Origin of the sequence: Acinetobacter sp. WCHA39 (assembly GCF_002165385.1) — a bacterium.
GTDB lineage: Bacteria > Pseudomonadota > Gammaproteobacteria > Pseudomonadales > Moraxellaceae > Acinetobacter.
In genome coordinates, this window is record NZ_NHRP01000002.1 from 57,672 (window position 1) to 113,822 (window position 56,151).

A 56,151-nucleotide genomic window follows, 5' to 3' on the forward strand; every position below is an offset into this window, starting at 1 on the left:
ACATTTGCATGCAAATCACGTTAAATTATTGCCTTGTCTAAGTGACATGCTTTACTACAATGGCAAATCAAAGAAATAAACTAGCGTGAGTTGACTGGAAGTTTTTATGTATAAATCGAACACATTGGTGCTGCAAACATCTGCAACATCATTATTCAAAATCACTGTACTCACTTCTGCTCTAACTGCGTTGGGAATCACGACAGGTTGTTCCTCAACACCACAATCAAACAAAGTATCATCATCTAAGCAAGTTGGTTCAGGTTATTTGGATGCAAGTAGTTTAGATTCTTTAGAAGATTTATTATCAGCTACCGATATGCGCGCTGTTGAAGGTGATCGTTTATTGGTACTGAAACACGGTGATGTGTGGAAGCGAATGACGGTTGGATTCAAAATGGATTTAAACCATTGGGATTCTCGTATTGAAGCACAACGTAGTTGGTTTATTTCTCGTCAACCATATTTAGATCGCTTAAGCGCGCGTGCCAGTCGTTATTTGTATCATACGGTTAAAGAAGCTGAACGCCGTGGTATGCCAACCGAATTGGCTTTACTTCCTGTTATTGAAAGTTCTTACGATCCAGCTGCAACCAGTAGTGCAGCAGCAGCGGGTTTATGGCAATTTATCCCAAGCACGGGGCGTATTTATGGTTTGCAGCAAACCAGTCTATATGATGGTCGCCGTGATGTGGTTGAGTCGACACGCGCTGCTTATGAGTTTTTAGGTAGTTTATATAATCAATTCGGTTCATGGGAATTGGCTTTGGCTGCTTATAACGCAGGACCGGGTCGTATTCAACAGGCGATTAACCGTAACCGTGCAGCAGGATTACCAACAGATTACTGGTCATTAAAACTTCCGCAAGAAACCATGAACTATGTTCCACGCTTCTTGGCGGTTGCTCAAATTATTAAAAATCCAAGTGCCTATGGCGTAAGTTTGCCGCCTATCGCAAACCGTCCACACTTCCGTGAAGTTGGTTTAGCTGCACCTTTGGATATGAATCAAATTGCTTCAATTACAGGCTTAAGCCGTGCGGAATTGTATGCTTTGAACCCTGCTCATCGCGGTGAAACCGTTGATCCAATGAGCCCAATGCGTATTTTAATTCCTGCAGATTTAAGTCCGTCAGTCGATGCGAAATTACGTTCTGGAAAAGTAAGTTCAGGTGGTTTCTGGGCAAGCAATAGCCAACCACCTGCAATGAATAACAATACATCTAATGTCGCTACTACCACAGTTCGAACCAATATCAACTCAGGTCAGACGATTACACCGTCAACTAAGACACCACCGCCTTTAACGGCAAGTAATACAGTAGTAACGCGCCCAACAACATCAACGCTGACTAAAACCAATACACCACGAGGTTCTGATGCATTAGCTTCATTTGCTGCTGCTGCCGATGTACCTAGTGCCCCGCGTATTCCCGTTGCGATTACACCAGCGGAAAATGTAAAGCCAGTTAAGATTGAGCCACCGATTTCGGTTAAAGAGCGTGAACAAATTATTGCCGCTGTAAAAGAAACCGGCGAGAAGAAAACAGTTACTCAAGTATTAGAACCACAAGCGACACAAGCAGAAAAAGACCAAGTCGTTGCTGAAATTAAAGCAATTGCACCTCAAGGTACAGAAATTGTCGATCCATTTGATGGCAAGATTAAATTAACAGCAATTCAAACTAGCCAATCTGTTGCTGATCAGAAAGGCGTTGAGGTCAGCAAGGGCTTTGCTTATCCAAAGAACTTAGTTGAAGATGCAGCGACAGCAAATAGTGAAGATGCCAAACGCAATCAAGGAAAGCCGTATATTAAAACGGATACAGATGTTGTTGTGGTTGCACCGAAAGGAAAACGTAGCACTTATGTCGTGTTACCAGGCGATACCTTGGCTTTGATTGCACAAAAAAATGGTGTCAATTGGCGTGATATCGCAACGTGGAACCAGATTGATCCGACTGGAACTTTATTTGTAGGTGCAAGCCTGTATTTATATGATGCAAAACCACAGGTTGTTGAGGCTGCAAAAGTCGTTGAGCGTAAACCTGAGAGTTATGTCGTACAATCAGGGGATAATCTTACCAATTTAGCAACCCGTTTTGATTTAACTTTAAAACAGTTAGCAGACTATAATAATTTATCAGTGACAGATAATTTATTTGTTGGCCAAAAACTAACGCTCAAAGAACCAAAAAACAATCCACGGAACACTCAATTAAACGCACCACAACAGTCAGCGCGCACTGTCGAAAATAAAGCAACGACGATGCAAAAGGTAGCCACGAAATCTTATACAGTGAAGCGTGGGGAATATTTAAAACTGATTGCTGATCGTTATGCTTTATCTAATCAAGAATTGGCTGATTTAACTTCTGGTTTGACTGCAAGTAGCAATTTATTTGTTGGGCAAAAAATTAACGTACCGCTGCATGAGGTTTCAAAAACAGAAGAAAATGTTGAACCTAAAAGTACGGTTAAATATGAAAATGTAACAGCATCAAGTAACTATAAGACTGAGTCTTATATCGTACAGCGTGGTGATACTTTATCGAGTATCGCAACAAAATCTAAAATTACATTGAGTGAATTGGCTGAACTGAATAACTTCAAAGCCAACAAAAGTGTTCGTTTAGGGCAAGTTTTAAAAGTGCCAGCAGGTTCAACGATTCCTGAGCAATATGTTGTGCAGTCTGGTGATAGCCTTAATGCGATCGCAAATAAATATGAACTGACAGTAAATTATATTGCTGATTTAAATGGTTTAGAACGTACCGCAGGTGTTCGTGTTGGTCAAAAGCTCAAGCTAACAGGTGATGTGCCGAGCAAAAATAATCTCAGTACAAGTAGCAAGTTAAAAGAGAAAGAGCGTGAAGAAACTGCACCAGATGTTTATACCGTAAAATCAGGTGATACTTTAAGCAACATCGCGAGTCGTTATTATTTACAACTAGATTATGTAACTGCTTTAAATGGTCTATCTCGTGGGAGTAGTGTTCGTGTTGGGCAAAAGCTAAAACTTACGGGTGATGTACCAAAAGCTGAATCAGCAAAATCTGAAAATAGTAAAAACACTACTAAGTCTACGCCAAGCAAGAATACTGAAAAATATACGGTGAAGGCGGGTGAGTCTCTAAATAGTATTGCGAACCGTTTTGGATTGTCTGGTCGTGAATTGGCTGAGTTAAATGATTTGAAAGCCAATGCAAGTTTGCAACGTGGTCAAAGTATTTTAGTCCCTAAAACAGTGACTGAATACAAAGTAAAACGTGGTGATACTTTGATTGGTCTAGCAAGTAAATATGGTATGGACACCAGTGCACTTGCTGAAATGAATGATTTCACTCCAAGTACACAACTACGTATTGGTGATGTGATTAAAGTTCCAAATCTGTAATTAGGAATGAATCAATTTGTTTTAGTTAAAAGGCTTAGTCTAATCTGTGGGCTAAGCCTTTTTGCTCAGTTCGTATGTGCCACCATGCAGACGACGCCTTATTTAGCCATGCATGTTCAACCCAAATATGCAAAGTTAAATGCGATGCCTTATGCCAATCCGAATGCACCTAAAGGGGGAATGCTCAGTCAATCTAGTTTAGGCACATTCGATAATTTAAATAGCATGAATGGCAAAGGGAGTTCTACGGAAGGTGTAAATTATCTTTTTGATAGTTTGATGGATCGCGCTTTAGATGAGCCTCGGGTCATGTACCCATTATTAGCTGAAAAAGTGAGTTACGATCCTGATCATCTTAAAGATGTGATCTTTCATTTAAACCCTCAAGCCCGTTTTAACAATGGTCAGCCCTTGACCGCAGAAGATGTTAAATTCACCTTTGACACTTACCAAACCAAAGCCAATTTAGGCTTTCAAATGTATTTGTCTGATTTAGCAAAAACAGAAGTGATTTCTAAGTATCAGGTCAAATTTATTTTTAAGTCTAAGAACAATGTGGAAATGCCACTGATTTTGGCGAGTCTACCGATCTACTCAAAATTGGATTGGAAAAATAAAGATTTTACGCGTGTGACATTGCAACCGATTGTAGGTTCAGGGCCTTATATTGTTGAGCGAATTGATGCAGGGCGGAGTATCACTTATAAACGCAGTCCAAACTATTGGGCCAAGGATTTGCCAGTCAATAAAGGGCGTTATAATTTTGATCGACTCAAATATGTGTATTATCGAAATTTAGATGTTAGTTTTGAGGGTTTTAAATCTCGCCAATTTAATTTATATGAAGAAAAAAATATTCGTAATTGGATGACAGCTTATCATTTTCCCGCCGTGCAAGCAGGTCAGATCAAAAAATACAAAGCACGTTTGGGGACACCGCTCGATATTCAAAGCTTGGTATTTAATATTCGTCGTGCTCCTCTAAATGATATTTATCTTCGTCAGGCACTCACATATGCTTATGATTTTGAATGGCAAAATAAAGCTTTATTCTTTAATCAAAATCAGCGTTTACAAAGCTATTTCGATAATACTGATCTGGCTGCAACAGGTCGACCCAGCGCCGCAGAATTAAAAGTCTTGAAACCTTTCTTCGCTCAACTAAATCCAGTCATACGACAAGGTGTGTTAGCAGATTGGCATTATCCTGTTTCTGATGGTAGTGGTTTCAATCGGCAGAATTTATTGGTTGCACAACAGATTTTAAAAGATGCTGGCTATTTGATTCGTCGTAATCAATTATATGATCGGCAGGGTAAAGCGGTTCGTATTGAATTATTAATGCAGCAAGAAAATCCACAACGTGAGTTGATGCCTTTTGTGCGTAATTTGAATCGTTTGGGAATCCAAGTTAACCTCAGACAGGTGGATGTTCCGCAATATGTGGAGCGAATCCGTCATCAGGATTTCGATATGATGATGTTGAAATTGCCACAGACCTTGACACCCGGTAAAGAGCAAGCCCAGTTTTGGGGGAGTGCTGCTGCGGATGAAGCAGGAAATTATAACTATTCAGGGATAAAGAACCCTGCAATTGATCAAATGATTAACAAAATTGTTGCCGCAAAAAACCGAGAAGAAGTCGTCTTGTATACTCATGTCCTCGATCGTTTATTGCGTGCAGGGTATTATCAAATTCTGACCTATGGTAAACCTGAGCGATGGTTTGCTTATTGGGATATGTATCAGCAACCGAAAATAAAACCGAAACTTTCTGTAGGATGGGAATATTGGTGGGTGGATGGTGCAAAGGCTAAGAAACTCGATCAACCAATACGAAAATCTGACTTAAAATAATGAAGGATCTTATGAGATGGTTCACTATATTCTGAAAAGAATGTTATTAATGATCCCGACATTATTTTTCATTGTGTTGATTAACTTTATTATTGTCCAAATTGCGCCAGGTGGACCTGTCGAACAAGCCATCCAACAGATACAAAATGCACAGGGTTTAGGTACAGGAGCAAGCGCTTCATCTAGCCTAAGTAACTTGGCGCAATATCAGGGCGCACGTGGGTTAAGTCCTGAAATGATTGATAAAATTAAAGCACAGTATGGTTTTGATCGTCCTGCACATGAGCGTTTCTGGTTGATGATCAAAGGCTATTTAACATTTGATTTTGGTACAAGCTTTTTTAAAGATAAACCTGTTACGCAATTGCTTTATGAAAAACTGCCTGTCACTTTGTCTCTAGGCTTGTGGAGTACCTTTCTGATTTACCTGATTGCGATTCCATTGGGCATCAAGAAAGCCAAAAATAATGGTTTGTTGTTTGATCAGTCGACTTCGTTGTTGCTGGCGGTGAGTTATGCCATTCCATCTTTTGTTTTTGCGATTTTGCTCATCGTTTTTTTTGCAGGTGGGAGTTATCTACAGTGGTTTCCATTACAAGGACTAGTTTCTGAAAACTTTAATCAGTTAAGTTTTTTCGCCAAAATAAAAGACTATCTATGGCATATGAGTTTGCCGATTCTGAGTATGGTATTGGGGAGTTTTGCTGCACGAACCTATCTGACCAAATATTCTTTTGTAGAAGAATTAAAGAAACCGTATGTTCTGACGGCACGATCAAAAGGTTTAAATGACAATCAGGTACTTTATGGGCATGTTTTTCGTAATGCCATTTTAGTGGTGGTTGCAGCTTTGCCCGAAGCATTGGTGGGTATTTTCTTCGTCGGTAACTTATTTATCGAGATCATTTTTAATCTCGATGGGATTGGCTTGTTGGGTTTTGAAGCAATCACCCAACGTGATTATCCTGTAATTTTTGGAACTTTGTTCTTATTTACCTTATTTGGAATGATTTTACGTTTAATTGGTGATTTGCTTTACCAAATGATTGATCCTCGGATTGATTTTGAAGCGAGGGGTGGAAAATGATGTCACCTCTTATGCGTGCACGATTTCACCGTTTTAGACAAAATAAATTGGGCGTTCGTTGTCTCATTCTATTTTTAATCATTTTTATTTTGTCATTATTTGCTGAGATTATTGCTAACGACAAACCTTTGTTGGTTCGTTATCAGCAGTCTTTTTATTTTCCTATTTTTAAAGACTATCCAGAAACCACGTTTGGTGGTGTCTTTGAAACGGCGACAGATTATCAAGACCCTGCGGTAAAACAACTAATTCAAAATCAAGGCTGGATGATTTCTCCACCCGTTGCATTTTCTTATCAGTCACCAAATCTTTCGCTTACTGTACCAGTTCCCTCCAAACCGAGTTCACAAAACTGGCTTGGAACGGATGATCAGGGACGAGATGTATTTGCTCGTATTCTCTACGGTTTGCGTGTTTCTCTCCTATTTGGCTTTGCTCTGACACTTTGTTCCGCCGTGATTGGTGTTATTGTCGGTGCCATTCAGGGCTATTACGGTGGTTGGATCGATTTAATTGGGCAACGTGTCTTAGAAGTATGGGGTGGTTTACCTATGCTTTTTATCGTCATGATTTTGGTCAGTATGTTTAGCCCTAGTGTCTATTGGTTGTTTTTGATCATGTTGTTGTTTGGTTGGACAGAATTAGTGGGTTTAGTCAGAGCAGAGTTTTTGCGTGCCCGAAATTTTGATTATGTTCGTGCGGCTCAAGCCTTGGGTGTTCGTGATCATCAAATTATTTTTAAGCATATTTTACCCAATGCCATGAGTTCTAGCTTGTCACAAATACCTTTTATGTTGACCGCCAATATTATCGCTTTAACTGCATTAGATTTTCTGGGTTATGGTTTACCACCAGATGCTGCTTCACTTGGGGAGCTATTATTACAGGGTAAAAATAACCTAGATTCACCTTGGTTGGTACTTTCAGGATTCTTTACTTTAGCAATTGTACTTTGTTTACTGATTTATATTGGGGAGGCGGCGCGTGATGCATTCGACCCAAGACGATAATACGCTTTCAAATCCAGCTTTATTAAGGGTTAAGCAACTCAGCATTCACAATGAAACAGGACATTGTCTTGTGAAAGATTTGAGTTTTGATGTTTACCCTGCACAGACTGTTGCGATTGTGGGAGAAAGTGGGTCTGGTAAATCAATCAGTGCTTTGGCTTTATTGGGGTTGTTACCTAATAATCTAACAGTACAAGGACAAGTTGAGTTTGCAGCTCAAGCGCTGTTGTCTTTAACTCCAATTCATTTACAGCAGATTCGAGGCAAGCGGATTGCCATTATTTTCCAAGAACCAATGACTGCATTAAATCCTTTGCATCGTGTAGAAAAAATGATGGCTGAAAGCTTGATTTTGCAAGGTGTTTCTACAGTGGATATTCGACAACAGACGCTTTCTTTATTGCAGGATGTTGGGATTGCTGAAGCAGCGCAAATTCTTAAATGCTATCCACATGAGTTGTCGGGTGGGCAACGACAGCGTGTGATGTTGGCGATGGCTTTGGCTTTAGAGCCAGAGGTTTTGATTGCGGATGAACCAACAACAGCATTGGATGTGGTTTTACAGACGCAAATTTTAGCTTTATTAAAAAAACTACAACAGCAACGAAACATGGCGATGATTTTGATTAGCCATGACTTAAATCTGGTTAAGCAATATACAGATCATGTGGTCGTGCTGAATCAAGGTCAGGTAGAAGAGCAGGGTAGTACGACTGAAATTTTCACACATCCCAAAACTGCATATATACGAAATTTACTCAATCACGACTTTGGACAAGCTCTATCGCTAACGCCGAGCGAGACATTACTTGAACTAAAAAATGTCACGGTCAAATATCCTATCAAACGTGGTTTATTGAACCAAATTAAAGCGTATAAGGTCGCAGCGGACTCAATACATTTCAATTTGTCCAAAGGTGAGGCTTTGGGTATTGTTGGTGAGAGTGGTTCGGGAAAATCATCATTGGCTTTAGCGATTGCACGTTTGATTTCAAGTGAAGGCGAAATTTGCTTGCAGTTTCAAAACTTAAATCAACTCAATCAAAAACAACTTCGCCCCCTACGCCGTGATTTTCAAATTGTATTTCAAGATCCATTTAGTAGCCTAAATCCTCGGATGTCTGTTGAACAAATTATTGCGGAAGGGCTTCACCTTCAAAATATTACTAAGCAACGATCTGATGAGGAAATTGATGACGTTTTAATGAAAGTTGAACTCTCTTTGGAGGATAAAAACAAATATCCGCATCAACTTTCAGGTGGTCAACGACAAAGGGTCGCACTGGCACGCGCTTTAGTTTTAAAACCGAAGCTGATTATTCTAGATGAACCAACTTCTGCCTTGGATCGAGTAACACAACGTTCAATCATTGCGTTGTTGCGTCGTTTACAGCAACAGGAGCAGATTAGTTATTTATTTATCAGTCATGACTTGCAAGTCATTAAAGCCTTGTGCCAAAAAGTCATGGTGATGCATCATGCGAAAGTATTGGAATATCAAGCAACAGCACTTTTATTTAGTCAGCCCCAAACAGCGTATACCCGTCAATTGATTGCCGCGAGCGAATATTAGCATTGAAATTAAATTGACATATGGTATTGTCAGTTTATCGGAAGAACGCTTGACAGTTACAATAATCAGATTAAATTAGAGTAAATACTCTAATTAAGACAGAGGATGACCATGAGTCAGATTGCAGACAGTATTCAAATTCGTAATACCACATTTAAAAACCGTATTATAAAAGGGGCAATGAGTGAAGCACTTGCTAATCACGAAGGGCAGCCAAATGAATTGCACATAGGCTTGTATGAGGCTTGGGCAAAAGGTGGTTTAGGTTGTGCGATTACAGGCAATGTGATGGTCAATATTGCTGCCAAAAATGAGCCTGGTGTGGTTGCGATTGAAACCGAACGTGACTTAGCAAAATTAAAGCAATGGGCTGATGTTGGTAAAAAATATGGCATGGTGCAATTGATTCAATTGTCTCACCCTGGTCGCCAATGTCCAAAAGGTTTGAATAAAGAAACTGTTGCGCCATCGGCAGTTCCTTTTAGTCCAATGCTTGCAGCAATGTTTGGAACTCCTCGAGAACTTAAACATGAAGAAATCTTAGATATTATTCAACGTTTTGCAACAGCCGCAGCAGTGTGTGAAAAAGCAGGATTTGAAGGTGTGCAGCTCCATGGGGCTCATGGTTATCTGATTAGCCAGTTCCTATCTCCATTAACCAATAAACGTACCGATCAATGGGGTGGTTCGATTGAGAATCGTATGCGTTTCTTGGTTGAAATTTATAAGGCTGTCCGTGCTGCAACATCAGAAAACTTTATTATTTCTGTGAAACTTAATTCAGCTGATTTCCAACGTGGTGGAATCACAGAAGAAGATGTCATTACTGTATTCAAAACCATTGATGAAGCTGGTATTGATATTATCGAAATCTCAGGTGGTACCTATGAAGCACCTGCAATGGCAGGTGCTAAAGCTGAATCACGTAAAGCCAGTACCATTGCACGAGAAGCGTATTTCTTAGAATTTGCTGAAAAAATTCGTCAGCATGTGGCGTGCAAATTGATGGTAACGGGTGGTTTCCGTACAGTAGCAGGAATGAATGCAGCACTTCAAAGTGGTGCATGTGATTTTATTGGTATTGCTCGACCACTTGCAGTTGAAACTGATCTTACTGATCGCTTAATTGCGGGCCATGATGTACGTTATGCCGTGAATCAAATTAAAACAGGGATTCCTTTTGTCGATAAAATGGCAATCATGGAAATTATTTGGTATGCGGCACAATTTAAAGCGATTGGGCAGGGTAAAAAACCAAATCCTAAATTGTCACCTTTAATTGTGTTTTTGAATTATGCAAAAGGCAATATCAAGGCTGTTGTTAAAGGTCGGGTGAATTCGCGTAAATCGGCATAACTGAATTACCACGCCATCGTCCAATAAGATTGAAACGTAGAAGCAGACCATTGTCCTTTGATTAAAGATTTTTTAAAGGCTGGTCTGTTTTCTATTTGAGCTAAATAACGCTGTATATGTTTACATTGATGGTTGTTTTGTGCGCAAGCCAATAATGGAAACCACATCAAAATATCTGCAACCGTAAATTGATCCCCAGCAAACCATAAATGATCTTTTAAATACTTATCAATTATGGTTATTTGTTGCTGTAACGATGGATTTAAATAGCCTTGATCAAATCCATATTTTAAAAATTTTGAAACGAAGCGAACAGGAAATGGTGTACGTTGTACAATTTGGTGAAAAATTTGTTTGAGCAATAGCTCTGGAATAAATGTGGCTTCACAATAATTTTTCCAATAATAAAAACTTTGAAGTTGTGATCCTAATAATTTAGTTTGCCCTAATTGGGGATATAGATAAGACAAGTAATCAATAATCGCTGAAGTTTCGGCTAAGATAAAAATTTGCTCTCGATTTATTATTTCAACAGCAGGAAATTTCGATAATTGATGCGGTGAATTTTTCTTTTGATCTGTGTTTGAATGGTGGTTGATGACTAACTCGTAGGGAAGTCCTAATTCTTCTAAAAACCAAACGATGCGCTGAGAACGTGAATTTTGTAAGTGGAATAAACGGATTTGCATATTAGGTTTAAATTTATGGTTTTGATCTATTTTTAGTATAGGGTAGAAAATATGCTAAGAATAATAAAATAGATTTTTCAAAATAATTATTTTGTAGCAGCTCTATTTATAAAGAACCAATAAAAAAAGCCACTGTCTTAAAAATGCAGTGGCTTTTTTGAATTTGGCGTCCCTACGGGGATTCGAACCCCGGTTACCGCCGTGAAAGGGCGATGTCCTAGGCCTCTAGACGATAGGGACTTCTTGAGGTGGGTGTATATTAGGGCTCTGTCACTAAACTGTCAAGAAGATGAGGAGACAGTTTGTTCAAAATATAGCAAAACAGTTCAGCCGTCTTTTGAGTATCGTACAATGCAGAATGAGCCTCTTTGCCATCAAACTCGATGCCAGCTTGAATACAAGCACGTGCTAGTACTGTTTGACCAAACATGACTGCACTGAGAGTGACTGTATCAAACACGGAGAAGCTATGAAAAGGATTCTGGTTCTTTGTGCCAGTACGGGCAATTGCTGCCTGCAAGAAACCTAAATCAAAGTGGGCATTATGTCCCACTAAAACCGCATGAGTACAGTGTTGTGCCTTGCGAACCTCGTTCAATGATTTGAAAATACGTTTTAATGCGCCACGTTCGTCTTCCGCCATTGCCACACGCATGGGGTTAAATGGATCAATTCCAATGAAGTCTAATGAGCGACGATCTAAGTTTGCACCTTCAAAAGGATTGATGTGTGCATGGAATGATGGGCCAGGTATGAACTGACCTTGCTCATCATAGATAATCGGGATACAAGCAATTTCAAGTAATGCGTCAGTCTGGGAATTAAAACCTGCTGTTTCAACATCAACAACAACAGGTAAGAATCCACGAAAACGCTGACCAATAACAGGAGCTTTGTTTTCTTCTTGTGTCACACTTTTCTCCATTGCAGTGTTTTACCTGCATGAAGTGGAATGATTTTTTGATCTTCTAGATAATCAAAAGATTCAGCAACCGTATTTTCTTCTTTCACTAAAGTGATAGTTGAAGTATTACGCGGTAAGCCATAGAAGTCAGCACCGAACATACTTGCGAAACCTTCTAAACGTTCTAACTTACCCACTTGATCAAAGGCTTGTGCATAAAGTTCAATTGCATTTGGTGCACTATAGCAACCCGCACATCCACATGCATTCTCTTTAGCATTCTGAGCATGTGGTGCACTGTCAGTACCTAAGAAGAATTTTGGATTACCACTAGTTGCAACTTCTAATAATGTGGTTTGGTGCGTTTGACGCTTTAAAATTGGCAAACAATAGAAGTGAGGTTTCACACCACCGACCAACATGTCATTACGGTTAAAGAGCAAGTGTTGCGGTGTAATCGTTGCGGCAACATTACGATCTTGTTCAAGTACAAAATTTGCAGCATCACTTGTCGTAATATGTTCTAACACAACTTTTAATTTTGGGAACTGCTTCAATAATGGCGATAAAATTTCGTCAAGGAAGCGTTTTTCACGATCAAAAATATCGACATGATTGTGAGTAACTTCGCCGTGTAACAACAACGGGACTTGGTGTTCTTCAAGTTGTTCAATCACGGCATAGACTTTACGAATATCGCTAACGCCATTATCCGAATTTGTCGTTGCGCCAGCGGGGTAGAGTTTGATCGCATTTACATATTCAGACTCTTTGATTTTAAGAACTTCTTGAGGTGAAGTGAAATCTGTAAAATAAAGAACCATACGCGGATCAAAATGTAGTCCTTCTGGAACATGAGCGAGAATACGATCTCGATATGCCAAAGCTTCTTCTACAGTTTTGACTGGTGGAACTAAGTTCGGCATACAGATCGCGCGTGCAAATTGTTTCGCAAGATCTGGAACAGTACGTTTTAAAGCTAATCCATCACGCAAGTGAGCGTGCCAATCATCTGGCTGTAAAAGTGTAATCGTATTCAAGGTGTACTTCAGGCTTAAAAAATAATATAAATAATAATGCATATAGTGTGAAAATGGTAACTACAATTATGGATAAGTGGTTACGCAAAGCGCATGAAAATATGAGAAATTGTGTTATTTTTATGCTGGACAAGAATACAGCATTATAAGAAGAGTGAGAGGGATGGAAAATCAATATGATATTAAGCAGTTATGTAAAGAAAAAGAAGATCTAGAACAGTTAGTCATTGCACATTCTAGAACCAAGAAAACAAAAAAAAATTTGCCTACCCAACTCGAAAATGAGTTTTGGCAATTTAATATTGATCGAACTAGAATCAATGCGATTCAGTTCTTTGGTCAAGGGGTAATTACATATGCGATTTTTGTACTTTTGATTTTACCGTCGAATTTGTTGGTCATTCGAACAAGCACCCATTTTATTTTAGATTTTGTATATAGCATTTTAAGCTTGGTTGTTGTCGCGGCAGCACTATTTTTATTTTGGGCATTTTCTCGTTTTAGACGGCTTAACCCATTATTTTATCCTGCAACCTGTGTGATTGTATTTTGTACAATTGTCATTCCCTCATTGTTAATGATGAGTATTTCTAATCTGGTGCTACAAAACCAGTCGATGGTGTTGATTGCATTCTTATATATGCTGGGTTTTATTTTGAGTGGGCTTAAACCCAAACATATGTTATGGATTGGTTCTTCAGCAGCAATTGTGATCTTATTGTCGTTATACTTTCTCAAAGTACCCTGTGATTTTTTAATGCTAGGGCGTACGTTTATAGGAAGTCTATTGTTGGGTTTTTCGATTAGTGTAATGCTCACTTCTAAGGACAGGAAATTATTTCTAAAAACTAAAATATCTGAAATTGATGAGAGAATTCTACGCTTACAAGCATCTGAACTTTTACATTTAAGCCAACATGACGAGTTAACAAAAGTTTCGAATAGACGTACATTTGAAGAAATGTTTAGTTATTACTATGAACTCGCATGTAAAGAAAGTAAGGCCATGTCCGTATTATTTATAGATATTGATTATTTTAAAAACTATAACGATTTTTATGGTCATCAGATGGGGGATCAAGTCATTTCCGCGATTGCGAAAATGATTAAAAGCTCAATTCGGCACATGGATTTCATTGCACGTTATGGGGGCGAGGAATTTGTGGTGCTTTTACCAGAAACATCTGCTCAAGGTGCATATGCTGTAGCAACCAATATTTATCGAGCGATTGATCGGCAGATGATTCAACATGAAAAATCACTAGTTTCTAATCATGTGACCATTAGTTTGGGTATTACGGTGTTTAATGGAAACCCTAAAATTAGTCAAGATTCGGTGATTCATACTGCGGATAAAGCGCTATATAGAGCGAAACAACTTGGACGTAATCAGATTTACTATCAACCACTTCCCAGTGTTGAGTAAAGAATAAAAAACCGAATACCACAAGTATCCGGTTTTTTTATTGAACAATCTAAATTATTCGAGGAATTTAACGGTAACGCCAGAGCGTACTTTTCCACCGAGGTCATTCGCATCCCAGTTGGTTAAGCGAATACAACCATGTGATGCAGTCTTAGAGATCAAAGATGGATTAGGCGTACCATGAATACCAAAGGATTTTTTACTTAAACCAATCCAGATATTACCGACTGGTGCATTTGGGCCTGGTGGTAAGGTCAGTGGTTTAAGGTTTTTTCCTTGAATAAAGTTTGATGGCGAATAGCTATAGTATGGATTTTTCGCAACACCGACTACTTTATAGGTACCTGTTGGAGAAGGTGTGTCAGAACTACCAATTGTCGCAGGAAATGACGCAATCATCTGGTTACGGCTATTAAACAGATAAAGCTGTTTTGCGCCTTTATGTGCCACGATTAAATGGATGTCTTCAGGCAAATTATTGCGAACATTCGCAACAATAATTTTTTCACCAGCTTTTTTGAAAGTTGCTGTTGGGTTGATCTTTTTTAAGAAGTTTTCATCCATATGAAACTTCTCGCCCAACATTTCTGTTACGCGTGTATAATACAAACCTTTCATTTTTGCTTGTAAAGCATAATCAGAAGGAATTGATTCGGCATATGGACCTTTCAAATCTGCTTCTGTGATTGTGTATTCTACATATGCTGGTTTAGTTTGTTTCGCAACTAATGCATCCCAAGTTTCTTTGGTAAGTTCACCTGTTGGTGTTAAACCATTCATCTGTTGGAAAGATGCGATTGCTTTTAAGGTATTTTTACCATTTGAGCCATCAATTGCACCAGGAGAAGCATGTGCATTGTTTAACATTACATGAGCACGCGCATATACTGGAAATTGACCTTTACCAATATTTTCATACCATTCTGAATTGTTCAGACTATCTAAAGTCCAAGTAACTTTTGGTGCTGGCGTTGTATTGGTTGTATCAGGAGTATTTTCTAGTTTTTGAGACACTGCTGAAGCAACACCTGTGTTTACTTGAGGATCAGAAACTGCATTATCAGCGACACTAGATGCTGGTTGAGCAACAACGCTTGAAGCAGCTGAACGTTCTACTGCTAAAGGATCAATCGGATCTTGAACAGGTGCCGAGATTTTTTTTGGATTTAAAGGTTGCTCAGTTGTTGGGGTAGCAAAAGCAACATTGGCAATAATACAACTTAAACTCATAGCGAGTAATGAGCGAACGAACATGTAATTCAACCTTAAGAATTATTCATATTGAGATATAAGATATTGCAAGTATTACAGAAAATAGAACAGCTTGCAGTAGCAGTTTTGTGTCCAAGTAAAAAAAATAGTTGAAGTCTGATTTGTTGTATGGGTTTTCACTTATAAATTCGAGGTTAACTTTGCTATGATGCACTCAATATGAAAAAATTTAGAGATTGGTCATGACAACGTTGAAAAATGATCGTTTTTTACGAGCTTTATTACGTGAACCTGTAGACACCACACCCGTTTGGATGATGCGTCAAGCAGGGCGTTATTTACCAGAATATCGTGAAACTCGTGCTCAGGCAGGCGATTTCTTATCTCTATGTAAAAATACTGAATTTGCCTGCGAGGTAACATTACAACCGTTACGCCGCTATGAGCTTGATGCTGCGATTTTATTTTCCGATATTTTGACCATACCTGATGCTTTAGGTTTAGGTTTGTATTTTGAAACAGGTGAAGGACCAAAGTTTCATAAGACAGTGCGCACTGAACAAGATGTGGCGAATTTACCTAAACTAAATTCTAAATCAGATCTCGCTTATGTCATGAATGCAGTTTCAACGATTCGATCTGCTTTAAATGGACAAGTGCCGCTGATTGGTTTTTCGGGTAGTCCTTGGACACTAGCGACTTATATGATTGAAGGTGGTTCAAGCAAAGAATTTCGTTTCACAAAAAATATGATGTACGCACAGCCAGAAGTATTGCATGCTTTACTTGATCATCTTGCTGATTCAGTGATTGATTATCTGAATGCTCAAATTGATGCAGGCGCTCAAGCGATTCAAATTTTTGATAGCTGGGGTGGTGCGCTAGCGCATAGAGAATATACTGAATTCTCACTGAACTATATGACCAAGATTATTGCAGGATTACAACGTGAAAAGGATGGTCAACGTATTCCGATTATTGTGTTCACCAAAGGTGGTGGACAATGGCTGGAAGCAATGCTGACAACAGGTGCAGATGCATTTGGCCTTGACTGGACAACACCACTTTATACAGCTAGGGATGTGGTTGCAGGACGAGCCGCCTTACAGGGAAATCTTGATCCAGCCACACTTTATGGTTCAACTGCATCCATTGAAAAAGCAGTGAAAGCCATGCTGGATGATGCTTATCGTAATGGTGAAAAAACAGGTTATGTGGCGAATTTGGGGCATGGGATTACCCAATGGGTCGATCCAGCACAGCCTAAGATTTTTGTAGATACTGTTCATGAATACAGTACTAAATATTTAGGCTGATATTTTTAATCATTTCAAAGTAAACGCGCTAGGATCAGTTTTGTGCAGTTGATTGTATTACCGCTCAACTTTATCTTTAAGGCAGCTTCGGCTGCCTTATTTGGGTTGTTGCTTTTGATTGCATTTGCAGTCACCTCACCGATGGGAAGTCATGAATATTGGGGATTTTTTCGTTACGATTATTTGTTGTTTTATGCACTGATTATTCAAGCCTGTCTGATTTATTTAAAGCTCGAATCGTGGGCAGAAGCGAAAGTGATTGCTTTATTCCATCTCATGGCGATGGGAATGGAAATATTTTTGACCCATCCAGCGATTGCCTCATGGCAATATCCTCAACCAGCTATATTTAAATTACTGACTGTGCCATTGTTTGCAGGGTTTATGTATTCAGCAGTGGGAAGTTTTTTTGCTCGGTCTTTGCGACTCTATAATGTTTCATTCGAGAATTTGCCGAATTTTGGCAATATGCTGTGTTTAGCAGTGTTGTCTTACCTTAATTTTATGACCAAGTTTTTTATTCCTGACTATCGAATGGTTTTATTTGTTTGGAGTATTATTATTTTTTGGAAGACCAAACTTTATTTTCAATTACAACAGCATCAGTTTAAAGTTCCGATGTTACCTGTACTATTGGTGCTTGCATTCTTGATCTGGATTGCAGAAAACATTAGTACATTTTATAAAATCTGGTTATATCCGAGTCAAGTTGATGCTTGGCATATGGTGGGTTGGGGCAAGTTAGGTTCGTGGTATTTATTATTACTTTTAAGTTTAGTTTTGGTTTTAAAAATATTAGGTGTGCGGGATAAAAATGGATCTTGGCGATTGCGTTAAAAGATTTTAGTCGTGCAAAAGGAGCTTTTATTGAGCTCCTTTTTGTTATGAATATTTCATATATATTTCAAAATTTATTTGCTAAAAAGTTTAACCTCGTTATGTTAATCCTTGTGTAAGAACAATTACACAGCACAATAGTGATAACAAATACTTAAAAATAATTGAGACTGGAGACATTTCTTATGTTAAAAAAATTGCATTAGCAGCTTTGCTGGCAGCTGGCTCAAGTGTTGCAATGGCTGATAATGATGTTGGTTGCGGTGCTGGTACACAAATTTGGGCAGGTCAAAAAGGTATTGCACCTAAAATCCTTGCAGCAACAACCAATGGAATTTTTACTAACCAATTATTAGGGATCACATTCGGTACTTTAGGATGCCGTCAAGGTGGTACAGTAACGGCTCAAGTTGTGACATTTACCAATGAAAATGCAGAGTCTTTAGCGCGTGATATGGCGGTTGGTCAAGGCGAAAGCTTAAATGTACTTGCTGAATTAATGCAAATCAAAGCCAACGACAAAGCACGCTTCTTTGCTGTGTCTAAAGCAAACTTTGCTGAAATTTATTCAAGCAAAAATACAAACTCACTTCAAGTTTTAGATGCTTTACAAAGCGTGATGGCAAAAGACGCTGTGCTTAAAGCATACGTTTAATACGTTTGAACATAAAACCCTGTCTTAATGGCAGGGTTTTCTTATACCTATTCTGATTATTTAAAAAATTGCGATTGAATGAAATTAGCTACTTTTGTATTTACGTCTTTGATATGTCATTTTACATATGCCTCGGTTGAATCTAATTTACAAAAGTATTTAGACCTTGCTCAACAAAAACAATTAGATCAGAAAACCACATGGCAACGCTTGATGTATGCCGATCAAAAACAAAACAGTGAAGTCACTTATGCTGGTTATTTTTATGCCACAGATGGAAAAACAAATTTAAATAGCGAATTACAAGCAGATATTGAAGCCTTGTTTCGTGAAGCCCCAGATAACCAATCCATCCGTTGTAAGTTTCCTGCACGTAGTCGTTGGTTGATGCAGCAACTCAATATTGATGTACAACAACTTCCAAAAGTAAATTGCGTTGAATTTAATGATTGGATCAATCAAATCAAGCCGCATAAAGCCACTTTGATTTATGCCACTGACTTTATGGGCAATCCGAGTTCGATGTTTGGGCATACTTTGCTACGTTTAGACCCTAAAGATCAGAAACAACTCAATTTGGTTTCCTATGCAGTAAATTATGCGGCCACAGTGAAAGGTGATGATAACTGGTCTTATGCATGGAAAGGTTTAACAGGACAGTATCCCGGTGAATATTCAATAATGCCGTATTATCGTAAAGTAAAAGAGTATGGCGATTTTGAAAGCCGTGATCTATGGGAATATGAGCTAAATTTAACACCTGAAGAAACTCGTTTTTTGGTTGAACATATTTGGGAAATGCAGCACGTGAGTTTTCCCTATTATTTCGTCAGTGATAATTGTGCTTATCGTTTATTAGGCCTAATTGATTTAGTACGTCCCGATTTAAACCTAAAACAGCAGTTTAGTTACGCTGCAATTCCAATCGAAACCTTAAAGGCTGTTGATCAGCAAGCTTTAGTTAAAGAAGTGGTCTATCGTCCTGCATTGGAAACTCAACTACTTTCGCAAGCCAAACAACATGGTACAGATTTGGCTAAAGTTGCCCATCAAATTGCTTTTATTGAAACTGATCAAGTTCAATCCACGCTAAAAACATATAGTCAGCAAGATCAGGCCAAGATTTTAGAAATGGCTTACGATGACTTATATCTACAATATATCAGCCATCAAGTTGATGCCAATATTGCTCAGCCAAAATTAAGGCAGCTTCTTGCTGAAAGAAGTCAAATTCAAGTTGAAAAGCAACGTCAACAACCAGAGCGTCCAAAAATGCAGCCTGTAGAAGGGCATCATGCACGTAATTTTTCAGTGAATGTGGGTGATGTGCAAGGACAAAAGTTTGTGGAGCTGGGTCATCGTCAGACCTATCACGATTTGATTGATCTACAAGGAGGTTATCGCACAGGCACACAATTACTGTTTTTAGATGGTAGTCTGCAATATCGTGATGACAAGCTCAAGCTCGAACATTTAGATCTATTATCGGTGAATTCTTATAATCCAGTTCAACCTTTTAAATCGCCGTTAACTTGGGGATTTAATCTCGGTTGGAAACAGGAAGCAATTGAAAATGGGAAGTTCAGTGAAGATGTGCAACATGGCGTGATGAATCTAAATATGCAAGTTGGTTATAGCGTGGCAGATTATGATCGTCGACATCTGTGTTATGCCCAACTACAAAGCCATATTCAAGGTGGAAAAAAATTAGATAAAGGTTGGCGCGTTGGAGCTGGGCCGACTGTAGGGTGTATGAACGTATGGTCTGATAATATTAATAGTGTGGTGCAAGTTGAACTGCCGTATTGGCAAGATCAGAACCAGTGGAATTTAAGAGTCGGTACACAGCTACAATATAGTCTGAATACAAATCATGCTCTGCGTCTGAATTGGGATTTTGAACAACAAGATCATAAAGACTGGAATAAAGTAGGTTTAGGCTATGTTCTGTTTTTTTAGATAAGATATCACTAGGAGCAGGTTAATTTCCAGTATCTAGACTTCAACGATGACGTAGTATTTTTTAACCGCTTCAATGACTTCAAATGTACCGACAAATGAGGGTGGGATAATCCCTGCATTTCCAGCATTCACTTCAATAAAAGAATTGGTTTTTTCATCGTGGATACGAACAATACCTTCAATGATTTGAAAAAACTCTTGTTTATTGTCAGCAAACTGAATATTCCATGCACCCACTTCACATTGCCAAATTCCACAGCTCATGTGTGGATGTTCATACAAGCTATAAGTCAGGCGTTCTGGGTTGCCTTTAACCAAGCGATCAGGACGAGGGTAGTCAATAGTCGCTTCGCCCTGAGAAAGTTGCCCCTGACCAGCAAGATAAATGGATGACATGGTAGATACTCAGATCAATAACTTTCAGGAACGGCACTTAAAAACTCACGACGTGCATCTTTGTCAGTTTTAAAGTCACCAACAAAAGAAACTGTACGTGTGGTTGATTCTTGCTTGCCAACACCACGCATCATCATACACATATGAGCAGAATCGATTACTACAGCCACACCACGTGCTTGAGTTACTTCCGCAACCGCTTCTGCAATTTGTTGAGTCAAGTTTTCTTGAATCTGCAAACGACGTGCAAACATTTCAGTAATACGCGCAAATTTAGAAAGACCTAAAACTTGACCTTCGGGTAAATAAGCAATATGGACACGACCATAAAAAGGGAGAAGGTGATGTTCACAAAGTGAATAAAACTCGATATTTTTGACCAATACCATTTCATGGTTATCGGATGGGAAAACCGCACTATTTGTAACTTCTTCAAGGGTTTTGCTATAACCAGAAGTTAAAAAAGAAAAAGCTTTAGCCGCACGCATAGGCGTATCTTTTAAGCCTGGGCGATTTAGATCTTCGCCAACGGCAGTTAAAATATTTGCGTACGATTGCTGCATAGACATAACAATGTTCACTTAGGTGGGTTGAACAAAACGGGAATTGTATCAGAAAACGACTCAAAAACTTAATTTTGAACCAAATGCCGATTATTGTTTGTGCTTTGGGTTCTTTTCTGCACGTTTTAAGAGCACTAAAACAGCACCCGTACCCCCTTGATTTTCAGGTGCGCTGACAAATGCAAGTACATCACGATGTTGTCTAAGCCAGCCATTGACATAGGTTTTTAAAATGCCCTCAGGTCCTTTACCGTGAACAATTTTGATGACATTTTGATTTTCATCTTTTGCCATTTGAATGATTTGTAGAACGGCTGCTCGGGCTTGTTCAACGGTACAACCATGTAAATCGACTGCTTCAAACCAACGAGTTTTACCTGCTTTTAAGTCTTCAAATACTTTGTGCTGCAAAGTTGCAATTCGATAGCTTAAAGTCGCTTGGCTTGCCACTGGATTTAAGATCGCTTGAGTATCCGAAATTTCTGTAAGCTCTTGCTCTGCACCACCTTCTGCCGCAGCACGTTTTGCCAAGGTTTGGGCATCAACTTTTTTGCGACGTGTGACTTTGGTGTCGGCAATATTTTGATTGTCTATTGGTTTTACCCCAAGCAGGGCTTTTTTAAAAAGCTCAGTATCTTCCAACTCTTCTACAATGGCTGGAGCTTTTTGTGACTCTGCTTGTTTTGCAATAGCACTTGCTTGAGGATTAGAGATTTGCTTTTTAAAGGCTTTCAGTAAGTTAAACTGATCTTTAGAAAGCGATGAATCATGTTTACTCATAAGTTTAGAAAAATAGGCAAGATACGAGAGATGTAAAATTATAGTCTGAAACCGTGATGATTTGAACTAAATTGCATTCATGGAGCGATATGAGCTTTAAAGTTACGATAAATGCTTCAAAGTATAGATGGGATAAATTGATTTAGTTTCTTTATCCATTATCTACGGAAGCTATGTTTGTAATTTTTCATTTATTAAGAGGGAGTTAGAATCCTTATAATTCGTGATTGGTTTAAGCCTTTATTTTTAAAACGGTCGTACAGTTCAAAGCAAATATGTTGGTTAGCTTGAACACGGGGTAAAGTTTCATCGAAGTCAAAATAACGAATATAACCAGATTGATCCATCACAATTGCAAGGCGCTCGAAGTGACCTTTCCGTTTCTGAAAAGTTTTATATTGTTCTACTACACCGCATTCTTCAGATTTAATAAATGTATCTACAGGGGAAAAGTACATTCCACTGCTAATAAAGATGACTCCAGGAATTAAACTAAAGAAATAAAAGACTCTTGGATCTTTGAGCTTCTGAATTTTTTGATAGCAATAGAGATGACTATAAATTGGAAAGCCAACTAAAAAGATCAGCCCTAGAATTAATAAAAAATTACTCATGTTTTTTCATCAGTCTTTAATCGTTGATTAATCTATTGGTATTGTCTAACTCTAATTTTTATTCTTTATTAAGAACTTATATTTAGTTCTAGCATCATTTAAAAGGTTCAAGGCAAAATTTTACCTTGAACCTCATAAATTTAAACCTGTTCAGGCTTTCCAAACAACTCAGTAAACGCTTGATCTGGGCGAGGCTGTTTCATAAAGCTTTCACCGACAAGGAAAGTATGAATATCATTGGCTTGCATCATTTCTACATCAGCAGGTGTGGCGATACCACTTTCAGTGACTAAAACACGAGAAGCAGGCAATAATTTCTTTAAACGCAATGAAGTATTTAAATCGACATCAAAGGTTTTAAGATTACGGTTGTTGACACCCAAAATACATTGCTCAGAAAGCTTTAACGCACGTTCCAATTCATATTCATCATGCACTTCAACCAACACATCAAGTTGATGCTCAAATGCAGTTTTTGACATTTCTTCAAGTTGTTGATCTGATAAACATGCCACGATTAATAAAATACAATCTGCATGTAAGGCACGTGCTTCAACCACGTTATAAGGATCAACCAAGAAGTCCTTACGCAAAGCTGGTAGAGCACAATGATTACGTGCAATCACAATATTTTCATCAGCACCTTGGAAGAAATCCACATCAGTTAAGACAGAGAGACATGCTGCGCCTGCTTGCTCATATTGCTGTGCAATTTCCGCAGGATTAAAGTCTGCACGAATGATGCCTTTAGATGGTGATGCTTTTTTAATTTCAGCAATCACAGCAGGGCGTTTATGCTGTAAAGCATTCGCAAAACCACGCACTGGAGTTGCTTCTTTTGCCCACTGTTCAACATCGTGTAAGCTACGTTGTTTTAAACGTGTTGCAAGCTCCTCATGTTTGCGGTCAACAATTTTACCTAAAATGGTATTTTGAATATCGATCATGAGAAGTCCTTAGTCTGCTTGGTATTGTTTCAATGTCTTGGTGAATTCAGCCAAAATACTCATTTTTTCTAAGGCTTGACCGCCGTAAAGAATATCCTGAGCTAACTCAACTGCTTGTTTGTAGGTCTTGGTGATACCTGAAACATAAATACCTGCACCTGCATTCAGTGCAATCATATTTGCTGCTTTTTCACCAATTTCTGATTTGTTACGGCCCAAAGCATCCTTAATCAACTGCAAGCTTTCTTCTGAACTGTTCACAACCAAACCCGTCAGTGTCTGTGATGGAATTCCAACTTCATCTGGAGTAATCGTCCACTCGGTGATTTCACCATCTTTGAGTTCAGCGACTGTGGTTGGTGCGGCCAGACTGATTTCATCCAGACCATCTTTGGAGTGCACCACCATCACATGTACTGCACCAAGCTGTTTTAAAACCTCAGCAATGGGGCGGCATAACTCATCTGAAAATACCCCAATCACAAAACGATTGACCCCAGCAGGATTGGTTAATGGGCCAAGTAGATTGAAAAAACTACGAATACCTAGCTCACGACGAGGTGCAACTGCATAACGCATGGCTTTATGATGATTTGGTGCAAATAGGAAACCTACACCCATTTCACGGATGCAGCGTTCGGTTTGTTGCATATCTAAATCAAGCTGAATTCCCATTTGTTCGAGTACATCGGATGAACCTGACTTACTCGACACGCCACGGTTACCATGTTTGGCAATCGTTGCACCAGCAGCAGCGATAACGAAACTTGAAGCTGTAGAGACGTTAAATAAATTCTGACCATCTCCACCTGTGCCGACAATATCGACCAAGTGAGGAATATCACTCACATCAATCTTAATTGCAAACTCACGCATAATGCGTGCTGCTGCAGTGATTTCATCAATACTTTCACCTTTCATGCGCAAGCCCATCATCAGCGCACCGATTTGTGCATCAGTTGCTTCGCCCTGCATAATGCTACGCATGACATCTTCCATTTGTGGCTGGGTAAGATGAATGTTTTTGGTAATGTGATTAAGAGCCTGTTGGATGTTCATTTATGCATAAATCTCTAAAAAATTCTTAAAAATTTGATGACCATGTTCGCTCAAAATAGATTCGGGATGGAACTGAACGCCTTCAACAGGAAGTGTTTTATGTTTCACACCCATAATTTCTTCAATTGTGCCATCTGTTTGGTTCGTCCAGCAGGTCACTTCAAGACAATCTGGCAACGTTTCTTGCTCAATTACCAATGAGTGGTAACGTGTAGCAGCAAACGGGGATGGTAAATGACTAAAAATTCCTTTGTCACTGTGATGCATATCAGATAAACGACCATGCATAACCGTTTTAGCACGGATAATTTTGCCACCAAATGCCTGCCCAATCGCTTGATGCCCAAGACAGACACCCAATAAAGGAATTTTACCCGCAAAATGGTTAATTGCAGGAATAGAAATTCCTGCTTCACTTGGTGAGCAAGGACCTGGACCTATAACCAAGTATTTTGGCTGCCATCGTTCAATGTCCTCTAATGTCACTTGATCATTACGAACGACTTTTACTTCTTGGTTCAACTCGCCAAAATACTGGACGATGTTGTAAGTAAATGAGTCATAGTTGTCGATCATCAGAAGCATTTTTAATTCAACCTTTTGAATTTATTAAAAATTGTTTTCATTTACTTATTTCATACTCACATTCATACTCATTTAATGAATTGCGAAATAAAACAAAGCCGCTTGTTAAGCGGCTACTGTATCAGATTCCGATATGTTTGTGACTACTGCCTGAACATAAGATAGAAGCCAAAAACTTTTGCGACCATCTTTGTGTGGCTTCTGGTATCGGCCCTCTCTAATTCGAGCATCCAGTGTTTCGGGTTCGATGTTTAGCATGTGAGCAAACTCTTGGCGACCAATACGCCTTTCTTGGTTATTTTCCATGCGCCTTTTTAGCTCTTGCATTTCAGTGTAAATCTGCTCAAGCAAATCAAGTTCTGCTGTAGTTCTCATTCACCCCTCCGTATCCGCTTTTGCTTCTAATTCAGCAATTCTTGCTTTAAGTTCAAAAAATTCATCACGACACCAAGCTACTGCACCAGTCCAAGCAATCCATCCTGCATTAAATTCACTTGATTTTGTTGTGGATCTAAAACCGTTTTTCTTAGCATTAAGATCAATAAAGCCGTATTCTTCAGCAAGATCACAATAGTGCTCATACTGACGTTCAACATCGCCCATAAAGTCAATCATTTCCCACCCCTTACTGCATTCACAGCATCATCAGACCGACCAAACACACTATTAAAAGCCTTATCAAATCCACCGCTTGCAATGAATTGGTCGATGCAGTTTTCAAGCTTTTGATGCTTTTCGACATAAATGGACAGCACGTGATAATAAAGATCAGCGTTTGAATTACTCACTTCCAAAATAATTCCAGTACCATTATTTACACGCTGTTTTAATGTTGCTTCCAGTTTTTGCACAAAGTCACTATGCAAGTGATGTGACTCACTCGCAATGTGGTATAAAGCGCCAGTTTCACCCGCATTCAAAACTAGATTAAAAGGCTTGTCCTTGTACAGCTCATCAATGATGTAGTTGGCCACAGCAATGTTCGTTTGTTGAATTTCAGTCATTGGCTGGCTCCTGTGCGTCAGGACATGATTCAAGATCAGACTGAATGTAAGTAAATTTCCATTGATGGATGCCTTTAAACGTACCTTTAACAAGTGCTGAGTCATTTGGAGTTGACGGGCATACGCACAATACATAAATGTCAGTATCGTCAATGCTGTCTTTGTCCGTGTAGTCCCACGTTTTATACCCTTTTTTATTCAAGGTAGCTCTTGCGTATTCAATGGCTTCGTAGCCTTGAAGTTCAATAACATAGGTCACAGCATTATTGACTAACTCAGGGGTTACATTATTTGATGGCTCCTGTGCTTCGATCATGGCTTGCTTCACATAAGCGTCATACAAGCTATATGGTAGAAAGGCTTCACCCTCGTAGCACTGGCGCACAGCGTTAATCATGCGCTCACTCGGTACCATTGGCATCAAAACAAACCCCTCTGGAACCGCTTGGGCTTTGGCTGCTTGCCATGCAGTGAAATGCGACTCCCTGAGCTGACACACAAGTACATTTTTATGTGCATAATCATAAATATACTTAGCGTTGGAAATATCTATATTTGGGTTCTCAAGCAAATATTGATTGTAGTGCCACTCATCAAACGCTTCTCTTTCTTTCTGAATATCCACCACGCAACCTTCAATCTTTTTGGCTTCATGGGCTTTGGCTGCTTGCTCAATAGCATTTGCAAAATCATAAACATAAGCATTTAAATCCATGCTTCCGTCTGCTTGCTCTTTCAACTTAAAGCCATTTGCTAAAGCCAATTCTTTAATTTTCTGCAAATCCATCACGCCACCTCAACTTTTAAAATATACTTGTGACCGCCACTGGTGAACTCGACCACTTCACTTTTGGCAAGCAAGTAATGTCCAACTGCTTCCAAATTTTTAAGACTCAAACCTGTTTTAGCCCTTGCTCTACGTCTGTCACACTCAAGACAGATATTTGACTTTACAGATCGCTCGGAAGTGCCGCACGACTTACATGGCGCAACTGGCTTATAGCTTTTCAAGCCTTGCTTTTCAGCACGTGTACGCAAAATATGGTTTTGATGACTGTTAGGGCGCTCATTGCTTTGCAAGACCGTATCCGCATTGCAGTAATTAAACTCAGCTTTATTTGTATTTACAGCTTGTTTGATTTCACCGCCATTTTTTACAAATTCAGCAATTTTATCTGAGTAGTCGGGTTTGATTTTAGTTCCAATCATTTACGCCACCTCCAGTTTGCTTCTTTAAATTTCGCATTAATAATGAGGTCGTCAATCTCACCGATACCGACGTTTTCAAAGATGTGTGTCATCTTGCCCCCGAACACTTCAAGTGTTCGGGTAATAGTTGAGTATTTGAATTTCATGATGCATGGCCACCATCACTTGAAGCGCTTTCTATTTGTTCAAGCTCAAAGCGGCGTTTTTTTACATATCCCATCAAACGTGGTTGTATGTCAGGATGGCGGGCAGACACATCGATCTCTAAAGCATCTAAAGTTGTGAGATCAGGTGCATTTTGAATTTGGACCATTAAAGATGGTGGTTCTTTAGGTTGAACTTTTGATTGCTCCTGAAGTTCACAAAGTCTTTTACTGATTAATGAAAGAAGGGGATTGCGTTGATCAGTTGTCCAGTGATGTGTCTTTTCTACAACACTATTTGCTTCATCTGATGACTGGGCATGAATTACGACTGCAGATAGATCAGCATATTCAATTTCGTATTGAGATTTATTGCCAAGGTCTAAATATGGTTTGTCATTATGGAATCGAGTCCACTCACGTTCTTGAGTCTCTTCATCAACTTTTTTAGCTTGTGCTACAGCCGCAGCGGCAATATTTTCAAAAGGAACGAGTGATTGTTCTTTTTCAAATGAAGCACTTTTTAGATTGATACGTGTTTCCAGTTCTGCGCTTTCAACTTCTGTTAAATCGCCGTTTGAATTAATCCGTGTGCGAATAGCTTTCAAGTCTTGATCAGAAACAGCGGCATCAATTTCAGTAATGAATGCATCACACAGAATTGAAAGCTCAGGATCTGCTGTATTTGGACTAGGGCTTTGTATGCCAATAGGTCCAAGAATATCATCTAATGAAGTGTCATCATTAGTTTGCTGTTTGCTTTCACTAGTTTCATTTTGTTCTGTTGATTTTCGACCACGCTTCTTTTTCGGTTGCTCTGCGAGTTCTAAATTTACCTGAATAGGTGTGCCACCAACTGCTTCACAGAATGCTTTATATTGTAGTTGAGCATTTTCAAAATCACGCTGAACAAATCCACCATGAATGCCATCGACTAATTCATCAATATTTTCGTTGAATTTATATTGAAGAATCACAGCATGGGGTTGGATTAAAAATACATCTTGTCCTTGCTCAATCTCATCAATTGTTAAAGGCTTGGTAAACTTAATACCAGCCAATTCCAACATTTCAACTTGAACACAAAATTCATAATTCGGTAAAACAAAAACCGTCGCTGGCATCTGATCCAATGTACTGAAATTTTTATCAGCGTGAAGATTGCCATTACCAGCATAGCGACATAGAACTGTTTTGCCTTTTTGGAGTGCTGCAAAAGCTTCTTGTGCATTTAAAATATTGTTCATGTTCTTATCCTTTTAATAGAGCTTTTTTCAAATATGGGTCAAGATCTGATTGTTTGAGCAACCACCCAATGTAATCAGCAGGGATGTCTTTAATTAATGCGCCTTTATGCTTGCCAAAAGTCAGATGTGTTGGGATGCGAGCTTGTTCTGAAAACAAGTAGAGAGACTGAAAATCTTTAACGCCAAGTACTTTGCAGATCTGCTTTAAGAGCACAGCAGTAAGAAGTACATCTTGTTTAGCATTATGAGCGTTGCGAATAGACTCTCTTGCTTTGACAGACCCATTGGTGAACTTGTAGATCAATGCTGATAGGTTGTGAGCATCATCTGGCCATACCATGCGAGATAGAGCCAAGGTGCAAATCGCTTTTGCATTTATAGATTTATCTGCAAGTTTGATAGCTTGAATGTCGTAATCAACATTGTGGCCAATGATGTATTCAACACCCTCAGGCAAACGGAAAGTTTCGTAACTTGGTTTGCCAGCGATATCAGACTCAAGAATGTGATGCACAGCCATAGCGCCGTAGCTGATAGGTTGAGGACAAGAAAAGTACTCATCAAAACAAGCATCTTTATCAACAGCCAATTCACCGTTTCTAAAATTGACAGGAACATGGGCTATCTCGATTGGATAGCCGTTCATATCATGAGTTTCAGTATCTAAAATTATTGCGCTCATGCATGCATTTCCTGTTTTGCCAAGTTGTCGATTTCTTGTTTTACAGCTTCGAGTTTTGAAGATTCAATTTGAGTCAAAGCATCTATACCTAAATGCTCACATACTGTTTTTACATCTAAGCCTCGCTCATCAATGAAAGCTTGTAATGAATCACGCTGACCAACATCAATAAAATTAGGGGAGCTTTCAGGCTCAAACCAACGTTTAGTATCTGTGTTAAAAGCTAACCCATGATTTAAAGCAACCTCTTTCATGTATTCCCACATTGATTTGTGGTATGGGTGTTCTCTATTAAGGCTTTCAAACAAAGTATTGAACTCACTTGCAAATTGAGACTCATCACAAGACTTAATCCATTGCTCCCAGTCTTGTTGTAATTGCATTGCTTGCTTTTGTTCTGGGGTAAGCGTGTTTAAATGATTTTTAGTCTGCTGAATTAATGATGCTAGAAAATTATTATTTTCTGTTTTAGTTAAATCGGGAACGATTACATTTCCAAGGTTGCCAGAATCCTTGGTATGGAATCCCTCACCAGCTCTAAATTTTAGAACTTTATTAGAGTTACCGCGTGAGTCCGTCTCTTCAGCTAAATATGCCATTGCATCAGCAAGACGATATATTTCTTGTCGATTTTTACCGCCTAGATCTGGGCGCACCAAAGTTAAAGTGTCGTTCTTATCTTCCGTAGCATGAGCGATAAAAACTACATCTTTGCCATAGCCAATTAACTTATTAACAAACAAGCTAAACATGTTATTAGCTACACCTTGGACGTTTAATTTTAATGAGCCATCACTTTTAGTGTTTTTGCTGTTATTTGCTAAATGCGTTTTGATTAGATCTAACACGCGACCAATAGTGTCAAAAACAACTGTGTTATATGGTCCTAGATCCTCTTCAGTGATATTTGAAATATCCATCCAAGTTTTAGCCACAACAACATCACCGCGACGATTTCCACCGGTTCGATATGCACCTTGGTCTGCATCAATAATTAGTGGCTTATCAGCAGTCATACCTAGTGTTGTTTTGTACATGCCCGGATCGCCGTAGTAGTAAACTTTGATTGCATTTACCGGGATAACTTGAGTAGGTGTAATTATATTTAAAGCCATGATTACAACCCCTTATTTGAGTTTGAATTGTGGTATGCAATACGCTGATTCTTACTATATGGCGTGCGCTGAAAGCAGTCTTTCGCATACATTACTTCACGTTCTTTTTTGCGTTGATCACCAACTTCTTGCTGTAAATTGCGAGCAATCCAAGGTCTAGCTTTCAAATATTCAGGATCTACTGGTGTGCCGCCGTTCTCTGATTCAAGACGGATGTCAGTCAACTTGTAGTTGGTTGAGAATGTTTGTGGTCCAAGTCGAACATGATAGCGACCAGAATCATCGCGAGTAATGAACTCGCGGAATGGTGTAGTGTATCGAGTGCTCATGAGTTCACCTCAACCATCTTATTTTTTTCGATATGAGCAGTGATTACAGAAATCATATTTCTGATGTCATCAGCATTGGTGAAATCGTTATAAAAGCCGCCGTTAGCCAATAAAACACGGTCTACAGCTAAGTTTTTTATGAATATTGCTTTGGTATCGCTACCCAACTGACCGTTATAGTCAGGCTCTAATTCAAAATCAAAGCTTGTGAATACGTGATAGCCGTTTAGATTTACGATCGCTTCGCCAGTCGTACCAGATGTGATTTTTACTGACATCACGCCGTACATAGAATTTGTATTGGCAAAAGAGTAAACAGGTGCAGGTTGGATTGGCTTTGTTACTAGGGCATAAGCACCAGTTAAGCCGCACAAAGTGAATGCAGAAACTACAGAACCAACAAGAAAAGACTTGCCTAGCGTGTAGCTGCGGTTGTGATTTAAAACGTTTTGTTCCATAATGACCTCATGTGAAGTGAGAAGCCCTGTTTGATGTGAGAGTCCGCAGGGCTTTTTGCTGTGTATGAGGTAAATATACCTGTGAGGTAAATTATTGTAAATACCTGTTGGGTAAAATTTAGAAAAATAATTTTTACTTTTAAGGTAAAATATTTTTAAATAGACAAAAGAAAACCCACACTGGGTGGGTTGGGATTGAATGTTATTGAGGTTTTTGCATATAATCCAAAAACTTTACATCTGCACCATATTAAAGATGTACTGGTAGGGAGTTGTTGTATGGCTATAAACAAAATGCTTGATAGAGATGTTCGTCAAGCAGTTAAAAACAAAGTTTTAAAAGACCATATTAATGATCCATCCACATTGGTTATAGATGAATTAGGATTAAACTACGGACGTAATAGAGTTGACATCGCTGTTATTAATGGTGAAATCCACGGTTATGAACTAAAAAGCGATTCTGATACTCTGGATAGACTCCCAAAACAAGCTGAATGTTATTCTTTGGTGATGGACAAAGTAACGCTTGTTGTTGGTGAAAAACACTCTAAAGAAGCAATAGCCTTGGTTCCTGAGTGGTGGGGGGTAAAGATTGCGGTGATGGGTAAGAAAGGGGCGGTTCATTTAACAACAGAAAGAAAGAATAAAAAAAATAAAAATATTGACCCACATGAGTTGTTAAAGTTGGTTTGGAAAGATGAAATTATGGGGTTGCTATCACTAAAAATAAATGTTGATTGGCGCATAAAAAAACTAAAAAAGAAAGATATCTACCAGCTTGTGATAGATAACTTTGCTTTAGATGAAATCAGAAACCATACTAGATCTATACTGAAATCCCGCTCAAAGTGGCGATTTGATTTATAACAACTGTTATATGATGATTTACACTTACTTTTACCCAAGTTCCAAAATTACCAGGACCAACACTGCGAGCTGAGCAATCGTAAATGTATTGATCTCCACTGGAGAATGTATGACCATAATAATATCCAGAATTAATTAAATGTGTTGCCATGTCATGATATTGTTCAAAACCATCAGCATGTACATGAGCTTGATACCTAACCACCATCATGTAATTATCGTCTAGGGTATATTTAATTTTGGCATTTGGCTTAACTGGCCCATCTGATTCAAATTCTTCAGGGTGCACACTTGCATAATCTGAAAAAATATAAGGTATGGAGGTATGTGTGTTTGTATTTAATACGAAAGCTTGCCATTCAATTCTAGGAATAAAACCGTGCGGGTTATAATCATCTCTTGGAAGTTCTTTTGGCATTGAGCTAGATGCAACAATTATGTTTTTAAAAACAATTCCCGATGTTAAATGATTAAGCACCAATTGAATTGATTGAAATTGCAAAAAACTGCTTGACTGAATGTTTTCACCATAATCGATAATGAGATCAACATCGCTTGGTGTTAAATTAAAAAAATTTAATAAATTATTTATTTTTTGAAGTGTATCTAGTCCAATTTCTGTAATATCAATTCTAAAGGCTAATCCAACTCCAAAATTTATAATAGCGTTATTTACAGCATTAAACATAGCGCTGGAGGAGCTTAGAGATACCACAGCATCAATACTTGATAGGTTTAAATTATATAGTTTGTCAAAAATCCAATTTGCATAATATTGATTCTCTATGAGAAAGTCTCTGCTCGTATCTAAATCTATATAGCATGGTAAATTACCCCATCTATCTAAAATCTGTTTTGGCAAAACCTGTGCTCTTCTTTCTTTTTCTGAATTAGTTAAGCTAAAAAGAGGTTTTACATATTGTTTAATATTAGCCTGTAACTCACTTAAAGCAGCGTACTCATTTTGCTTGGTTTGTAAGATCGGAACATATTTAAAACTTATTGTCATTTTCTTCTCCACCCGATGCAAAGGACTGTGTCGGGTCACAGTTTTAATTATTTAAGCACCGTATTTTTCTAAAAACTCATCAATCCAACCTTGCGCCTGATCTAAATTGCTTATATCTGCAAGCTTTAGATTGGTGCTTTCGGCTTCGTTAAATCCCTCGATTATGGCTTCAAAGATATTTGCTTCATTAATGACCTCGCGTGCCATTTCCGCAGCGTCATAGCTTTGCTTGGCTTTTTTAAGTGATGCTATTTGTTTATCAATACCATCGCCAATTTTTCCTAATGCTGCTTTAAATTCTTGTTTGTTAATAGATAAGGCGGTTTTGGATTTATTGAGTGTTGCGATCATGAGTAATATCCCTAGGTTTACAGTTAAAATATTGTGTACCTACCCACGACCTTGCCAACCAGTCTGCAATTACAATCAATTGGTATGATTTGCTTATGCCAGTTAGGGTTGAGTGGGCGCAAATAATAGTCACCATCCTCGACTACTAGCTCTTTAAATGTTGCCTCGCTATCACCATCACACGCCATAACTACCAGATCACCAGTATTTAGCTCATCGAGCTGGAATGTTGGATTAACATAGATGCGATCTTCTGGTTTAAAAGTAGGTTCCATTGATGCACCTTTCACAATTAAACCAAAACCGTATTGCCCAGCCCTTGGATTGTAAGGAATCCATTCAATCACATGCGACATATCGGCCGAGACAACAGGGGTAAAGTCACCAGCTTGCACCCAAGAGATAACAGGTGTTTGTTTGCTGGCAGGCAAGCCATCATGAATGATAGGCGGTATATAATGATCAGGTAGGCTTTTTGATAGGTTGTCTTGCGATTGATCCAAAAAACCCTTGGGTTTATTAAAGGCCTGCTCTATTTTTTCTGCTGTTTCATCACCTATGTTTTTAGTTGGATTTTTCCCAATATATTGACTAAGCAAGTTATAGGACATCTGAATTTTTTCAGCAAACTCTGTACGATCCAAACCTGAGTCTTCCATAAGTTTTCTAGCATTACTCAGCCTTATCTCATGAATTGTTTGTAATTCAGTCACAATCAAATCTACCTATACAACATTAATTAATAATTTACCTATGGGGTAGAAAAAATAAATACCCTGTCAGGTTGTTTTTTATTTACCTTGTAGGTATATTTATATTTAATTTACCTGAAAGGTGTACTTATGCTTACGCTTTATGAATTTTGGCGTGGACTAGAGAAAAGTGAACGTATCCAATTTTGCGAAACAGCAAGCATTTCTTATAGATACATGGAATCTCATCTAATCCACGGTCGAAAAAAACCAAGCATGGAAACCATTCAAAAGATGGTTGATGCCAGCAATAAAAAACTAACTCATGAGGGATTGTTTAATTTCTTTTTGGGTAAAACCTCAGAACAACAGGTGACAGTATGAGTTTGGATAAAAAATCTACGCATGTGCGTTTATCTCCTGAAATCCATGAACGAGCAAAAGTTCTGGCTGAAATTAAAGGTAAAGACCTAGCTCAATACCTTGCGTTTCTTCTTGAGAAAGAAATCGTAGGTGAGTGGCATGTACTTAATCTACAAGCAAAATCATTTGAGCGCTTGGGATTAGGAGCTTTAGTAAGGGAAATCTCAACTGAGGTTAGTTTTTCGGAGGGATTTGACGGGATTTACGGGGATTCAAGCAAAGAAAAAGCCTGATGTATCAGATCAGGCTTAGGCATTCATAACTATAGGAAATGAACATGACAAATATACCAAAACAGCTTCAAGTGAACAACAGTGATTTTGTAGAAGGTGACACTGTTGTTTTTATTGATGAATCTAAACCAAATCATTTGATGACTGTAACTCAAGTGCAGAAAAATGGCGTGTTACTCAATGGGAATAACAGCTTTGCGCTTAATCATTTGATTCGTCACGCGACTGTTGCAGAGTTTATAAATCAACGCCGTTTGCCAGCATTAACCACTTTTGGTGATGACCAGCATATAGAAAACAACATTTCTCCAAAATGTAAAACCATTTCCAATGATGTGCAGATCCACTTGAGTAATGCATTTGCAGCTCAAAAGGAGGTGTCATGAATACTTCTGCAAAATTGCCAGAGCATAAACAAATTCAAGCTATTCAGTCTTGGTACGATCCATCGCTCAAAATACTAAGCGATTTCTTAGAAATTCGTAAGGCTAATTTGCGTAAAATCAATCGTGATGAAGCGAATGCCGCTATAACTAAGGATGAGTTTGTAGAGGCTTTAAGCCGTGCGCACGGCATGAGTTACGGCGATGCTTCGCTTGTTATTACAAGTTTGCATCGTGCTGGAAAGATCATAATTTTTGGACGGTTTATTAACTTAACCAAGGATGGTGAGTCTTGAGTAAATTTGTACCTAATTCATTCATGATCGCCAACGCATTTGTTGATGATGCTATGAATAAGCTAAGTGATGCATCAGTAAAAATCTATTTACTGATCGTCAGAAAAACACGTGGCTGGACTAAAGAGAGCGATGCACTTTCTTTACGTCAGCTTGAGAAGCTATCAAAGAAAAGTCGCCCAACAGTTTCTAAATGCCTTAACGAATTAGAGGAGGTAGGCTTAATCAAGAAACACCACCAGTCTAAATATGGCAATGTGTATTCACCAGTAGACAATTATAATCTTGGTGAGTGGGTTAAATTTCCATCAAAAAAGGTACTGGTAAAAGCACTGGTTTTGTTCAAAAAAGAGACGGTAAAGAATTTTAACCACTTTGGTTATGGAGAAAAAATAAGCTCAAATCGAGTGAGTTTTGTATTAAAAACTGCTTCAAATAAATCTGTAGTGGTTAAAAATTTTAACCACCTTAAGGATGTGGATAACTCTACCAAGTGGTTAAATATTTTTACCACTTCAAATGGCAACTGGTTAAAAATTTTAACCACAGGTGGTAAAGAATTTTTACCGCAAGTGGTAAAGAATTTTAACCCACAAAATACAACTATCAAAAACAACTATCAAAATAAAAATAATACGTGGTTTGTTTTGGAAAATTTGAAATTAGAAATTTGTTCTATCGATCACTCAATCGATACCAGCGAGATTTTTGAAGCTGCATGGTTTGATCGTGAATTATCTAGCTTCAAAAGTTTCAATGAAGAGAGAAATCATTCTGATGAAAACATGGTTCGATTCTTTGCTGACTGGATGCTTAAAGCTCGCGCTAAATACGCAAAGATGAAAACACCAGTACAACGTTTTTCTGAAAACAAAAATTCTGGCCAACAAGCTCAAATTGAAAACAGCACACCTGAAGTTATTAAGTTTGCGTCTGACAAACAGCTCTACAAGTTTGCAAAAGAAATGGTTTTCCATCCTGAGTTCAAAGATTCGTTTTGTCGAAGTGGTGAGTCTTGGATGGATGCAGCTAAGCGTATGGCTGTATTGATCTCAGATCCTGAACAACAAAAACCATTCATTCCATTCCTGATCGAACTTGGTTTTAAACAAACCAAAGGGGCGGCTGCATGAATATCGTTCTAACAAATTCGGATATTAGATTTTATCTGGTGTGGTTAGCAGATATTAAACGCCGACCTCACTACGAAATTATCGTAGTTCGCCAAGTGATCAAGGCATTTCAGAATAACGGTGAACATCAACTTAAAACTGAAATTATGCATCTGGCGGATATGAACCGCCGCGCTTGTGAAAAGAACTTGCTGAGCAGTGCAGGAGAAGGGTGATGAATAAAAATATGAACTCAGTTGAAATTGTTGCGGCAGCTTGTGGTTTGTCAGATAAAGCGAGCTGCACGGAAATCAGTGAATCAGAATTAAAAAAAGCACTGATTGAAGTTGATTACAGCAACATTGTCAAAGCAGCAAAAGAGATTTGGTACGACAACGGAATGATTAACCGCATAGAACTAGAGTCAGAGAAAGTCGAATTATTGCTTAACTGGTTACAAACACTTGATAGCAATTTACTAGAAACAATCGAATTGGAGTTATCTAAATTAAGTGAAGAAGATCTTGAGACTGTGTGCTGTGGTGAGGAAACCGAGCAAGAGCGATTAGCATCTAAATCAGTCAATGAATTTCTTAATCGCATCTTTGATGAAGAGTATGAAATCAAAGTAGGAGACATGGTAGAGATTACGAGCTATCAGCAAACAATCGAATTGTGCGGCAGGGAAAGTCAAAAATTTATAGGTGATTTGATGTATGTAGCTGGTGTAGAAGGTGATGTGCTCAAAGGGCTTGACTACAACTTTGTTGGGAAAAGAGACGTAAAACTAAACTCAAAAAAGGAGCAAGGCTAATGAACGCGATCAATTTTATAAAGCAGCACGGTGTTGAAAAGGCGAGGCTTGTATTTGGAGTGGGTGTTAATGATCTAGGTCGTTCAACATGGTTGGCGGCAGAGAAAAGACATACTACTGAGTACAAGCTTTGGCAGAACATGTTGGAGCGAGCTTATAGTCAAAAATGTCATGAACGTAAACCAACATATATTGGAACAACAGTAGATCCAAGATGGTTGAGTCTTAAAGCGTTCTTAGAAGATGTGTCAAAAATCAAAGGATTTGATAAAGCACTAACTGAAGGCTGGCAGCTAGATAAAGACATCATTAGCAAAGGAAGCAAACACTATTCACTAGATACTTGTTGTTTTGTGCCAAAAGCAATAAATGTGCTCATTACAAATAGCAAGGCGTCAAGAGGGAAATATCCAATCGGTGTTTTCTATAGTTCACGAGACAAAAAATACCAGTCTTGTTTAAAGATTGATAACAAAAACAAATTTCTTGGTTCTTTCCCTACGCCTACTGATGCTTTTATGGCGTACAAGAAGGCAAAAGAAGATCAAATAAAAGTCGTAGCTGAAAGATACAAGGATCAGATAGATCAAAGAGCATATCAAGCATTGCTTTCTTTCACTATAGAAATCACAGATTAATCGGAGGTGAGCATGTTTAAAGTCGGGGAATCTGTGGTTTTAAACAATAGCAGTCAAAACAAGGTTATGAAGATTCAAGCCTACAACGACGAATTTATTAGAGCTTATTGGAGCAAAAAAGAATACTCGTTTGCGCATGAGTCAAACTTTAGACACGCTACACCAGAAGAAATCGCAGCAGGCCATCGTATTGACTGCGAAATCCTAGATTATCCAGAAGATTACACATCCCCAAACTGCAAGAAATACGATGAGAGGGTGAAGTGATGAGAAGTGAATTTGAGAAACATTTTTTAAGTTTGAAATTTGCTACCGAGGGTTCGGCACAGCGTTGTTTGGATTCTTGTACTTTTGACTCTGAGCAAGATGCTTATCTGCCTGATGTAAATTGGATTTCAGATAATGATGAAGATGAATGTGTGATTTATTGTTGCATGCTAAACACAAGCTACATTTCTTTTAAAGAACAACAATCCAAAATTGATGAGCTGCAAAAGCGGGTGGATGCGGCACAGAAACTAATTGATGACTGGAGTTTTGGTGGAGTGCATATATTTGACTTATTAGACGAGTTAGAGCAAGCACTCAAGGGTGGTTTTGATGAGTGACTACATGAACATGACACTTGAGCAGCTTCAGCAAGAACACGCTGAGTTGCTTCTATTTAATGATGAGTTGGATCGTAATTGCAAGGCTCACAAGGCAAAGGCTAATAAATATCAAACGAAATGCTGGCACATACAAACTCTTTTGATGAATCCAGTTGATAAAGACATGACATTGAAAGCAATCAAAACAGTGATTGAAATGGTTGGTGAATTTTAATGACATCAATGAGCATCGATCAGTACCGCCGTGAAATCTTAAAGCAGTTGGACAAGCCCAAGGCTGCTAAACGCAATAAGTTTAATGCTCAGAAAGTTGAAATGGACGGGATGACTTTTGACAGCAAGAAAGAACACAAGCGGTACATCGAGCTTAAAGCGATGCAGCAAAGGGGCGAGATCTTCAGTTTGGAACATCACACTAAATTTGAACTAGCACCCAAAACGAAACTTGAGGGAGAGAAAAGGGCAAAGCCAGCGTTACGTTATTTTGCTGATTTCACTTACTACATCATCACAGGTGAATACATTGTCGAAGATGTGAAGTCGGAAGCAACGAGAAAGAAAGACAGTTATCGAAACAAAAAGCACTTAATGAAAACGGTTTTAAATATTGACATTAAAGAGGTCTAGGCGATGAGACAGCAAAATAACGACTGGTTGTTAATTATAGCTTTTATCATTTTCGCCATTGTTGTAGTGGCTGTAAAAACATGGAACACGGTGCAGGTTTGTAAAGATCAGGATGTTTACTGGGTAAATGGAACTCGGTTTACATGCAAGTTGTTTAAGTAATAGGAGCGCAATATATGTTAGTTGAGAAGTTTGATTTTTTGGAGTTGTTGCGTTTGGCTATTGCTCAAAGTAACGGTAAAGGAAAAATTACAAAAGATGTGGTGTTAGGTGAAATTGCGCTATTACCACCACAAGCTAAGAAATGGGCGGAAATACTACTTGAACGTGTAGATTTTGAAAGGATCGCCGTAGTTACTGAATCTAAAAAAATATATGAAACCAAAATCATTAATGGCAAGGAAGTTAAAAAACGTATTGATGATATACCGGGTAAAGTAGAAATTAAGAAAGGCAATATTTCATCAACTGAGTTTTTTAGAATTAGAAACTTTCTTGCTGGCAAGATCCATAAGGAAATGATTAAGAAAAACTTTAAACCTAACAATTGCCAAGGTGATTTAACCAATGTGGCCAAAGGTGTGGCTGAGGTTGTTTTGCGTGGTCATTTATTTGTAAAAGCAATGTGCCCGCCGTGCCAAGGTTTGGGTAAGTTAGAAATTTTTGAAGGTAATGCAAACCCAATTGGTACTAAGTTTTGTGAAAAATGTGAAGGATCTGGAAAACGACCATATACATTGAATGAGAAAATTAACATAGCTCATTTGACACTAACCAAGACTGCCTACATCAAAAGCTATCAAAAATATGAGTTGTTGGGTGAATCCATTGTCGCTGAATGGGAGAATCAAATCCGTAATAGATTAGCTAAATCATTTCATTTTGAATTTAACCAGGATGAACAAGTAGCATCTTATGCTTGACAGCAAGGTATACACTTGCGTATAAGTATTTCTAAAATGGGCGTTTTATAAAGTAATTGCCCTGAAAAAATTTGAAAGCTCGCATATGCGGGCTTTTTTGTTGTCTGAGATTTAATTGGTTAAAATATGATGACTTTAAAAACAATATATTATTCAGTGAGAGTCAAAGATTAAAGTTATTTAATCCATTAAATTTAACTTAATGGATTAAATATTTGCAAAATAAGGTTAATAATGATGTGGAATAAATTAGATGTTGGGTCTGGTCGCCCACTAATCTTGTTGCATGGCATTGGTATGTCACATAAAGCATGGAATCCAATTATTCCCTTACTCAGTAAATCGCGTCGAGTAATTGCATTTGATGTTGCTGGATTTGGTGAAAGCCCAAAGTTTGATTCAAAAATAGAACCTACCATTGAAAATCTCGTTAAAGCATTGTCAGAACAGCTTCATGAAATGGGGATTGATCAACCTGTAGACATTGTTGGAAATTCAATGGGAGGGTGGATGGCTTTAGAGGCGGCTCGCATTGGTTTAGCTAGTTCAGTAGTTGCAATTTCTCCAGCTGGGCTATGGTTTAAGTCACCACCTCATGTAAAGACGATTTTTTATAGTTTGAGATATGCAATAAAGCAAATGCCATGGCTGTCTAGAGAACTAATGAAATTCGGTATTTGTAGAGAACTTTTCTTAGCAGTTCCAATAAGTATTGGAGGTCGAAAAATTTCACAAGAGGATGCAATTAATTCTATTAATGATTTTTCAAAAGCATCTGACTTTGAAAGAACATTTTCAAATGCGGGTCGATTTATAGATGGCCAAAATATTAAAATTCCCATAACAATAGCTTTTGGTTCAAAAGATTGGTTATTAACTCGTAAAAATTGCCAGATAAAACAAGAATTACCTATACACACAAAATGGATTGAGGCAAAAGGTTGGGGACATGTGCCAATGTGGAAAGACCCTAATGGTGTAGCAAGTCTAATAATTGAAAACATTTGATAAATTTGGCGAATTTTATATTTTTGAGGGTAGCTTCACAGGTATATAAAATTAGGGTTTATTGACATTTCATGAATGCAACCAAGTGTATATAAGCTAAACCAATGGCAGTTGCACAACAAAAGGTTTAACTGATGAAGAGATCGCTCAACAAGATGAGCGATATTTTTTGGCCATAGAAAAATTGAAGTGGCTGAAAGGCCGCCGTTATGTGTTATAAAAATATCTCCAATAACTAAGGGGGATGAAAATGTCTAATAATGGAAAAGTAATAGTTAAGGATTCTGATGGGGTGGAACATCTAGTGTATATAGAAATTCCCGAAGAAAATCAGCAAGCGCATAAGTTGGCTAGAGAGAGTAACAAATGGGATGATTACCCATTCCCCAAAAGCATTGTTGTAGGTGGAGTTGAAATGCCGCAGATTGATGGTAATTACTACAAAGATTCATCATCTGGTAAAACCTATGAAATTGTAATAATAACTAATTTTTAAAATAGCCCTCTTCGGAGGGTTTTTTAATGGGTGGATTTTATGAAAGAAGTCGGATTTGTAATTCAGCAACGTCCATATCCACCAGAATGGATTTTTGCCTTAGACACACCAAACTTTGCACCAGCACCTGAATTATGGCGATGGATCAAGTCTATTTTCCTCAATCCTGAACATAAGCTATTCAACCCTGATCATGCACATCTGGGAGCGTTCTACTATCCACAGATCGCCGTGATGTGGGCAAAAGGTGGATTTAAGAAACATGGTCGCTTTGTCGTTGGCCAAGCTGAAAAGATCATGATTAATGCAGGTGGGTGGAAAAAGGAACGGCAGGAAGAGCAGTTCTATCAATGGTTCAATGATATGCCCGATTACTTAATCACGATTGATGCAACCTATGCAAAACAAGCTAATGATGTTGATTTTTGTGCTTTGATCGAACATGAGCTTTATCATATTGCCCACAAGAAAGATGAATGGGGCATCCCATCCTATAACCGTGAAACTGGTAAGCCCAAGTTGACAATACAAGGTCATGATGTTGAAGAGTTCACGGGCGTTGTTCGCCGTTATGGAGCAAATCAGGAAGTTCAAGAAATGGTTAATGCTGCAAATCAACGTCCAACGGTAGCAAAAGCTGATGTTTACCATGCATGTGGAACTTGTTATTTAAGAGTGGTTTAGAAATTTTTTTGCCATTCTTCTTAGATGTACTTAGATGGAATGGTGGAAATGGCACGTATTACCAAAAAGGTGAAACTGTTCATCGTTAGGATGCTTGCTGAGTTTGAAACACCAACCCAAACATCCCGTTCAGTTAAAGAAGTTTTTAGTATTGATGTGACCCCACAACAATGTGAGGCTTACGATCCAACAAAAAGAATTGGCCAAGACCTAAGTCAGGAATTACGAGATAAATTCTTTGAGTATCGCCGTATAGCAAACCAAGAACTTGAAGCTATTCCTATTGCCAACATGCGCTATCGACTTCAGCTTCTACAGGGTTTAGTTGATAAATACCCAAACAATCCAGTTTTGATTCCGAAATGGGCCGAGCAAGCGGCTAAAGAAATGGGTGGGCTTTATACCAATACAAGCAAAACGCAATTAACTGGCGCAGATGGCCAGCCTTTAAACCCTGAGCAAGTTACTCATGTTGTAGCTACGCCTGAACAGATAAGGCAGGCAATGGATGAACTCGAAAGTAAATACTAGTCTGCTTGAAATGCAGTTAGAACGAGAACGCTGTGAGAAAGAACATTTATTCTTTACACGGCGTTTTTTCTTGCCTCGAATGGGCTTTAAGTTTTCAGTCAATTGGCATCATGAATATATTGCAGACAAGATTGATCAAGTCATATCTGGAAAAGTTAAAAACCTTGTCATTAACGTTCCACCCGGATCAGGTAAAACTGAATTACTGACTAATTTAATTGCCCGTGGTTTAGCTAGAAATGCTCGATCACGATTTCTGTATTTATCGTTTTCTCAGTCACTGGTTGAGGACGTATCTGCCACGGCGCGAAACATTGTCAAATCAATAGATTTCCAAAGTTTATGGCCAGTCAAAATATCAACAAGCACGGATGCTAAATCTAGTTGGAAAACGACAGTTGATGGCTACGATGCGGGGCATGTTTATTCCGCTTCAATGGGCGGGCAAGTAACAGGTCGACGTGCAGGTACATTAGCAAATGACGGGTTTACAGGTGCAATCATTCTTGATGACCCATTAAAGCCCGAAGATGCTTTTAGTAAGTCAGCACGTAAGAAAGCCAACCGTAAGATCCTTAACACGGTCAACTCACGTAAAGCTAAATCAGACACACCAATTATTTTGATCATGCAGCGTTTACACGTTGAAGATCCGACTAATTTTGTGATGACTGGAAATGTACCCGGTGATTGGGAACAGATCAGCATTCCTGCATTGATCGATGATGACTACATCAATCAATTGCCAGAGCATATTCAAGCCAAAATCCCGCGAAATGTAGAACGAGATCAGCACGGCCGCCAAAGCTATTGGCCATTAAAGGAATCACTTCAATCATTACTGCAATTAGAAAAGGGCGGTGAAGATAAAGACGGCGCGACTGTCTCACGTTATACGTTTGCCAGTCAGTACATGCAGAACCCTAAAAAGTTAGGCGGTGATTTAGTTAAGTCTGAATGGTTTGGGCGTTATTTAGAGTTGCCGCTACTTAAATGGCGAGCAATCTTTGCCGATACGGCGCAAAAGATTAAAGAGCATAACGATTTCTCAGTTTTCTTATGTGCTGGCCTAGGGTACGACAACAAGCTCTATATCATCGATGTGCATCGCGGGAAGTGGGAAGCACCAGAGCTTATAAAAGAAGGTAAGAAGTTCATCAATAAACATAAAGCGGGTGATACCAAAATCGGGAATCTACGCTATATGGCAGTTGAGGATAAAGCCAGTGGTACAACTTTAATTCAAACCATTTCAAGAGAAACAACTATCCCGATTAGAGCAATCCAACGAGATACAGACAAGCTCGTTAGGACTATGGATGTTGTTTTCTATGTGGAAGATGGTTTGGTGATGTTACCCGCTAAAGCGCCGTGGTTATTAAATTACATCGAAGAAATTGAAGGTCTAACAGCAGATATGACCCATGACCACGATGACCAGTGGGACCCAACAATTGATGCGATCGAAAATATGGTTGTGAATCCTTACGACCTTTTAGATTAAGGAGAATATCTTGGAAGAGCGCAATCAAACACAAGCGCCAGTCATTGTGAATGATGGTGCTTATGTCAATTTTGTATCGAATCTCAATACAAGCCGTGATAAATCATCACATGGCCATTTTGCGAAAGAAACCAATCTTACTGATTATGATTTCGAAGCGGTATATCAAGACTGGCTTGCTAAGAAAATTGTCAATCGCCCTGTGTTGGATATGCTTCGGGCTGGTTGGTACTTCAATGGTTTAGAGGATGGTCAAATACTCAAGATCAGTGACGAAATTAAGCGCCTGTGTTTAGTCGAGCGATTGGCAAAGCTACTGATCTGGTCTCGTTTGTATGGTCGAGCGTATTTGGTATTTGGATTAGCAGATGGTTTGCAATTGGATCAGCCTTTTGAGATTGAAAAGTTAAGACAAGGTGGGCTTCAATTTTTCACAGTTCTAAAGAAATCCAAAGTACAGCCTTTAAATCAGGAGTATGTACCTTTAGAGCTGAGCGCAGGTGAACCAGAACAACCAATGTATTACCAAATTAGTAATGGCAATGGTACTCAAAGCAAAATACATCATTCTCGAATCATGTGTGTGAAACACGGCGATGAGGGAGAGTCGCTTTTGTTGGCCATTTACTACACTTTGCGAAATTACATCGCAACCAATGCGGGTGCAGCAAGTCTAGTACACGAAGCAAAAGTGGATGTGATTCGTACACCAGATCTAATGATGAAAATCATTGATCGTACTAAAGACATGATGGAGCGATTTGGTGCAGCAGCTCTGCTTAAAAGTATCAATGGCATGCTTGTCATTGATAAAGATGAAGAGTACGAGTCCAAGTCATATACATTTGGCGGCTTGCCTGAGCTTATGCGAGAGTTTGGCCAACAAACGGCGGGTGCCGCAGATATGCCTTATACATTGTTATTTGGGCAAACCACTTCGGGTTTAAATAATAGTGGTGAGTTCGATTTGCGAAGTTACTACGATCGAGTCAATACAGAACAAAACTGGACCTTGCGACCCATACTAGAACGGATATTTCCCGTGATTTTTAAAAGCCTGTTTGGAGCGATACCAACAGGCTTTAATTTTGTGTTCTATCCGCTCTGGCAGCTAGATGTAAAAACTCGATCTGAAGTAGAGAAGAACAATACTGAGCGTGACATCAAATATTTAGAAAAAGGCATTATCACTGAAGCAATGATTGCGAAGCAGCTTCAGCAAGATGGTACATACGATTTTATAGATGATGCTCATATCCAAGCGCTCGATGATTTGGCGGGGCAAATAGATGACAATTCTCAGCAACCTTAAGCCGCTCATTCAGCAAGCTCATAAAACTAAGTTAGGACGTAAGGCCAAACCACAGCCAATATTCATATCCAAGAAAACGGAAGTTGAATATTACAAGGCACTCTTATCGATTAGTCATTTATGTCAAAAGGGTGTGAAAGATGATATTGAGCCGATGTTGGCTTTCAATATGGGTGATTCAATTCAGATCCATATCGGAGATGGCATATTTTCCAGTGTTAAAAACGCACTGGGAAATCTAAAACAGAAGATCACGAATAGTATCGATTTGATAGCTGCACAACTGGCCACGCAAATCGTTCTGAAGCAGAAAAAAGCAAGCGATAAGCAAATAGCTGAAATGCTGCAAAAGTCTACTGGTTTGGATTTTACTGGCTTGATGCGAGATGAGGATCTACAAGATGCAGTCGATAGCGCTATTGCTGCAAATGTATCTCTGATCCAGTCAATACCTAAGCAATACTTAGATAAAGTCGAAGCCGCTGTATTGGATGGCATACAGACAGGAAAGCGTTCGGATGAGATTAAAAAATCTATTTTGGACATTGGCCATTCTACTGATTCACGCGCTAAGTTAATTGCGGTTGATCAGCTTGGAAAAATCAACGGGCGACTTGCTCAGATCCGTCAGCAAAAGTTAGGGATTACTCACTACACTTGGTCAACGAGTCATGATGAGCGTGTAAGACATTCGCACCGCTTACGAGATGGTTTGATATTCGCATGGAATGACCCACCATCAGACGGGCATCCGGGTATTCCAATTAGATGCCGATGTGTACCAATACCTTACACGGCGCATTTATTTGATAAGAATGCAAAGTCGCCCGAACAGGCAATGGCAGCTCAAAGTTGATTCTGGCAACACAATACAGTAAATAACACTAAGCAACTAAACCCACTCAATCGAAGTGGGTTTTTTATTGCCTATAGGAATAAAAGCATGACTAAGTGCCAGTGCAGAAATTGTGCATATACCAATAAACACGGCGGTTATATGACTTGTCTTAATCGGAGAACTAATAGCATTTTAAATTGCCAATGTAGATCTAATTTTATTCAACCATCCAAAGCACCACCTAAAAAGCCATAGGAAGTGAAATGAAACGCTACTTACTACATTTAAAGTTAGGTGACTTTGCACCTGCTCAATCAACAAGAACCCTCACTCCAGAGGGTTTTTTATTGTGCAAAGATGCTCGACTCGGTAAAGCACCTCAGGTACGCCAATACTACGCAGCCGAATTTAATGGGATAGAGGGCTATACGCCTGATCAGGTCATTAATGTCTTTAGTTCAGCCGATGAGCTATTTCGACCTGAAACAATCCAAAGCTATCAGGGTGTGGATGTTACTGATAACCACCCACCGGGTAATGCTGTAAATGCTGCCACATGGAAAACTCATTCAATCGGCACATTATCGAATGTTCGTCGTGATGGGGATTATCTAATTGGCGATTTGCTGATTAAAGACAGTGATGTGATTCAGCAGATCCAAAGCCAAGAGCGTTTGGAATTGTCTTTAGGTTACGGCGCTGAACTTCATTTCATTACTGGTACTTCACCAGATGGTACGCCGTACCAAGCTGAGTTCAAAAACTTCTACGGCGATCATGTTGCCCTTGTCAAATATGGCCGTTGCGGTGGCGATTGCCGCATAGGCGATCAAAACCCAAATCAACCAAATCCAACGGAGAAAACAATGCAAATCATTGTAAATGGCATCCCATTTGATGTTGCCGATAATGCGGCTCTTACAGCAGCACTAAAAAAAGATCAGGACTTATTAGCTTCATTGCAACAAACGGTTAATTCAAAACTCAAAATTGGAGATCAAGAGTTTTCAATTTCAGAGTTGGCCGCAGTTCAAGCTGTGATCGATAAAGTGGTTGCAGATGCAAAAACCAATGCTGAAAAAGTAACAACGCTTGAAGCCAATCAAGTCACACCAGAAAAGTTAGAGGCATTGGCCAATGAGCGAGCGACTGTAATTTCAGATGCAAAAAAACTCAATGCAAATGTCAAAACGGATGGGTGTTCTTGTGAGCAAATTAAGCGTGAGGCTATTACTGCCAAAGCTGGCGATGCAATCGTTGGTGCAATCTTGGGAACTGTTGCGGTTGTCGACGCTAAGCCTGAGCAAGTCGACATGGTGTTTCGTGCGCTTGTTGCAACCAGTGGCACTCAAACCCCGTCAAACCCAATTAATAGTTTCTTTACGGGTGATAGCCAAAATACCCCACCAGCAAGAGGGAATGGTGCGGCACCTGCACAAGAACAGGGCTATGACAAAACAACAGCTTGGAAAAAAGATATTTAAGGAGCTAATAAATGCAGCTTAATTCAAAAGTGGCGGTAGTCGGGCAACGCCTTAAAAGTACGCCTGAAGATGTGCGCTCTATGCCAATGGCAGGGGCAGGCACTTTAAATGATGGTCAAGTCGCTTGTGATGCAGGTGACGGCGTTCGTTGTTCTGTCGTTGGGGGTGGCTTGCGTCCTATCGGTATCGTTGTGCATCAACACATCGGCAAGAACGGTACTGATTCAAGTGGCAAAGAAGCATATCAACAGTATGACGTGCCGCCGATTATGCGAGTCGGTCGAATCTGGGTAAAACCCGCGGTTCCAATTACAGCCACAGGTGGCAAGGTTTACGTTCGCACAGCGAATGCAACCACTAACAACCCATTGGGTTCATATCAAACAAGTGCAACAGATGGCACGGAATTAGTCGGAGCTACTTGGGATTGCATTTCCAATGCTGATGGCATGGCTATTGTTCAATTACGCGGGGCTTAATACATGAATCGTGAACAACTAATTAATCGAAAGCTCGCCCTTTTTGGTGGTGTAGCACCAATTATGCAAGCTCAGGCGGGTGATGCATTTAATCTTAAAAATTTGGTGACTTTACTTGTTCAATTAGAAACAAGTAATGAAATGACACCACAAATGACTGAAGCAACTGAATACGCTTCGTATATTCCAGTGAAATCAAATTTCCCTGCAGTCGTAGGGACCAAACATACATTACAACGTAAAAACGGCGTAGGTGAAGGTCAGGACCATAGCGGTACGGGTAATGACATTCCATTAGCTGAAGTATTCTACGACAACGTGGATCTAGGCGTTCGTTCTGGCTCAATTGGTTATCAATATTCAATTCTTGAATTGGCCACAGCATCTCAAGCCGGTATCACTCTTGAAGCTGACAAGATCCAAGCTGCACGTTTGGGCTTTGAGAAGCATATGTCTCGTATTGCTTGGGTGGGTGATCTTAATCTAGGTTTGCGTGGTTTGTTTAACCAAACTGGGGTTAATGTTCAGACTGCATTAAAAGCATGGGAAACTGCAACACCGGATGAAATCCTTGCAGACATTAATGACATCTTATCGGATGCGATTGAAGCGAGTGAGTTTAATCCTGCAATCACTCCAGATACGATGATTCTTCCAACAAGCTTAATGCGTATTCTGACTCAACGACGTATCGCTGATAATTTAGAAACCACTATTTTTGAATGGGTGTCTAAAAATAACTTGCTTGCGCTTGAAGGGAAAAAACTCACTATTCGTGCAACAAGTCGTACAGAGTCGATGGGGGTGGGTGGTATTCGCCGTATTACTGTTTATCGTCGTGATCCAGCTTGTATTGAAATGCGTATTCCAAAAGAGTTGGAATTCTTAGCACCTCAAGCTGATGGGCTTGATCTATTCACACCGGGTTATTACTTATATCAAGGTGTATGGCTCAAACGTGTTGACAGCTTACGCTATATGGACGTTCCTAAAACTTAATTAACCAATTTACAAATCATGACTAAATAGCCGCAATTAAGCGGCTTTAGTCATTTTTGGAGCAATGAAAATGCCGAAATATACATATCAGGGTGAAATGGGTCGCCTATCAGCACGTACCAAATTCGGTGCAGTTGTATTGCCGAAAGGCGAAGAAGTTGAAATCACTGATGAGCAACATGAAGCTTTAGTCGATCATCCTGTTTTTAACGCTTTAGAAAAATCAGGTGAATTGTTCATATCTGAAGTTAAGAAAACTAAGCCAAGTGGTAAAGCTGATACAGCAGCTAAGGCAAAACGTGAAGCTGAATTGGTGGAAGTAAAAGCCAAATTGACCGAGCTTAATGTCGAATTTAGTGATGATGAATCACTTGAAGATCTGCAAGCAAAGTTGGCGGCCACTAAGTAATAAGAGGCTAGATGGCCATGTTCAAAGTCAAAGTTGAAATGTCAGAAAATCCGAGTTGGATTCTAAAACAATTCCAAAAGCAAGCGAATAAGTTTCTAGGCAAGGTTGAGATTGGCGCTTTTGGGATGCATAGCGGTAAACGTTCAATCACGATGCCTGATCTCGCAGCAATTCATGAATATGGAGCACCTAGCCGCAAAATTCCAGAGCGATCGTTTCTTCGTGCATCAATCACTTTAAACCAAGGCAAATACGGCAAATATTTGCTGGGAGAAGTAAAGGACTTACTTTTACTTAGAACCACTCCTACAAAGATTAAGCAGGTATTAGGGATGCAAGCTGCGGCAGATGTGCAGATGTACATGGTGAATGGCAAATTTACGCCGTTGAAAGCTCAAACAATTAAGCGTAAAGGAAGCAGCAAGCCATTAATAGATACTGGCCAATTGAGACAATCAATAACATATAGAGTGGTGGATTAAATGTCTTACTTAACACGGGATGAGCTTATTGGTCGTTTTGGTGAAACTGAAATCGTCAGACTTGAACGTAATATTGCCAAAACAGATGGATCTAACCCACCTACATCCGAACAAGCCATTTCGGATGCTGTAGAAATGGTGAATGGCTATATTGCTGTTCAATATCCCTTACCGTTACCTGTTACTACTGAGCCAGTAAAACGTGCCGTTGCTGTAGTCGCACGATATTACTTGTACAAGGACAAGCCAACGGAAATTGTTCGCCTTGATTACGAAGATGTGATGAGTTGGCTTAAAAACATTGCAACAGGCAAAGCTGTTTTGAATTTTCCCGTGCAGGATGATCAACCTACACACTTATTTGGTACTGGAATATTTGTGGTGTAACTATGACAGTAATTAAAGACTATTTTGCAGTTGAGCCAATTTTGGTTGAGAAAATTCAAACAGCAATGACTGATTTGGTTGAGGTCAATACTCCATTTACGATAGAGGCAATGCTCGAAGCCTCAAACAATGCGCCGTCAGTTAGTGTGATTTATTTCGACGATCGTATTGGTGATAGCGCGAGTAACGGAAGTTCAGCAACTGTATTTCAGCAATGGTTAGTCGTGTTGTGTATTCGAGATGCGTGCGCTCAATTGCAAAATACAAACTCACTGCGTAAAGAAGCAGATCCATTCATTCGAAATCTACTGGACACACTGCAGGGATTCAATCCTCAAGTCGCAGGTTATCGAATGTTTAAAAGGGCAAATTCACCAGTGCGAATCGGAAGCTCACCGGGATTTGCATATTTTCCACTGATGTTTGAAATTCAAATATTTACATGAGGTATTTATGGACAAGCAATACAAAGCTTTGAAGCCTATTGGGCGTTGGGCAAAAGGTGAAATTATTGGATCTTTGCCGACTGAACAAATTATTCAGTTAGAACGAGACGGAATTATCGAAGCCATAGACAATAATGCTCATGTTGAGCAAACGCCTAAGGCTGAGGTAAAGCAATCAAACAAAAAACAGGTAGGAGAAAATAATGTCGAAGCCTGATTTACTTTCGCTGCAGGGCGAGTTGTGTTTAGCAAAAATAGTGAACGGCGTTGCGGGTGCATTATTACCCGTAGGCAATATGCCAACGCTAAAACTAAAAATTTCATCTGATAAAGTAGATCATTATGACAGCCGTTATGGTCAACGTGCTAAAGATGCAACTCTCTACAAGCAAACGGGGGTTGATGTCGATGGAGAGTTAGATACTGTCAATAAAACTAGTTTGGCGCTTGTGATGAGTGGTAATAGTATTAGCATTGCATCGGAAACTATCACGGATCGATCACTTGGGACTGTTACAGCTGGAAGCATTATCGACTTAGGTTTGCGAAATCTAACAGATGTAACGTTCAAAGATGGGTCTAATGCAGATATTGATTCAAGCAAATATATTCTTGATGCAGTGTATGGAACTGTTGAGTTTGTTCAATCTGTTACTGGCGCGGTGAAGTGGTCAGGTACGGCGGCAGCCAAGACACGAACCACTATCGCAAATAATACCGGGTCAGAATATAAAGTCTTATTTAAAGGGATTGATACGATCTCAGGGGATAAAGTCGTGGTTGAGTTGCACCGCTTAACGCTATCACCAGAGACTGAATTCGATCTTATTAATGAAGATTTTAATAAGTTCTCAATCACTGGTAGTTGCATGGCTGACAATAGCAAAGCCAATGATGCAGAATTAAGTGTCTTTGGCCACATCGAACGTTTTTCAGTAACTACTTAATATTACATACAGGCACAGGGGCGCATTAGCGTCTTTTTTTGTGCCTGTATTTAGGATTTTTTCTATGAATGACTTTTTTCTCTTAAACAATGAATCATTGCCATATATGTTTATTGGTCAGAATATTGAGATTAAGCAGATACAGGTTAAGAACCTAAACCAGTTTGCTTACTTTGCAGATCCAATAAAGCAATTGGAAAGCTATTCAATAGAAACAATTGAGCCGTTAATTGAAGCCAATATTATTCAGATCATGGGTGTATTTTCGTTAGCAACCACACTCGATCCTGAATATTTTACAAAGCACTTAGGAAATACATCGGATATTGCTGAACTCATTCTAAAAATTATTGAAGTGAATGAAGATTTCTTTAAAAAAGATGAGTTGCCTAAACGTCCAATACAACAAAAAGCTGAATCAGCATCATGGTTTTACTCATTTCAATACTTGATTAGCTGCGGTCATAGACCAGATGATATTTTAAATATGTCGTATGGTGCATTTATAGAATATTTAAGAGCAGCTCAACGCCGTGAGTCGCAACGATTGAAAACGATTGCTATAGCAACCCGTGCTGCCAGTGCCAAGAATAATGATTTTGATAAGTTTGTAAGTGGGTTGGATCATTAACTATGGTTTTTTATTGCCACATTCAATCTATGAATATATATTTTAATCAAATATTTATAATTATGGATTGATGTGATGTCTATATTGGAAATTGTTATAGCATGTGGGGTGCTTTTAATTCTTGTTTTGCAATTAATTTTATTGCTTAGAAAGAATACTGGTGGAAACGCCTCAGAAATACTCACGCCAATCAATCAAGCGTTTGAGCGTATAGAAAGATTTACTGGGCATGAGCTAGGTCGAAATCGGGAAGAATCTAGCCAACAATCTCGACTAACGAGAGAGGAAATTGGTGGTGCAGTCAAAACTGAGTTGCAAGCCTATGCTCAAACCATGCAACAAAGTTTTAAATTTGTGTCGGATGAGCAGACAAAATATTTAAATTCGCTTGTAGACAGGGTTAATGCATTAAACCAAGCCCAAGCAACACAAGCCGAGCAACTCAGAGAAAAAATTGAGACCAAACTGTCTAATTTACAGAAAGATAACTCGGAACAATTGGAAAAAATGCGTGTCACTGTTGATGAAAAATTACAGGGTACGCTTGAAAAAAGGCTTTCAGAATCATTTCAATTAATTGGTGAGCGCCTTGATCAGGTGCATCGCGGACTTGGTGAAATGCAAGCTTTGGCAAGTGGTGTGGGCGACTTAAAGAAAGTTCTTACAAATGTCAAAACGCGTGGTACATGGGGCGAGGTTCAATTGGGGGTAATGCTTGAACAGGTTTTAACTGTTGATCAGTATGAAACTAATGTTTCCACCAAGGGAAATTCCGAACGAGTTGAGTATGCCGTAAAAATTCCAAGCAAGCATAGTGATGGCGAACATATATGGTTGCCAATTGATGCTAAATTTCCAATAGAGTTTTATACACGATTGGTTGATGCGCAAGAAAATGCAGATGCTGCTGGAGTGGATCAGGCGTTAAAAGACCTAGAAAAATCAATCAAGCAGTGTGCGAGCGATATATCTAAAAAGTATGTGAGTCCACCACTAACTACAGATTTTGCCATTTTGTATCTGCCTACTGAGGGGTTGTTTGCTGAAGTTACTAGGCGTTCTGCATTGGTTGATTTGGTGCAAAGAGATTTCCGTATAGTATTTGCTGGACCAACTACACTTTGGTCAATACTTAATAGTTTGCAGATGGGCTTTAGAACATTAGCTATAGAAAAGCGTTCAGGCGAAGTGTGGAATACTTTAGCTGCTGTAAAAACAGAGTGGACAAAATACGGGGAAGCTTTGGATAAGGTTAAGAAGAAACTTGATGAGGCTTCAAGTAGTATTGAAGCTGTTCAAGTTAGAACTCGTGCAGTGGATAGAAAGTTAAAAAGCGTGCATGAGTTACCAACTGCCCAGGCTGATGAGATTTTGAGTTTAGAATAATGGTGTGAAAATGAATAAGCTTTTTACTATTGTGGGCATTGTTGTTTTGGTGATGATCGGGGTTGTGTGGAAATCAAATAGTGATCGAAAAGCTAGAGAAGAAGCATTAGCACTTCAAACCCAACAACATAATCAAAAAATGGCGCAGCTAGAAGCAGAACGTCAAGCTCAACTAAAACAAGAAGCCCAAGAGAAGGCGATTAAAGAGCAGCAACGTATTGAATATAATAACCAAGTAAAAAACGATGCTGAAAAGTTGGAAATAGAGGCAAAGAGTCTTGAGCAAAATAAAGCTATTGAGAGTGTAAATTTTATTGAAGAAAAGGTTCGAAGAAATCTTTTTGATCCCGAAGCTGCAAAATTCCGAAATATTAAAGGTAATTGTGGAGAAATTAATGCTAAAAACAAAATGGGTGGATATACAGGTTATAGGCGTTTTATCTACAACTCAGAGACCGATACTGTATCGATAGAAGAGGATAGTGATGGTTTTTATAATTCGAAAGTAATGGATATTTTATGGGAAAAGAAATGTTCATAATGTAATTTTGAAGTTATTGAATTAAGCCCGACCAAGAGTCGGGTTTTTTATTGCCTAAATTACCAAAGCCGATCTAACAAGTCGGCTTTTTTACGCCTACAGGAAAAGAGAATGACTTCAAACAGTTTAGATTTCTTATTGAACTTACAAGCCAATACTTCGGGCTTTGATCAAGGAATTAACGGTGCAAAGTTTGCGGTAAATGCGCTTGTAGGTGCTATGGCCGCGCTTGGTGTTGGTTTAGGCGTAAAGGAACTTGCAGAAGCAGCAGACAGCTATGCCATGCTATCAGCCAAGATTCAGCAATCAACAAAAGATAGCGGAAACTTTGAGCAAGCGATGGCAGGCGTGCATCAAATCGCACTGCAAACAAACTCAACGCTTGATAACACTGGTGCACTGTTCACTCGTTTAAATACAGTTGCAAAGGACATGGGGAAATCCCAGCAATTTGCACTTGAGATGACCAGTACCGTCACTAAAGCGATTCAGTTAGGCGGTAGCAGCACCCAAGAAGCAGAAGCAGCAGTCACTCAGTTTATTCAAGCAATGCAAGGTGGTGTTCTTCGTGGTGAAGAATTTAACAGCATCATGGAGGGTGGCTACGGTTTAGCAGAAGCACTTGCAAAAGGCTTGGGCGTTACAACTGGCGAACTTCGCAAAATGGCTGAGAATGGAGAGCTCAGCGCAGAACGTGTACTTGCAGCATTAGCAAAACAAAAAGCAGGTGTTGATGCTCAATATGCTGAACTGCCTTTAACTATTGGTAATGCACTCCAAAAAATTGCAACTCAATGGCAAATCTTAATTGGCGAGATGGATCAGGCCAATGGTGCAAGTGCAACAGTGGCGCAATGGTTGTCGGTACTTGCTGATAATTTAAATATTGTTGAAGTTCTTTTAAACGATATTGGTTCAGGATTCGTATGGTTTGGCGATCAACTTAAAAAGATTGATCCGCAAACAATCGAAGCGCTCAAGACAGCATTATTGTCTGCATATGATGCGATTAAATCACTAGGTTCTACAATCGGAACAGTATTTGAAACCACTGTTGATGTAATTAATACGACTCTTGGTCAAATATTTAATTTCTCAAGTGGAATTGATGCTGCAACTGATAAAACCAATGGTTTTACTAAAGCACTTCAAG

The 56,151-nt window shown here is 39.0% G+C and carries 70 protein-coding genes, 1 tRNA gene and 1 pseudogene (1 of these 72 cut by a window edge); 46 read left to right on the forward strand and 26 right to left on the reverse strand.

Annotated features, from left to right (window positions below; translation table 11 throughout):
- The first annotated feature begins 106 nt into the window (after positions 1-106).
- The 6 genes from CDG56_RS01175 to CDG56_RS01200 all read left to right on the forward strand — a co-directional run bounded on the left by CDG56_RS01175 (position 107) and on the right by CDG56_RS01200 (position 10,280).
- Entirely contained in the window at positions 107-3,397 is a 3,291-nt protein-coding gene (locus CDG56_RS01175; RefSeq protein ID WP_087546668.1) for a lytic transglycosylase, read from the forward strand.
- A 6-nt stretch (positions 3,398-3,403) separates the two neighbouring features.
- Entirely contained in the window at positions 3,404-5,254 is a 1,851-nt protein-coding gene (locus CDG56_RS01180) for an extracellular solute-binding protein (protein ID WP_087546669.1), read from the forward strand.
- Between the two features lie 16 nt (positions 5,255-5,270).
- Entirely contained in the window at positions 5,271-6,341 is a 1,071-nt protein-coding gene (gene yejB / locus CDG56_RS01185; protein WP_087546670.1) for a microcin C ABC transporter permease YejB, read from the forward strand.
- Complete coding sequence (locus CDG56_RS01190; RefSeq protein ID WP_034602650.1) at positions 6,341-7,351, forward strand: ABC transporter permease; 1,011 nt, start codon at positions 6,341-6,343, stop codon at positions 7,349-7,351. Before yejB ends, CDG56_RS01190 begins: the two co-directional genes overlap by 1 nt.
- Positions 7,329-8,924 carry an ABC transporter ATP-binding protein gene (locus CDG56_RS01195; protein WP_087546671.1) on the forward strand — a complete coding sequence of 532 codons (1,596 nt, stop codon included), beginning with the start codon at positions 7,329-7,331 and terminating at the stop codon, positions 8,922-8,924. The genes CDG56_RS01190 and CDG56_RS01195 overlap by 23 nt, the downstream gene beginning before the upstream one ends.
- A 111-nt stretch (positions 8,925-9,035) precedes the next feature.
- Positions 9,036-10,280 (forward strand): NADH:flavin oxidoreductase/NADH oxidase family protein, encoded by a 1,245-nt coding sequence (locus CDG56_RS01200; protein ID WP_087546672.1) that lies wholly within the window; start codon positions 9,036-9,038, stop codon positions 10,278-10,280.
- Positions 10,281-10,285: 5 nt separating this feature from the next.
- On the opposite strand, the gene CDG56_RS01205 is transcribed toward CDG56_RS01200, so the two are convergent.
- The 4 genes from CDG56_RS01205 to pyrC form a co-directional block, all read right to left on the reverse strand.
- Complete coding sequence (locus tag CDG56_RS01205) at positions 10,286-10,969, reverse strand: glutathione S-transferase (protein ID WP_087546673.1); 684 nt, start codon at positions 10,967-10,969, stop codon at positions 10,286-10,288.
- Between the two features lie 164 nt (positions 10,970-11,133).
- Positions 11,134-11,209, reverse strand: a tRNA-Glu gene (locus tag CDG56_RS01210).
- A 19-nt stretch (positions 11,210-11,228) separates the two neighbouring features.
- Positions 11,229-11,894, reverse strand: coding sequence for a ribonuclease T (gene rnt, locus CDG56_RS01215; RefSeq protein ID WP_087546674.1), 666 nt, complete (start codon positions 11,892-11,894; stop codon positions 11,229-11,231).
- Positions 11,879-12,913, reverse strand: coding sequence for a dihydroorotase (gene pyrC, locus CDG56_RS01220; RefSeq protein WP_034602647.1), 1,035 nt, complete (start codon positions 12,911-12,913; stop codon positions 11,879-11,881). The genes rnt and pyrC overlap by 16 nt, the downstream gene beginning before the upstream one ends.
- 163 nt (positions 12,914-13,076) lie before the next feature.
- On the opposite strand from pyrC, the gene CDG56_RS01225 reads away from it, so the two are divergent.
- Positions 13,077-14,339: a GGDEF domain-containing protein gene (locus CDG56_RS01225; protein ID WP_087543844.1), complete on the forward strand. Its 1,263-nt coding sequence runs from the start codon at positions 13,077-13,079 to the stop codon at positions 14,337-14,339.
- 54 nt (positions 14,340-14,393) lie between these two features.
- Here the strand turns inward: CDG56_RS01225 and CDG56_RS01230 are convergent, their stop codons facing one another.
- Positions 14,394-15,593, reverse strand: coding sequence for a L,D-transpeptidase family protein (locus CDG56_RS01230; protein WP_087546675.1), 1,200 nt, complete (start codon positions 15,591-15,593; stop codon positions 14,394-14,396).
- 200 nt (positions 15,594-15,793) lie between these two features.
- Here CDG56_RS01230 and hemE point away from each other — a divergent pair, with 200 nt between their 5' ends.
- From hemE to CDG56_RS01250, 4 genes are all read left to right on the forward strand, one after another.
- Positions 15,794-16,867, forward strand: coding sequence for a uroporphyrinogen decarboxylase (gene hemE / locus CDG56_RS01235; protein ID WP_087546676.1), 1,074 nt, complete (start codon positions 15,794-15,796; stop codon positions 16,865-16,867).
- Positions 16,868-16,909: 42 nt separating this feature from the next.
- A complete protein-coding gene (locus CDG56_RS01240; RefSeq protein ID WP_087546677.1) occupies positions 16,910-17,704 on the forward strand; it encodes a DUF817 domain-containing protein in 795 nt (264 codons plus the stop codon).
- 238 nt (positions 17,705-17,942) lie between these two features.
- Positions 17,943-18,359, forward strand: a complete 417-nt coding sequence (locus tag CDG56_RS01245; protein ID WP_087546772.1) for a DUF3015 family protein — start codon at positions 17,943-17,945, stop codon at positions 18,357-18,359.
- Between the two features lie 78 nt (positions 18,360-18,437).
- A complete protein-coding gene (locus CDG56_RS01250; protein ID WP_087546678.1) occupies positions 18,438-20,318 on the forward strand; it encodes a DUF4105 domain-containing protein in 1,881 nt (626 codons plus the stop codon).
- Positions 20,319-20,354: 36 nt separating this feature from the next.
- Here CDG56_RS01250 and CDG56_RS01255 read toward each other — a convergent pair whose 3' ends face one another.
- From CDG56_RS01255 to CDG56_RS01335, 18 genes are all read right to left on the reverse strand, one after another.
- On the reverse strand, positions 20,355-20,717 hold the full coding sequence (locus CDG56_RS01255) for a cupin domain-containing protein (RefSeq protein WP_087546679.1): 363 nt from the start codon (positions 20,715-20,717) through the stop codon (positions 20,355-20,357).
- A gap of 14 nt (positions 20,718-20,731) precedes the next feature.
- The gene (gene folE / locus CDG56_RS01260; protein WP_017397502.1) at positions 20,732-21,280 is read right to left on the reverse strand and encodes a GTP cyclohydrolase I FolE; all 549 of its coding nucleotides are present in this window, start codon (positions 21,278-21,280) and stop codon (positions 20,732-20,734) included.
- 90 nt (positions 21,281-21,370) lie between these two features.
- Positions 21,371-22,060, reverse strand: a complete 690-nt coding sequence (locus CDG56_RS01265) for a Smr/MutS family protein (protein WP_087546680.1) — start codon at positions 22,058-22,060, stop codon at positions 21,371-21,373.
- Between the two features lie 194 nt (positions 22,061-22,254).
- Positions 22,255-22,674, reverse strand: coding sequence for a hypothetical protein (locus tag CDG56_RS01270; RefSeq protein ID WP_087546681.1), 420 nt, complete (start codon positions 22,672-22,674; stop codon positions 22,255-22,257).
- 140 nt (positions 22,675-22,814) lie between these two features.
- Positions 22,815-23,621 carry an indole-3-glycerol phosphate synthase TrpC gene (gene trpC, locus CDG56_RS01275; protein ID WP_087546682.1) on the reverse strand — a complete coding sequence of 269 codons (807 nt, stop codon included), beginning with the start codon at positions 23,619-23,621 and terminating at the stop codon, positions 22,815-22,817.
- A gap of 9 nt (positions 23,622-23,630) precedes the next feature.
- Positions 23,631-24,680: an anthranilate phosphoribosyltransferase gene (gene trpD, locus CDG56_RS01280; protein ID WP_087546683.1), complete on the reverse strand. Its 1,050-nt coding sequence runs from the start codon at positions 24,678-24,680 to the stop codon at positions 23,631-23,633.
- On the reverse strand, positions 24,681-25,265 hold the full coding sequence (locus CDG56_RS01285; RefSeq protein WP_087546684.1) for an anthranilate synthase component II: 585 nt from the start codon (positions 25,263-25,265) through the stop codon (positions 24,681-24,683).
- Between the two features lie 105 nt (positions 25,266-25,370).
- Positions 25,371-25,640, reverse strand: coding sequence for a helix-turn-helix transcriptional regulator (locus CDG56_RS01290; protein ID WP_087546685.1), 270 nt, complete (start codon positions 25,638-25,640; stop codon positions 25,371-25,373).
- Positions 25,641-25,880, reverse strand: coding sequence for a hypothetical protein (locus CDG56_RS01295; protein ID WP_087546686.1), 240 nt, complete (start codon positions 25,878-25,880; stop codon positions 25,641-25,643). It abuts the gene before it with no gap.
- Positions 25,877-26,269 carry a hypothetical protein gene (locus CDG56_RS01300; RefSeq protein WP_087546687.1) on the reverse strand — a complete coding sequence of 131 codons (393 nt, stop codon included), beginning with the start codon at positions 26,267-26,269 and terminating at the stop codon, positions 25,877-25,879. The genes CDG56_RS01295 and CDG56_RS01300 overlap by 4 nt, the downstream gene beginning before the upstream one ends.
- Positions 26,262-27,056: a hypothetical protein gene (locus CDG56_RS17195; protein WP_227519032.1), complete on the reverse strand. Its 795-nt coding sequence runs from the start codon at positions 27,054-27,056 to the stop codon at positions 26,262-26,264. Before CDG56_RS17195 ends, CDG56_RS01300 begins: the two co-directional genes overlap by 8 nt.
- Positions 27,056-27,478: a hypothetical protein gene (locus CDG56_RS01310; RefSeq protein WP_087546688.1), complete on the reverse strand. Its 423-nt coding sequence runs from the start codon at positions 27,476-27,478 to the stop codon at positions 27,056-27,058. The genes CDG56_RS17195 and CDG56_RS01310 overlap by 1 nt, the downstream gene beginning before the upstream one ends.
- A complete protein-coding gene (locus tag CDG56_RS17005) occupies positions 27,475-27,624 on the reverse strand; it encodes a hypothetical protein (RefSeq protein WP_171295081.1) in 150 nt (49 codons plus the stop codon). The genes CDG56_RS01310 and CDG56_RS17005 overlap by 4 nt, the downstream gene beginning before the upstream one ends.
- Positions 27,621-28,868, reverse strand: a complete 1,248-nt coding sequence (locus CDG56_RS01315) for a hypothetical protein (RefSeq protein ID WP_087546689.1) — start codon at positions 28,866-28,868, stop codon at positions 27,621-27,623. Before CDG56_RS01315 ends, CDG56_RS17005 begins: the two co-directional genes overlap by 4 nt.
- Before the next feature lie 4 nt (positions 28,869-28,872).
- Complete coding sequence (locus tag CDG56_RS01320; RefSeq protein ID WP_087546690.1) at positions 28,873-29,550, reverse strand: DNA polymerase III subunit epsilon; 678 nt, start codon at positions 29,548-29,550, stop codon at positions 28,873-28,875.
- Positions 29,547-30,665 (reverse strand): ATP-binding protein, encoded by a 1,119-nt coding sequence (locus CDG56_RS01325; RefSeq protein ID WP_087546691.1) that lies wholly within the window; start codon positions 30,663-30,665, stop codon positions 29,547-29,549. The genes CDG56_RS01320 and CDG56_RS01325 overlap by 4 nt, the downstream gene beginning before the upstream one ends.
- Positions 30,666-30,667: 2 nt before the next feature.
- A complete protein-coding gene (locus CDG56_RS01330) occupies positions 30,668-30,994 on the reverse strand; it encodes a hypothetical protein (RefSeq protein WP_087546692.1) in 327 nt (108 codons plus the stop codon).
- Positions 30,991-31,452: a hypothetical protein gene (locus CDG56_RS01335; RefSeq protein ID WP_087546693.1), complete on the reverse strand. Its 462-nt coding sequence runs from the start codon at positions 31,450-31,452 to the stop codon at positions 30,991-30,993. Before CDG56_RS01335 ends, CDG56_RS01330 begins: the two co-directional genes overlap by 4 nt.
- A gap of 279 nt (positions 31,453-31,731) precedes the next feature.
- Here CDG56_RS01335 and CDG56_RS01340 point away from each other — a divergent pair, with 279 nt between their 5' ends.
- On the forward strand, positions 31,732-32,322 hold the full coding sequence (locus CDG56_RS01340) for a sce7726 family protein (protein WP_087546694.1): 591 nt from the start codon (positions 31,732-31,734) through the stop codon (positions 32,320-32,322).
- On the opposite strand, the gene CDG56_RS01345 is transcribed toward CDG56_RS01340, so the two are convergent.
- From CDG56_RS01345 to CDG56_RS01355, 3 genes are read right to left on the reverse strand one after another with little or no spacing between them, the layout of a single operon-like run.
- On the reverse strand, positions 32,282-33,331 hold the full coding sequence (locus CDG56_RS01345) for a beta family protein (protein WP_227519033.1): 1,050 nt from the start codon (positions 33,329-33,331) through the stop codon (positions 32,282-32,284). The genes CDG56_RS01340 and CDG56_RS01345 overlap by 41 nt on opposite strands.
- Positions 33,332-33,382: 51 nt before the next feature.
- Positions 33,383-33,682, reverse strand: coding sequence for a hypothetical protein (locus CDG56_RS01350; RefSeq protein ID WP_087546695.1), 300 nt, complete (start codon positions 33,680-33,682; stop codon positions 33,383-33,385).
- A gap of 23 nt (positions 33,683-33,705) precedes the next feature.
- Positions 33,706-34,395 (reverse strand): LexA family transcriptional regulator, encoded by a 690-nt coding sequence (locus CDG56_RS01355; RefSeq protein WP_143225668.1) that lies wholly within the window; start codon positions 34,393-34,395, stop codon positions 33,706-33,708.
- A gap of 129 nt (positions 34,396-34,524) precedes the next feature.
- Here CDG56_RS01355 and CDG56_RS01360 point away from each other — a divergent pair, with 129 nt between their 5' ends.
- The 34 genes and pseudogenes from CDG56_RS01360 to CDG56_RS01525 form a co-directional block, all read left to right on the forward strand.
- Positions 34,525-34,758, forward strand: coding sequence for a transcriptional regulator (locus CDG56_RS01360; RefSeq protein ID WP_087546697.1), 234 nt, complete (start codon positions 34,525-34,527; stop codon positions 34,756-34,758).
- Complete coding sequence (locus tag CDG56_RS01365; RefSeq protein ID WP_087546698.1) at positions 34,755-35,030, forward strand: hypothetical protein; 276 nt, start codon at positions 34,755-34,757, stop codon at positions 35,028-35,030. The genes CDG56_RS01360 and CDG56_RS01365 overlap by 4 nt, the downstream gene beginning before the upstream one ends.
- 44 nt (positions 35,031-35,074) lie before the next feature.
- Entirely contained in the window at positions 35,075-35,416 is a 342-nt protein-coding gene (locus CDG56_RS01370) for a hypothetical protein (RefSeq protein WP_087546699.1), read from the forward strand.
- Positions 35,413-35,709, forward strand: coding sequence for a hypothetical protein (locus tag CDG56_RS01375; RefSeq protein WP_087546700.1), 297 nt, complete (start codon positions 35,413-35,415; stop codon positions 35,707-35,709). The genes CDG56_RS01370 and CDG56_RS01375 overlap by 4 nt, the downstream gene beginning before the upstream one ends.
- Positions 35,706-36,842 carry a replication protein gene (locus CDG56_RS01380; RefSeq protein ID WP_087546701.1) on the forward strand — a complete coding sequence of 379 codons (1,137 nt, stop codon included), beginning with the start codon at positions 35,706-35,708 and terminating at the stop codon, positions 36,840-36,842. The genes CDG56_RS01375 and CDG56_RS01380 overlap by 4 nt, the downstream gene beginning before the upstream one ends.
- On the forward strand, positions 36,839-37,057 hold the full coding sequence (locus CDG56_RS01385; RefSeq protein WP_087546702.1) for a hypothetical protein: 219 nt from the start codon (positions 36,839-36,841) through the stop codon (positions 37,055-37,057). Before CDG56_RS01380 ends, CDG56_RS01385 begins: the two co-directional genes overlap by 4 nt.
- A complete protein-coding gene (locus CDG56_RS01390) occupies positions 37,057-37,635 on the forward strand; it encodes a hypothetical protein (RefSeq protein ID WP_205666488.1) in 579 nt (192 codons plus the stop codon). Before CDG56_RS01385 ends, CDG56_RS01390 begins: the two co-directional genes overlap by 1 nt.
- Positions 37,635-38,273 carry a hypothetical protein gene (locus CDG56_RS01395; RefSeq protein ID WP_087546703.1) on the forward strand — a complete coding sequence of 213 codons (639 nt, stop codon included), beginning with the start codon at positions 37,635-37,637 and terminating at the stop codon, positions 38,271-38,273. Before CDG56_RS01390 ends, CDG56_RS01395 begins: the two co-directional genes overlap by 1 nt.
- Before the next feature lie 12 nt (positions 38,274-38,285).
- Complete coding sequence (locus CDG56_RS01400; protein WP_087546704.1) at positions 38,286-38,540, forward strand: hypothetical protein; 255 nt, start codon at positions 38,286-38,288, stop codon at positions 38,538-38,540.
- Positions 38,540-38,881 (forward strand): hypothetical protein, encoded by a 342-nt coding sequence (locus CDG56_RS01405; RefSeq protein WP_087546705.1) that lies wholly within the window; start codon positions 38,540-38,542, stop codon positions 38,879-38,881. Before CDG56_RS01400 ends, CDG56_RS01405 begins: the two co-directional genes overlap by 1 nt.
- On the forward strand, positions 38,874-39,098 hold the full coding sequence (locus tag CDG56_RS01410; RefSeq protein ID WP_087546706.1) for a hypothetical protein: 225 nt from the start codon (positions 38,874-38,876) through the stop codon (positions 39,096-39,098). The genes CDG56_RS01405 and CDG56_RS01410 overlap by 8 nt, the downstream gene beginning before the upstream one ends.
- The gene (locus CDG56_RS01415; RefSeq protein ID WP_087546707.1) at positions 39,098-39,511 is read left to right on the forward strand and encodes a DUF1064 domain-containing protein; all 414 of its coding nucleotides are present in this window, start codon (positions 39,098-39,100) and stop codon (positions 39,509-39,511) included. Before CDG56_RS01410 ends, CDG56_RS01415 begins: the two co-directional genes overlap by 1 nt.
- 176 nt (positions 39,512-39,687) lie before the next feature.
- Positions 39,688-40,434 carry a hypothetical protein gene (locus CDG56_RS01420; RefSeq protein ID WP_087546708.1) on the forward strand — a complete coding sequence of 249 codons (747 nt, stop codon included), beginning with the start codon at positions 39,688-39,690 and terminating at the stop codon, positions 40,432-40,434.
- Between the two features lie 234 nt (positions 40,435-40,668).
- Entirely contained in the window at positions 40,669-41,442 is a 774-nt protein-coding gene (locus CDG56_RS01425) for an alpha/beta fold hydrolase (protein WP_227519034.1), read from the forward strand.
- 106 nt (positions 41,443-41,548) lie between these two features.
- Positions 41,549-41,662: pseudogene (locus CDG56_RS17200) on the forward strand (ABC transporter ATP-binding protein); the annotation flags it as partial.
- A 30-nt stretch (positions 41,663-41,692) separates the two neighbouring features.
- On the forward strand, positions 41,693-41,938 hold the full coding sequence (locus tag CDG56_RS01435; RefSeq protein ID WP_087546710.1) for a hypothetical protein: 246 nt from the start codon (positions 41,693-41,695) through the stop codon (positions 41,936-41,938).
- Positions 41,939-41,977: 39 nt separating this feature from the next.
- Positions 41,978-42,622, forward strand: coding sequence for a putative metallopeptidase (locus CDG56_RS01440; RefSeq protein ID WP_087546711.1), 645 nt, complete (start codon positions 41,978-41,980; stop codon positions 42,620-42,622).
- Positions 42,623-42,670: 48 nt separating this feature from the next.
- Positions 42,671-43,153: a DUF2280 domain-containing protein gene (locus CDG56_RS01445; protein WP_087546774.1), complete on the forward strand. Its 483-nt coding sequence runs from the start codon at positions 42,671-42,673 to the stop codon at positions 43,151-43,153.
- Entirely contained in the window at positions 43,131-44,657 is a 1,527-nt protein-coding gene (gene terL / locus CDG56_RS01450; protein ID WP_087546712.1) for a phage terminase large subunit, read from the forward strand. Before CDG56_RS01445 ends, terL begins: the two co-directional genes overlap by 23 nt.
- Positions 44,658-44,667: 10 nt before the next feature.
- Positions 44,668-45,969: a DUF1073 domain-containing protein gene (locus CDG56_RS01455; RefSeq protein WP_087546713.1), complete on the forward strand. Its 1,302-nt coding sequence runs from the start codon at positions 44,668-44,670 to the stop codon at positions 45,967-45,969.
- Entirely contained in the window at positions 45,947-46,825 is an 879-nt protein-coding gene (locus tag CDG56_RS01460) for a phage minor head protein (protein WP_227519035.1), read from the forward strand. Before CDG56_RS01455 ends, CDG56_RS01460 begins: the two co-directional genes overlap by 23 nt.
- A 245-nt stretch (positions 46,826-47,070) precedes the next feature.
- Positions 47,071-48,291 carry a DUF2213 domain-containing protein gene (locus tag CDG56_RS01465; RefSeq protein WP_087546714.1) on the forward strand — a complete coding sequence of 407 codons (1,221 nt, stop codon included), beginning with the start codon at positions 47,071-47,073 and terminating at the stop codon, positions 48,289-48,291.
- Between the two features lie 11 nt (positions 48,292-48,302).
- Positions 48,303-48,770, forward strand: a complete 468-nt coding sequence (locus CDG56_RS01470; protein ID WP_039047530.1) for a hypothetical protein — start codon at positions 48,303-48,305, stop codon at positions 48,768-48,770.
- Between the two features lie 3 nt (positions 48,771-48,773).
- The gene (locus tag CDG56_RS01475; RefSeq protein WP_087546715.1) at positions 48,774-49,769 is read left to right on the forward strand and encodes a DUF2184 domain-containing protein; all 996 of its coding nucleotides are present in this window, start codon (positions 48,774-48,776) and stop codon (positions 49,767-49,769) included.
- Between the two features lie 70 nt (positions 49,770-49,839).
- Positions 49,840-50,178: a hypothetical protein gene (locus tag CDG56_RS01480; RefSeq protein WP_087546716.1), complete on the forward strand. Its 339-nt coding sequence runs from the start codon at positions 49,840-49,842 to the stop codon at positions 50,176-50,178.
- Positions 50,179-50,195: 17 nt separating this feature from the next.
- On the forward strand, positions 50,196-50,660 hold the full coding sequence (locus tag CDG56_RS01485) for a hypothetical protein (protein WP_039047533.1): 465 nt from the start codon (positions 50,196-50,198) through the stop codon (positions 50,658-50,660).
- Positions 50,661-51,047: a DUF1320 domain-containing protein gene (locus tag CDG56_RS01490; RefSeq protein WP_087546717.1), complete on the forward strand. Its 387-nt coding sequence runs from the start codon at positions 50,661-50,663 to the stop codon at positions 51,045-51,047.
- A 2-nt stretch (positions 51,048-51,049) separates the two neighbouring features.
- Positions 51,050-51,493: a hypothetical protein gene (locus tag CDG56_RS01495; protein WP_087546718.1), complete on the forward strand. Its 444-nt coding sequence runs from the start codon at positions 51,050-51,052 to the stop codon at positions 51,491-51,493.
- A gap of 7 nt (positions 51,494-51,500) precedes the next feature.
- Complete coding sequence (locus tag CDG56_RS01500) at positions 51,501-51,710, forward strand: hypothetical protein (RefSeq protein ID WP_087546719.1); 210 nt, start codon at positions 51,501-51,503, stop codon at positions 51,708-51,710.
- Entirely contained in the window at positions 51,697-52,440 is a 744-nt protein-coding gene (locus CDG56_RS01505) for a hypothetical protein (RefSeq protein ID WP_087546720.1), read from the forward strand. The genes CDG56_RS01500 and CDG56_RS01505 overlap by 14 nt, the downstream gene beginning before the upstream one ends.
- A 64-nt stretch (positions 52,441-52,504) precedes the next feature.
- Entirely contained in the window at positions 52,505-53,071 is a 567-nt protein-coding gene (locus CDG56_RS01510) for a hypothetical protein (RefSeq protein WP_087546721.1), read from the forward strand.
- A 75-nt stretch (positions 53,072-53,146) separates the two neighbouring features.
- A complete protein-coding gene (locus CDG56_RS01515; RefSeq protein WP_087546722.1) occupies positions 53,147-54,457 on the forward strand; it encodes a DNA recombination protein RmuC in 1,311 nt (436 codons plus the stop codon).
- A 10-nt stretch (positions 54,458-54,467) separates the two neighbouring features.
- Positions 54,468-54,998 carry a hypothetical protein gene (locus tag CDG56_RS01520; protein ID WP_087546723.1) on the forward strand — a complete coding sequence of 177 codons (531 nt, stop codon included), beginning with the start codon at positions 54,468-54,470 and terminating at the stop codon, positions 54,996-54,998.
- Between the two features lie 111 nt (positions 54,999-55,109).
- On the forward strand, positions 55,110-56,151 hold the beginning of the coding sequence (locus CDG56_RS01525) for a tape measure protein (RefSeq protein ID WP_087546724.1). It continues 1,955 nt past the right edge of the window; only the first 1,042 of its 2,997 coding nucleotides appear in the window; it begins with the start codon at positions 55,110-55,112; the stop codon falls past the right edge of the window.

Bases quoted from the DNA above. Each gene is read 5' to 3' on its own strand.
- CDG56_RS01175 (WP_087546668.1), top strand. From the start codon at position 107: ATGTATAAATCGAACACATTGGTGCTGCAAACATCTGCAACATCATTA.
- CDG56_RS01180 (WP_087546669.1), top strand. From the start codon at position 3,404: ATGAATCAATTTGTTTTAGTTAAAAGGCTTAGTCTAATCTGTGGGCTA.
- yejB (WP_087546670.1), top strand. From the start codon at position 5,271: ATGGTTCACTATATTCTGAAAAGAATGTTATTAATGATCCCGACATTA.
- CDG56_RS01190 (WP_034602650.1), top strand. From the start codon at position 6,341: ATGTCACCTCTTATGCGTGCACGATTTCACCGTTTTAGACAAAATAAA.
- CDG56_RS01195 (WP_087546671.1), top strand. From the start codon at position 7,329: ATGCATTCGACCCAAGACGATAATACGCTTTCAAATCCAGCTTTATTA.
- CDG56_RS01200 (WP_087546672.1), top strand. From the start codon at position 9,036: ATGAGTCAGATTGCAGACAGTATTCAAATTCGTAATACCACATTTAAA.
- CDG56_RS01205 (WP_087546673.1), bottom strand. From the start codon at position 10,969: ATGCAAATCCGTTTATTCCACTTACAAAATTCACGTTCTCAGCGCATC.
- rnt (WP_087546674.1), bottom strand. From the start codon at position 11,894: ATGGAGAAAAGTGTGACACAAGAAGAAAACAAAGCTCCTGTTATTGGT.
- CDG56_RS01225 (WP_087543844.1), top strand. From the start codon at position 13,077: ATGGAAAATCAATATGATATTAAGCAGTTATGTAAAGAAAAAGAAGAT.
- CDG56_RS01230 (WP_087546675.1), bottom strand. From the start codon at position 15,593: ATGTTCGTTCGCTCATTACTCGCTATGAGTTTAAGTTGTATTATTGCC.
- hemE (WP_087546676.1), top strand. From the start codon at position 15,794: ATGACAACGTTGAAAAATGATCGTTTTTTACGAGCTTTATTACGTGAA.
- CDG56_RS01245 (WP_087546772.1), top strand. From the start codon at position 17,943: ATGGCTGATAATGATGTTGGTTGCGGTGCTGGTACACAAATTTGGGCA.
- CDG56_RS01250 (WP_087546678.1), top strand. From the start codon at position 18,438: ATGAAATTAGCTACTTTTGTATTTACGTCTTTGATATGTCATTTTACA.
- CDG56_RS01255 (WP_087546679.1), bottom strand. From the start codon at position 20,717: ATGTCATCCATTTATCTTGCTGGTCAGGGGCAACTTTCTCAGGGCGAA.
- folE (WP_017397502.1), bottom strand. From the start codon at position 21,280: ATGCAGCAATCGTACGCAAATATTTTAACTGCCGTTGGCGAAGATCTA.
- CDG56_RS01265 (WP_087546680.1), bottom strand. From the start codon at position 22,060: ATGAGTAAACATGATTCATCGCTTTCTAAAGATCAGTTTAACTTACTG.
- CDG56_RS01270 (WP_087546681.1), bottom strand. From the start codon at position 22,674: ATGAGTAATTTTTTATTAATTCTAGGGCTGATCTTTTTAGTTGGCTTT.
- trpC (WP_087546682.1), bottom strand. From the start codon at position 23,621: ATGATCGATATTCAAAATACCATTTTAGGTAAAATTGTTGACCGCAAA.
- trpD (WP_087546683.1), bottom strand. From the start codon at position 24,680: ATGAACATCCAACAGGCTCTTAATCACATTACCAAAAACATTCATCTT.
- CDG56_RS01285 (WP_087546684.1), bottom strand. From the start codon at position 25,265: ATGCTTCTGATGATCGACAACTATGACTCATTTACTTACAACATCGTC.
- CDG56_RS01290 (WP_087546685.1), bottom strand. From the start codon at position 25,640: ATGAGAACTACAGCAGAACTTGATTTGCTTGAGCAGATTTACACTGAA.
- CDG56_RS01295 (WP_087546686.1), bottom strand. From the start codon at position 25,880: ATGATTGACTTTATGGGCGATGTTGAACGTCAGTATGAGCACTATTGT.
- CDG56_RS01300 (WP_087546687.1), bottom strand. From the start codon at position 26,269: ATGACTGAAATTCAACAAACGAACATTGCTGTGGCCAACTACATCATT.
- CDG56_RS17195 (WP_227519032.1), bottom strand. From the start codon at position 27,056: ATGGATTTGCAGAAAATTAAAGAATTGGCTTTAGCAAATGGCTTTAAG.
- CDG56_RS01310 (WP_087546688.1), bottom strand. From the start codon at position 27,478: ATGATTGGAACTAAAATCAAACCCGACTACTCAGATAAAATTGCTGAA.
- CDG56_RS17005 (WP_171295081.1), bottom strand. From the start codon at position 27,624: ATGAAATTCAAATACTCAACTATTACCCGAACACTTGAAGTGTTCGGG.
- CDG56_RS01315 (WP_087546689.1), bottom strand. From the start codon at position 28,868: ATGAACAATATTTTAAATGCACAAGAAGCTTTTGCAGCACTCCAAAAA.
- CDG56_RS01320 (WP_087546690.1), bottom strand. From the start codon at position 29,550: ATGAGCGCAATAATTTTAGATACTGAAACTCATGATATGAACGGCTAT.
- CDG56_RS01325 (WP_087546691.1), bottom strand. From the start codon at position 30,665: ATGGCTTTAAATATAATTACACCTACTCAAGTTATCCCGGTAAATGCA.
- CDG56_RS01330 (WP_087546692.1), bottom strand. From the start codon at position 30,994: ATGAGCACTCGATACACTACACCATTCCGCGAGTTCATTACTCGCGAT.
- CDG56_RS01335 (WP_087546693.1), bottom strand. From the start codon at position 31,452: ATGGAACAAAACGTTTTAAATCACAACCGCAGCTACACGCTAGGCAAG.
- CDG56_RS01340 (WP_087546694.1), top strand. From the start codon at position 31,732: ATGGCTATAAACAAAATGCTTGATAGAGATGTTCGTCAAGCAGTTAAA.
- CDG56_RS01345 (WP_227519033.1), bottom strand. From the start codon at position 33,331: ATGACAATAAGTTTTAAATATGTTCCGATCTTACAAACCAAGCAAAAT.
- CDG56_RS01350 (WP_087546695.1), bottom strand. From the start codon at position 33,682: ATGATCGCAACACTCAATAAATCCAAAACCGCCTTATCTATTAACAAA.
- CDG56_RS01360 (WP_087546697.1), top strand. From the start codon at position 34,525: ATGCTTACGCTTTATGAATTTTGGCGTGGACTAGAGAAAAGTGAACGT.
- CDG56_RS01365 (WP_087546698.1), top strand. From the start codon at position 34,755: ATGAGTTTGGATAAAAAATCTACGCATGTGCGTTTATCTCCTGAAATC.
- CDG56_RS01370 (WP_087546699.1), top strand. From the start codon at position 35,075: ATGACAAATATACCAAAACAGCTTCAAGTGAACAACAGTGATTTTGTA.
- CDG56_RS01375 (WP_087546700.1), top strand. From the start codon at position 35,413: ATGAATACTTCTGCAAAATTGCCAGAGCATAAACAAATTCAAGCTATT.
- CDG56_RS01385 (WP_087546702.1), top strand. From the start codon at position 36,839: ATGAATATCGTTCTAACAAATTCGGATATTAGATTTTATCTGGTGTGG.
- CDG56_RS01390 (WP_205666488.1), top strand. From the start codon at position 37,057: ATGAATAAAAATATGAACTCAGTTGAAATTGTTGCGGCAGCTTGTGGT.
- CDG56_RS01395 (WP_087546703.1), top strand. From the start codon at position 37,635: ATGAACGCGATCAATTTTATAAAGCAGCACGGTGTTGAAAAGGCGAGG.
- CDG56_RS01400 (WP_087546704.1), top strand. From the start codon at position 38,286: ATGTTTAAAGTCGGGGAATCTGTGGTTTTAAACAATAGCAGTCAAAAC.
- CDG56_RS01405 (WP_087546705.1), top strand. From the start codon at position 38,540: ATGAGAAGTGAATTTGAGAAACATTTTTTAAGTTTGAAATTTGCTACC.
- CDG56_RS01410 (WP_087546706.1), top strand. From the start codon at position 38,874: ATGAGTGACTACATGAACATGACACTTGAGCAGCTTCAGCAAGAACAC.
- CDG56_RS01415 (WP_087546707.1), top strand. From the start codon at position 39,098: ATGACATCAATGAGCATCGATCAGTACCGCCGTGAAATCTTAAAGCAG.
- CDG56_RS01420 (WP_087546708.1), top strand. From the start codon at position 39,688: ATGTTAGTTGAGAAGTTTGATTTTTTGGAGTTGTTGCGTTTGGCTATT.
- CDG56_RS01425 (WP_227519034.1), top strand. From the start codon at position 40,669: ATGATGTGGAATAAATTAGATGTTGGGTCTGGTCGCCCACTAATCTTG.
- CDG56_RS01435 (WP_087546710.1), top strand. From the start codon at position 41,693: ATGTCTAATAATGGAAAAGTAATAGTTAAGGATTCTGATGGGGTGGAA.
- CDG56_RS01440 (WP_087546711.1), top strand. From the start codon at position 41,978: ATGAAAGAAGTCGGATTTGTAATTCAGCAACGTCCATATCCACCAGAA.
- CDG56_RS01445 (WP_087546774.1), top strand. From the start codon at position 42,671: ATGGCACGTATTACCAAAAAGGTGAAACTGTTCATCGTTAGGATGCTT.
- terL (WP_087546712.1), top strand. From the start codon at position 43,131: ATGAACTCGAAAGTAAATACTAGTCTGCTTGAAATGCAGTTAGAACGA.
- CDG56_RS01460 (WP_227519035.1), top strand. From the start codon at position 45,947: ATGACAATTCTCAGCAACCTTAAGCCGCTCATTCAGCAAGCTCATAAA.
- CDG56_RS01465 (WP_087546714.1), top strand. From the start codon at position 47,071: ATGAAACGCTACTTACTACATTTAAAGTTAGGTGACTTTGCACCTGCT.
- CDG56_RS01470 (WP_039047530.1), top strand. From the start codon at position 48,303: ATGCAGCTTAATTCAAAAGTGGCGGTAGTCGGGCAACGCCTTAAAAGT.
- CDG56_RS01475 (WP_087546715.1), top strand. From the start codon at position 48,774: ATGAATCGTGAACAACTAATTAATCGAAAGCTCGCCCTTTTTGGTGGT.
- CDG56_RS01480 (WP_087546716.1), top strand. From the start codon at position 49,840: ATGCCGAAATATACATATCAGGGTGAAATGGGTCGCCTATCAGCACGT.
- CDG56_RS01485 (WP_039047533.1), top strand. From the start codon at position 50,196: ATGTTCAAAGTCAAAGTTGAAATGTCAGAAAATCCGAGTTGGATTCTA.
- CDG56_RS01490 (WP_087546717.1), top strand. From the start codon at position 50,661: ATGTCTTACTTAACACGGGATGAGCTTATTGGTCGTTTTGGTGAAACT.
- CDG56_RS01495 (WP_087546718.1), top strand. From the start codon at position 51,050: ATGACAGTAATTAAAGACTATTTTGCAGTTGAGCCAATTTTGGTTGAG.
- CDG56_RS01500 (WP_087546719.1), top strand. From the start codon at position 51,501: ATGGACAAGCAATACAAAGCTTTGAAGCCTATTGGGCGTTGGGCAAAA.
- CDG56_RS01505 (WP_087546720.1), top strand. From the start codon at position 51,697: ATGTCGAAGCCTGATTTACTTTCGCTGCAGGGCGAGTTGTGTTTAGCA.
- CDG56_RS01510 (WP_087546721.1), top strand. From the start codon at position 52,505: ATGAATGACTTTTTTCTCTTAAACAATGAATCATTGCCATATATGTTT.
- CDG56_RS01515 (WP_087546722.1), top strand. From the start codon at position 53,147: ATGTCTATATTGGAAATTGTTATAGCATGTGGGGTGCTTTTAATTCTT.
- CDG56_RS01520 (WP_087546723.1), top strand. From the start codon at position 54,468: ATGAATAAGCTTTTTACTATTGTGGGCATTGTTGTTTTGGTGATGATC.